Source organism: Psychroserpens burtonensis DSM 12212, from assembly GCF_000425305.1.
GTDB lineage: Bacteria > Bacteroidota > Bacteroidia > Flavobacteriales > Flavobacteriaceae > Psychroserpens > Psychroserpens burtonensis.
Genome location: NZ_AUDE01000010.1, coordinates 115,343 through 173,013 on the forward strand (window position 1 = coordinate 115,343; position 57,671 = coordinate 173,013).

Annotated in this window: 57 protein-coding genes and 2 pseudogenes (1 of these 59 cut by a window edge); 33 read left to right on the forward strand and 26 right to left on the reverse strand. The window is 31.9% G+C overall.

Going from position 1 to position 57,671, the window contains the following annotated elements:
• Window positions 1-50: 50 nt before the first annotated feature.
• The 3 genes from H593_RS20720 to H593_RS0104215 all read right to left on the reverse strand — a co-directional run bounded on the left by H593_RS20720 (window position 51) and on the right by H593_RS0104215 (window position 1,186).
• Complete coding sequence (locus H593_RS20720) at window positions 51-224, reverse strand: hypothetical protein (RefSeq protein WP_157588770.1); 174 nt, start codon at window positions 222-224, stop codon at window positions 51-53.
• A 142-nt stretch (window positions 225-366) separates the two neighbouring features.
• The gene (locus H593_RS0104210) at window positions 367-615 is read right to left on the reverse strand and encodes a hypothetical protein (protein WP_028871287.1); all 249 of its coding nucleotides are present in this window, start codon (window positions 613-615) and stop codon (window positions 367-369) included.
• Window positions 616-619: 4 nt separating this feature from the next.
• The gene (locus H593_RS0104215) at window positions 620-1,186 is read right to left on the reverse strand and encodes a hypothetical protein (RefSeq protein ID WP_028871288.1); all 567 of its coding nucleotides are present in this window, start codon (window positions 1,184-1,186) and stop codon (window positions 620-622) included.
• Window positions 1,187-1,642: 456 nt separating this feature from the next.
• Between H593_RS0104215 and H593_RS0104220 the strand changes: the two genes are divergently transcribed.
• The 8 genes from H593_RS0104220 to H593_RS0104255 all read left to right on the forward strand — a co-directional run bounded on the left by H593_RS0104220 (window position 1,643) and on the right by H593_RS0104255 (window position 10,653).
• Window positions 1,643-2,398: a LytR/AlgR family response regulator transcription factor gene (locus H593_RS0104220; RefSeq protein WP_028871289.1), complete on the forward strand. Its 756-nt coding sequence runs from the start codon at window positions 1,643-1,645 to the stop codon at window positions 2,396-2,398.
• Window positions 2,376-5,441 (forward strand): sensor histidine kinase, encoded by a 3,066-nt coding sequence (locus tag H593_RS0104225; RefSeq protein WP_028871290.1) that lies wholly within the window; start codon window positions 2,376-2,378, stop codon window positions 5,439-5,441. The genes H593_RS0104220 and H593_RS0104225 overlap by 23 nt, the downstream gene beginning before the upstream one ends.
• Before the next feature lie 105 nt (window positions 5,442-5,546).
• The gene (locus H593_RS0104230; RefSeq protein WP_028871291.1) at window positions 5,547-6,122 is read left to right on the forward strand and encodes a hypothetical protein; all 576 of its coding nucleotides are present in this window, start codon (window positions 5,547-5,549) and stop codon (window positions 6,120-6,122) included.
• Between the two features lie 5 nt (window positions 6,123-6,127).
• Window positions 6,128-6,571, forward strand: a complete 444-nt coding sequence (locus tag H593_RS0104235; RefSeq protein WP_084142260.1) for a DUF4348 domain-containing protein — start codon at window positions 6,128-6,130, stop codon at window positions 6,569-6,571.
• Window positions 6,572-6,583: 12 nt separating this feature from the next.
• Window positions 6,584-7,000, forward strand: coding sequence for a hypothetical protein (locus H593_RS0104240; protein WP_157588772.1), 417 nt, complete (start codon window positions 6,584-6,586; stop codon window positions 6,998-7,000).
• Window positions 7,001-7,020: 20 nt separating this feature from the next.
• Window positions 7,021-9,369, forward strand: coding sequence for a hypothetical protein (locus H593_RS0104245; RefSeq protein ID WP_028871294.1), 2,349 nt, complete (start codon window positions 7,021-7,023; stop codon window positions 9,367-9,369).
• Between the two features lie 21 nt (window positions 9,370-9,390).
• Window positions 9,391-10,128 (forward strand): hypothetical protein, encoded by a 738-nt coding sequence (locus H593_RS0104250; RefSeq protein ID WP_157588774.1) that lies wholly within the window; start codon window positions 9,391-9,393, stop codon window positions 10,126-10,128.
• Window positions 10,129-10,239: 111 nt separating this feature from the next.
• On the forward strand, window positions 10,240-10,653 hold the full coding sequence (locus H593_RS0104255) for a 5-fold beta-flower protein (RefSeq protein WP_028871296.1): 414 nt from the start codon (window positions 10,240-10,242) through the stop codon (window positions 10,651-10,653).
• Here H593_RS0104255 and H593_RS0104260 read toward each other — a convergent pair.
• The 5 genes and pseudogenes from H593_RS0104260 to H593_RS20725 all read right to left on the reverse strand — a co-directional run bounded on the left by H593_RS0104260 (window position 10,643) and on the right by H593_RS20725 (window position 13,343).
• Entirely contained in the window at window positions 10,643-10,870 is a 228-nt protein-coding gene (locus H593_RS0104260; protein ID WP_028871297.1) for a hypothetical protein, read from the reverse strand. The genes H593_RS0104255 and H593_RS0104260 overlap by 11 nt on opposite strands.
• Before the next feature lie 5 nt (window positions 10,871-10,875).
• Window positions 10,876-11,505 (reverse strand): recombinase family protein, encoded by a 630-nt coding sequence (locus H593_RS0104265; RefSeq protein ID WP_037051469.1) that lies wholly within the window; start codon window positions 11,503-11,505, stop codon window positions 10,876-10,878.
• Window positions 11,506-11,655: 150 nt separating this feature from the next.
• Window positions 11,656-12,420, reverse strand: coding sequence for a TIGR02757 family protein (locus H593_RS0104270; protein ID WP_028871299.1), 765 nt, complete (start codon window positions 12,418-12,420; stop codon window positions 11,656-11,658).
• Window positions 12,421-12,489: 69 nt separating this feature from the next.
• Window positions 12,490-13,005 (reverse strand): annotated as a pseudogene (locus H593_RS18465) (DUF2400 domain-containing protein); the annotation flags it as partial.
• Between the two features lie 191 nt (window positions 13,006-13,196).
• Window positions 13,197-13,343 (reverse strand): hypothetical protein, encoded by a 147-nt coding sequence (locus tag H593_RS20725; protein ID WP_157588775.1) that lies wholly within the window; start codon window positions 13,341-13,343, stop codon window positions 13,197-13,199.
• Between the two features lie 380 nt (window positions 13,344-13,723).
• Here H593_RS20725 and H593_RS0104285 point away from each other — a divergent pair, with 380 nt between their 5' ends.
• Entirely contained in the window at window positions 13,724-14,179 is a 456-nt protein-coding gene (locus H593_RS0104285; RefSeq protein ID WP_028871300.1) for a hypothetical protein, read from the forward strand.
• Between the two features lie 126 nt (window positions 14,180-14,305).
• Here the strand turns inward: H593_RS0104285 and H593_RS0104290 are convergent, their stop codons facing one another.
• On the reverse strand, window positions 14,306-14,968 hold the full coding sequence (locus H593_RS0104290; protein ID WP_028871301.1) for an ABC transporter ATP-binding protein: 663 nt from the start codon (window positions 14,966-14,968) through the stop codon (window positions 14,306-14,308).
• Window positions 14,969-15,016: 48 nt separating this feature from the next.
• Window positions 15,017-17,458, reverse strand: a complete 2,442-nt coding sequence (locus H593_RS0104295; RefSeq protein ID WP_028871302.1) for a DUF5916 domain-containing protein — start codon at window positions 17,456-17,458, stop codon at window positions 15,017-15,019.
• A gap of 418 nt (window positions 17,459-17,876) precedes the next feature.
• Between H593_RS0104295 and H593_RS21485 the strand changes: the two genes are divergently transcribed.
• Together H593_RS21485 and H593_RS0104300 are read left to right on the forward strand one after the other, a co-directional pair.
• Complete coding sequence (locus H593_RS21485) at window positions 17,877-17,963, forward strand: GTP cyclohydrolase I (RefSeq protein WP_342663070.1); 87 nt, start codon at window positions 17,877-17,879, stop codon at window positions 17,961-17,963.
• Between the two features lie 351 nt (window positions 17,964-18,314).
• Window positions 18,315-18,611 carry a hypothetical protein gene (locus tag H593_RS0104300; protein WP_028871303.1) on the forward strand — a complete coding sequence of 99 codons (297 nt, stop codon included), beginning with the start codon at window positions 18,315-18,317 and terminating at the stop codon, window positions 18,609-18,611.
• 47 nt (window positions 18,612-18,658) lie between these two features.
• Here H593_RS0104300 and H593_RS0104305 read toward each other — a convergent pair whose 3' ends face one another.
• The 10 genes and pseudogenes from H593_RS0104305 to H593_RS0104355 all read right to left on the reverse strand — a co-directional run bounded on the left by H593_RS0104305 (window position 18,659) and on the right by H593_RS0104355 (window position 28,763).
• Window positions 18,659-19,429, reverse strand: coding sequence for a CDP-alcohol phosphatidyltransferase family protein (locus tag H593_RS0104305; protein WP_028871304.1), 771 nt, complete (start codon window positions 19,427-19,429; stop codon window positions 18,659-18,661).
• Window positions 19,430-19,468: 39 nt separating this feature from the next.
• Complete coding sequence (locus tag H593_RS0104310; protein WP_028871305.1) at window positions 19,469-19,936, reverse strand: DMP19 family protein; 468 nt, start codon at window positions 19,934-19,936, stop codon at window positions 19,469-19,471.
• A 236-nt stretch (window positions 19,937-20,172) separates the two neighbouring features.
• Window positions 20,173-20,739 (reverse strand): hypothetical protein, encoded by a 567-nt coding sequence (locus tag H593_RS0104315; protein WP_028871306.1) that lies wholly within the window; start codon window positions 20,737-20,739, stop codon window positions 20,173-20,175.
• 19 nt (window positions 20,740-20,758) lie between these two features.
• Window positions 20,759-23,158 (reverse strand): TonB-dependent receptor, encoded by a 2,400-nt coding sequence (locus H593_RS0104320; protein ID WP_028871307.1) that lies wholly within the window; start codon window positions 23,156-23,158, stop codon window positions 20,759-20,761.
• Window positions 23,159-23,533: 375 nt separating this feature from the next.
• Complete coding sequence (locus tag H593_RS0104330) at window positions 23,534-24,031, reverse strand: DUF6787 family protein (protein ID WP_028871309.1); 498 nt, start codon at window positions 24,029-24,031, stop codon at window positions 23,534-23,536.
• Window positions 24,032-24,058: 27 nt separating this feature from the next.
• On the reverse strand, window positions 24,059-24,490 hold the full coding sequence (locus H593_RS0104335) for a DUF6146 family protein (RefSeq protein WP_028871310.1): 432 nt from the start codon (window positions 24,488-24,490) through the stop codon (window positions 24,059-24,061).
• A gap of 210 nt (window positions 24,491-24,700) precedes the next feature.
• Window positions 24,701-25,340, reverse strand: a pseudogene (locus H593_RS18470) (DUF937 domain-containing protein).
• A 107-nt stretch (window positions 25,341-25,447) separates the two neighbouring features.
• Window positions 25,448-26,398: a D-2-hydroxyacid dehydrogenase gene (locus H593_RS0104345; protein WP_028871311.1), complete on the reverse strand. Its 951-nt coding sequence runs from the start codon at window positions 26,396-26,398 to the stop codon at window positions 25,448-25,450.
• 138 nt (window positions 26,399-26,536) lie between these two features.
• Entirely contained in the window at window positions 26,537-27,598 is a 1,062-nt protein-coding gene (gene serC, locus H593_RS0104350) for a 3-phosphoserine/phosphohydroxythreonine transaminase (RefSeq protein ID WP_028871312.1), read from the reverse strand.
• Window positions 27,599-27,701: 103 nt separating this feature from the next.
• On the reverse strand, window positions 27,702-28,763 hold the full coding sequence (locus tag H593_RS0104355) for an acyl-CoA reductase (protein WP_028871313.1): 1,062 nt from the start codon (window positions 28,761-28,763) through the stop codon (window positions 27,702-27,704).
• 76 nt (window positions 28,764-28,839) lie between these two features.
• Between H593_RS0104355 and H593_RS0104360 the strand changes: the two genes are divergently transcribed.
• Complete coding sequence (locus H593_RS0104360) at window positions 28,840-29,193, forward strand: 4Fe-4S dicluster domain-containing protein (RefSeq protein WP_028871314.1); 354 nt, start codon at window positions 28,840-28,842, stop codon at window positions 29,191-29,193.
• A 449-nt stretch (window positions 29,194-29,642) separates the two neighbouring features.
• Here the strand turns inward: H593_RS0104360 and H593_RS0104370 are convergent, their stop codons facing one another.
• Entirely contained in the window at window positions 29,643-31,124 is a 1,482-nt protein-coding gene (locus tag H593_RS0104370; protein WP_028871315.1) for a carboxypeptidase-like regulatory domain-containing protein, read from the reverse strand.
• 470 nt (window positions 31,125-31,594) lie between these two features.
• Between H593_RS0104370 and H593_RS0104375 the strand changes: the two genes are divergently transcribed.
• The 11 genes from H593_RS0104375 (at window position 31,595) to H593_RS0104425 (ending at window position 43,477) form a co-directional block, all read left to right on the forward strand.
• Entirely contained in the window at window positions 31,595-31,879 is a 285-nt protein-coding gene (locus tag H593_RS0104375) for a DUF6090 family protein (protein ID WP_028871316.1), read from the forward strand.
• Window positions 31,880-31,952: 73 nt separating this feature from the next.
• Window positions 31,953-32,840 (forward strand): hypothetical protein, encoded by an 888-nt coding sequence (locus H593_RS0104380; RefSeq protein ID WP_028871317.1) that lies wholly within the window; start codon window positions 31,953-31,955, stop codon window positions 32,838-32,840.
• Window positions 32,841-33,060: 220 nt separating this feature from the next.
• Window positions 33,061-34,155, forward strand: coding sequence for a redox-regulated ATPase YchF (gene ychF / locus H593_RS0104385; protein ID WP_028871318.1), 1,095 nt, complete (start codon window positions 33,061-33,063; stop codon window positions 34,153-34,155).
• Between the two features lie 531 nt (window positions 34,156-34,686).
• Entirely contained in the window at window positions 34,687-36,540 is a 1,854-nt protein-coding gene (locus H593_RS0104390) for a DNA topoisomerase IV subunit B (protein ID WP_028871319.1), read from the forward strand.
• Entirely contained in the window at window positions 36,540-37,031 is a 492-nt protein-coding gene (locus H593_RS0104395; RefSeq protein WP_028871320.1) for a hypothetical protein, read from the forward strand. Before H593_RS0104390 ends, H593_RS0104395 begins: the two co-directional genes overlap by 1 nt.
• On the forward strand, window positions 37,024-39,708 hold the full coding sequence (locus H593_RS0104400) for a DNA gyrase/topoisomerase IV subunit A (protein WP_028871321.1): 2,685 nt from the start codon (window positions 37,024-37,026) through the stop codon (window positions 39,706-39,708). Before H593_RS0104395 ends, H593_RS0104400 begins: the two co-directional genes overlap by 8 nt.
• Before the next feature lie 8 nt (window positions 39,709-39,716).
• Window positions 39,717-40,415: a Crp/Fnr family transcriptional regulator gene (locus H593_RS0104405; protein WP_037051477.1), complete on the forward strand. Its 699-nt coding sequence runs from the start codon at window positions 39,717-39,719 to the stop codon at window positions 40,413-40,415.
• Between the two features lie 87 nt (window positions 40,416-40,502).
• Complete coding sequence (locus H593_RS0104410; protein WP_028871323.1) at window positions 40,503-40,943, forward strand: thioredoxin family protein; 441 nt, start codon at window positions 40,503-40,505, stop codon at window positions 40,941-40,943.
• A 5-nt stretch (window positions 40,944-40,948) separates the two neighbouring features.
• Window positions 40,949-41,932 carry an FAD:protein FMN transferase gene (locus H593_RS0104415; RefSeq protein ID WP_390620530.1) on the forward strand — a complete coding sequence of 328 codons (984 nt, stop codon included), beginning with the start codon at window positions 40,949-40,951 and terminating at the stop codon, window positions 41,930-41,932.
• The gene (locus H593_RS0104420; RefSeq protein WP_028871325.1) at window positions 41,929-42,141 is read left to right on the forward strand and encodes a DUF4266 domain-containing protein; all 213 of its coding nucleotides are present in this window, start codon (window positions 41,929-41,931) and stop codon (window positions 42,139-42,141) included. The genes H593_RS0104415 and H593_RS0104420 overlap by 4 nt, the downstream gene beginning before the upstream one ends.
• Before the next feature lie 19 nt (window positions 42,142-42,160).
• Window positions 42,161-43,477 carry a DUF3570 domain-containing protein gene (locus H593_RS0104425; RefSeq protein WP_028871326.1) on the forward strand — a complete coding sequence of 439 codons (1,317 nt, stop codon included), beginning with the start codon at window positions 42,161-42,163 and terminating at the stop codon, window positions 43,475-43,477.
• A 7-nt stretch (window positions 43,478-43,484) separates the two neighbouring features.
• On the opposite strand, the gene H593_RS0104430 is transcribed toward H593_RS0104425, so the two are convergent.
• From H593_RS0104430 to H593_RS0104440, 3 genes are all read right to left on the reverse strand, one after another.
• Window positions 43,485-44,276 (reverse strand): TerC family protein, encoded by a 792-nt coding sequence (locus H593_RS0104430; RefSeq protein WP_028871327.1) that lies wholly within the window; start codon window positions 44,274-44,276, stop codon window positions 43,485-43,487.
• Between the two features lies 1 nt (window position 44,277).
• The gene (locus H593_RS0104435; protein ID WP_028871328.1) at window positions 44,278-44,664 is read right to left on the reverse strand and encodes a hypothetical protein; all 387 of its coding nucleotides are present in this window, start codon (window positions 44,662-44,664) and stop codon (window positions 44,278-44,280) included.
• Window positions 44,665-44,737: 73 nt separating this feature from the next.
• Window positions 44,738-45,136, reverse strand: coding sequence for a helix-turn-helix domain-containing protein (locus H593_RS0104440; protein WP_028871329.1), 399 nt, complete (start codon window positions 45,134-45,136; stop codon window positions 44,738-44,740).
• 304 nt (window positions 45,137-45,440) lie between these two features.
• Between H593_RS0104440 and H593_RS0104445 the strand changes: the two genes are divergently transcribed.
• The 3 genes from H593_RS0104445 to H593_RS0104455 all read left to right on the forward strand — a co-directional run bounded on the left by H593_RS0104445 (window position 45,441) and on the right by H593_RS0104455 (window position 47,723).
• Window positions 45,441-46,571 carry a M14 family zinc carboxypeptidase gene (locus H593_RS0104445; RefSeq protein ID WP_028871330.1) on the forward strand — a complete coding sequence of 377 codons (1,131 nt, stop codon included), beginning with the start codon at window positions 45,441-45,443 and terminating at the stop codon, window positions 46,569-46,571.
• Window positions 46,572-46,644: 73 nt separating this feature from the next.
• Complete coding sequence (locus H593_RS0104450) at window positions 46,645-47,124, forward strand: Lrp/AsnC family transcriptional regulator (RefSeq protein WP_028871331.1); 480 nt, start codon at window positions 46,645-46,647, stop codon at window positions 47,122-47,124.
• Window positions 47,125-47,207: 83 nt separating this feature from the next.
• Window positions 47,208-47,723, forward strand: a complete 516-nt coding sequence (locus H593_RS0104455) for a DinB family protein (protein WP_028871332.1) — start codon at window positions 47,208-47,210, stop codon at window positions 47,721-47,723.
• A gap of 58 nt (window positions 47,724-47,781) precedes the next feature.
• Here H593_RS0104455 and H593_RS0104460 read toward each other — a convergent pair whose 3' ends face one another.
• On the reverse strand, window positions 47,782-48,267 hold the full coding sequence (locus H593_RS0104460) for a hypothetical protein (RefSeq protein WP_028871333.1): 486 nt from the start codon (window positions 48,265-48,267) through the stop codon (window positions 47,782-47,784).
• A 147-nt stretch (window positions 48,268-48,414) separates the two neighbouring features.
• Here H593_RS0104460 and H593_RS0104465 point away from each other — a divergent pair, with 147 nt between their 5' ends.
• A complete protein-coding gene (locus H593_RS0104465; protein WP_028871334.1) occupies window positions 48,415-51,357 on the forward strand; it encodes an FAD-binding and (Fe-S)-binding domain-containing protein in 2,943 nt (980 codons plus the stop codon).
• A gap of 4 nt (window positions 51,358-51,361) precedes the next feature.
• Here the strand turns inward: H593_RS0104465 and H593_RS0104470 are convergent, their stop codons facing one another.
• On the reverse strand, window positions 51,362-52,207 hold the full coding sequence (locus H593_RS0104470) for a UDP-2,3-diacylglucosamine diphosphatase (protein ID WP_028871335.1): 846 nt from the start codon (window positions 52,205-52,207) through the stop codon (window positions 51,362-51,364).
• A 188-nt stretch (window positions 52,208-52,395) separates the two neighbouring features.
• Between H593_RS0104470 and aroC the strand changes: the two genes are divergently transcribed.
• The 6 genes from aroC to H593_RS0104500 form a co-directional block, all read left to right on the forward strand.
• Window positions 52,396-53,457 carry a chorismate synthase gene (gene aroC / locus H593_RS0104475; protein ID WP_028871336.1) on the forward strand — a complete coding sequence of 354 codons (1,062 nt, stop codon included), beginning with the start codon at window positions 52,396-52,398 and terminating at the stop codon, window positions 53,455-53,457.
• Window positions 53,458-53,788: 331 nt separating this feature from the next.
• Window positions 53,789-55,234 (forward strand): dicarboxylate/amino acid:cation symporter, encoded by a 1,446-nt coding sequence (locus H593_RS0104480; protein ID WP_028871337.1) that lies wholly within the window; start codon window positions 53,789-53,791, stop codon window positions 55,232-55,234.
• A 64-nt stretch (window positions 55,235-55,298) separates the two neighbouring features.
• Window positions 55,299-56,336: a glutathione synthase gene (gene gshB / locus H593_RS0104485; protein WP_028871338.1), complete on the forward strand. Its 1,038-nt coding sequence runs from the start codon at window positions 55,299-55,301 to the stop codon at window positions 56,334-56,336.
• Entirely contained in the window at window positions 56,329-57,153 is an 825-nt protein-coding gene (locus H593_RS0104490) for a sulfurtransferase (RefSeq protein ID WP_028871339.1), read from the forward strand. Before gshB ends, H593_RS0104490 begins: the two co-directional genes overlap by 8 nt.
• Before the next feature lie 2 nt (window positions 57,154-57,155).
• Window positions 57,156-57,485: a hypothetical protein gene (locus tag H593_RS19860; RefSeq protein WP_051229616.1), complete on the forward strand. Its 330-nt coding sequence runs from the start codon at window positions 57,156-57,158 to the stop codon at window positions 57,483-57,485.
• A 4-nt stretch (window positions 57,486-57,489) separates the two neighbouring features.
• A protein-coding gene (locus H593_RS0104500; protein WP_028871340.1) for an N-formylglutamate amidohydrolase crosses the window boundary here: on the forward strand, window positions 57,490-57,671 show its beginning. The gene runs 649 nt beyond the window's last position; 182 of the gene's 831 nt are visible here — the first part of the coding sequence; its start codon is at window positions 57,490-57,492; the stop codon falls past the right edge of the window.

The window sequence follows — 57,671 nt, forward strand, 5'->3', positions numbered from 1 at the left end:
TAGCTGTAACCACAATTTCAGTTCGTTTAGAGTTAAATATTGCTTTGACTTTAAAATTTCTCATCAATTAATTTTTTAATTTTTTCTCTGTAATTATTTATTTGAATTCTTAATTCAAGAATTTCTTTTTCATTTTGAAGGTTTTGTAATTTATTAGGGTCTTTTTCTAATGAAATTGCATGTTTAGTTAATTCTATCTTATTTTTTATTTCAATATTATTCATAGATGGGATTGGTTTTAAACTAAACCACCTAAAAGACGCTTAAAACTTCGATTTTAAACAATTGCATGTTAGCTCTAACTTGTGACAATTTGTTGTAAATTATATCTTTAGGTGGGAATGTGGTTTTATTACACTTGGTCAGTTACGTGAAAGTCGGAGGATACTGCGCTGCGTTTATAAGACGCTCATTTGAGTATATATGTTCACACACAATTAATTCAGATAATTGATTATTCTTATATAACCACATCAATTCTTGTATTAATGAATCTTCTGAAGTGTCAGCTGATTCTTCGTGCTTTGTCGTTACATAATTGATTAGTAATTGTCTCGTTAAAGGAGTGTAAATCAGTTCAATTTCATCCATTGTTTCTTCATTGTAATTTTTCATAATTTTATTTATTTAAGTATCTTACTGCTTGAGATTTCTTCATCATTTCTTCTACCTGAAGTCTGTAAGCATTTTTATTAAGGTATTTGCATAGTATTTTATCTACCTCGTTTGTTAATTCATTTTTACTTGCATTTGATAAAATGTGAACATGATTAAGTCCTCTCTTAGTCTTCTCAATGCAATAGTAAAATGAGTTATTATTGAATTTAATCATTACCTCATTTATTAATTGTTGGTGATAATCTTTTGAATACTTTTCAGCCATACACCATGTAATAAAAGTTTTCCAATCATAGTTGCTAAGAGTAAGAGTTCTAGGTTTGTATTTAGGCATAAATTCGTCTACGAGGGTATAATGTATCTTCCATTTCCTGTTCTTCTTTACAAGTAGTGATGGAACATCTTCATATTTTTTCTTCAGTTTATTTATTCTATATCTAAAGGTTCTTTCACTTATTCCTGTGATATTAATAATGTCATTATATGAGTAATATTTTCTTTGCTTTCTATTCTCATAAAAATCATCTAATTGTTGGTTAAAAGTATTTTTATCTGTTTTCTGTTTCATGGTTATATTTTGTCTATTATCAGGATTAAGAAGTTTTGGTCTATCTTACTTCCTTTAATATAAATATGCACCTGCACTAGTAAAAACCTTCAGTAACCAATATTTTTTACGGATTGTTTTATAACCAACTGAATTTCAATAATATAAATTTTTGATTTAGTTGAAAATAATTTTAAACTGACTAATTTTAGTGTAGAAAACTCTAATTTAGATTTGCACGTCAAATACTAAAAAACTTGATTTAAGGTATAGTTGCTTTGTAAAAAGACTTTAATACAATATTACCTCAACTTATTCCAAAACTCTTTTGACAATAACTCACCATGAATAATTAAGATTGTATTTTACAGTAGGTTTTAACGTGTTGTAATCTTTTTTACCTAAACGTTAACTAATAAATTCGTAACGATAACTAATCATATTTGATTACTTTAGATTAATGAGTTAGATTTATATATGATAACAGCTATAATTATTGATGATGAACAAAATGCAAGAGAATTTCTTCAAAAACTCATCAAACGTTATTTTGATAAAAAAATACTAGTACTTGATACTTGTGACTCTGTAAAAACAGGAACTGAGGCAATTAATCAGTTGCATCCAGATATCGTTTTTTTAGATATTCAAATGCCTAATGAAAATGGCTTTGAGTTATTTAAAAAATTAGACACTATAACTTTTGAAGTTGTATTTACTACCGCATATAAGAATTATGCAATTGATGCCATAAAACACGCTGCTTTCGATTACCTACTTAAACCTATCAATCATATTGATTTATTAAGTACTGTAAGACGATTTGAAGCTCATAGAGACACTTTAAAACGTGAAGAACGCATATCTTTGCTATTAGAAAATTTGAGTTCAGAAAACGATACATTTAATAAAATAGCATTACCTACTCAAAATGGTTATGAGCTACAAAGGTTAAATCATATTATGTATTGTCAGTCCGATAGTAATTATTGTAAAATTAAATGTATTGATGGTAAAGAATTTCATTTAGCTAAAACTTTAAAGTTTGTTGAAAACCTTATAAACAATAGATTGTTTTTCAGAATCCATAAATCGTATTTAGTGAATTTAAATTTCGTTAAAAAATTTGATAAGATTGATGACCTATATGTTACGCTAATTAATGGCGAACAGCTTCCTGTATCTGTAAGAAAAAAAGAATCCTTTTTAAATGTCATTTTACATAAAAACTAAAGTCTTAATACTGTTGTTGTTTTTGAGTGCTTTCATTGGCTATACTCAAATACATCCTTCAAAACAAATTTCCACAACCAACGGTTTGCCTAACAATCAAGTTGAAGCAATATTTAAAGATTCTCGTGGTATTATTTGGGTTGGAACTCAAAATGGATTATCTAAAATAGAGAATGGCAACATAACTAATTTTTATGTTGAAGACGGTTTGTGTCATAATGCCGTATGGGATATTGTAGAAGACTCAAAAGGAAATCTGTGGTTTGGCACTTATGGTGGTGGTATAGCGAAGTATGATGGTAAACGTTTTACAATAATTAAAAGTAATGAAACACTTAATTCAAGCCATGTCAGGAAACTTTTTATTTATAAAAACAAATTACTAGTTGGAACTGAAAAGGGATTATATATCATAGACCTCAACACTAACAACTTTCAAGAATTTGAAACCAACCATGATAGATTTCAGATAATGGATTTTATTCTATATAAAGATGAGGTTTATATTGCTGTTTATACTTCAGGGATTTTCAGTTTATCATCAGATTTTAAAAAGCTTAAAAAGGTAAAAGAAGTTGATGAAAAAAAGTCGCCAGTATTTTCTCTATATCTTGACGGTAATAGACTTTACGTTGGTAATGATGCAAATGGTATTAACAATAGATTAATTTCAAAAACTGGAGCTGTAGACTGCTATGATATTGAAAATTTCATTAATAATAAACCACCAAATAAAACTTTTGGTAAATCTATTATTTGGGATTACGCCAAAGATAATGAAGCCAACCTTTATTGCTCAGGTTGGGGAGTTCATTCTAATAATGGAGGTATTTATAAGATTGAAAACAATGAGTTTACAGATATGTCCTCTGCTTTTGGTGTTGATAGCTATAAGGTAAGAGGTTTATATTTTGATAAACAATTCAATAGACTATATGTTGGAACACAAGACAAGGGATTGTATATAGTGGATTTGAATCAAAACATTGTCTTTAACAAAACTGAAAACCATATTATTTCTGATTTTCAAATTATCAAAGATAATTTAGTATTGCTGCATAATCATGGGCTTACCATTCAGAATGACAAAGACACAATCACTATAAACTCGAATAATTTTTATAAAGTACTCAAATCATCTTATAAACAACAATCAAAATCCTATTTTCAGGTTTTGAGTATTGAAGTCTCTGAAAAAAATTTAGTCTATTACAAGTTAATAATTAGAAATAACAGTATTTGGGTTAGCACTAATTATGGTTTATTTGAAGTAAATGGAGACCTAAAAAACATTTCATACTATGCTACACGACCAAAAGTATTTGCATTTAAAAATCGAAATGATTTAATCAGTCCAATACAATACGGATATGTTAGTATTTTCACTGATATTGAAAATAATCCTATTTATTATGGCGCACCAGAAAAAAACAAATTTTCACCCAATAATTCATCTGATATTAACAATCCTCACCATATAACAAATTTAGCAAAGTCTAACAAAAGATTGTATTTGTCCTCTCCTGTTAATGGGTTATTTTCTTTTGATGATACAAAATTTACATCATTAAATAATTCAGGAGAGTTTACTGAAAAAGAGATAAATCACTTAACTATTTCAAAAGAATCTAATAAGTTAATAGCTTCATCAAATTCTGGGAAAATTTATATAGCAGATATAACTACTGATTTTGAGCTGCTCAAAACCATTAATAGGTCTAACTATATAGGCAACTCAATTTTGTTTCTTGAAACCTATAAAAACACGATTTTGGTAGGTACTGAAAAGGGTTTAAACGTTTTTAGAAATGAAAAATTTCAATTCATAGATACAGAACAAGGTTTGGATATGGTTAATTTTTCTTCAGCTAAAGTTTTGGATAGCACATTATATGTTGGAATTACAAATGGTTATTATAAATTAGATTTGGAAGCTGTTATATATCAAGACACAAAGCCTGTTACATTACAGCTTTCAGATGTGTTGGTTAATCATGCCAACCATCTTACAGAAGATAATATCTGGTTTAAGCAAAAAAGCAACAAACTAAAATTACCATACAACCAAAACACGTTAGACCTTTATTTTAAAAGCTCTAACCACCCATATCCTAAAAAATTATTATATAGTTACCAAGTACAAAACCTTGATAGTACTTGGAGTAATTTTTCCAACTCTACCAATATTAGTTTGCCTTATTTACCGAGTGGTGCTTTCGATGTTCATGTGAAAACTAAAGATTTAAACTCTGGAGTTGTTTCTAATTCAAAATTAACAGGCATCATTATTCTACCACCTTTTTGGCAAACGTGGTGGTTTATTGCTTTAATAGTTGCTTTTTTGGGTCTTATAATGTTTCTAGCCTATAAGAAGCGTATTGCTATTATTAAAAATAGAGAGCATCAAAAAGCGAAAATCCAAAAGCGATTGATAGAAACACAACTAGAAGCTTTACAGTCTCAAATGAACCCTCATTTCACATTTAATGCGTTAAACTCAATTCAAAATTATATTATAGATAACGATGTTGATAATGCTTTAATGTACTTGTCAGAGTTTGCAAAACTTATCAGAAAAACGCTTGATAATTCCTCTCAACCCTTAATATATTTAGAAGAAGAAATAGACTATTTGAAATCTTATGTGGCATTAGAGAACATGCGATTTAATAATAAAGTTGAGGTGTCTATTAATTTTGATAACATAGATATACACGATATTGAACTACCACCAATGCTTATTCAACCATTTGTTGAGAATGCTTTTGTACATGCGTTTGATAAAACTATTGTTAATCCAATTTTGCAAATTACATTTTCAATTGAAAACCAATTTTTAATTTGCACCATTGCAGATAATGGTATTGGCATAAGCAAAACAGAATCTGGACAGTTACATGAATCAAAAGGCTTAAAACTCGTTACAGAACGATTAGATTTATTAAAGACCTCTACACAAATATCTTATGATATTGCTTCTAAAAAAGGAAATGGGACAACTATCACACTTAAAATTGCTTCCAAGAATCTAACGATTAATTAAAAAAAATAGTCGATTACTTTTTATTTAGTTACACAAACTAATTGTCATTAATAATTATGACATTAAGATATATGTTTGATTATTATAAACCATAATAATCAAACAATGAAACGTATAATTTATTTTATCCTTTTAGCATTACTATTTAATTGCTCTTCTGATGATGATTCTAATTCAAACAATAGTGAAAACTTTATCTCTATAACTAGAGATGGAGAAACCTTTAGTGAATACAATCTAGCTTACTCGGTATTTGGAGCTAACAATTGTAACGATTCTAATGTAACAATGGACATTACAACACAAATTGCTTTCATAGAAAATTCCGAATTTTCATTTTCTTTAGCTATTGCACATCCGACTAATAAATCCGACTTTGATAATGCTAGTTTATCTGCAAGCCAAGTCAACATTGAAGCTAGTGATGATGGTATTGGTTTTATAGACTGCGTAAATAATTTTGATTTTATTACCAATTATAATGACAATAGTAGGTATGTGTTTATTGATGATACAGTAAGTAACATAAACATCATTGAAAACATCAATTTAATCAATGAAACCTCAACGAATGCAACATACGGAATTAGAGGTAATTATCAGATAACTTATACTGATGGGTCTGATTATAATATTACTATTACTGGAAGTTACTTAATCCATGTTGATACTTTAAAATAACAAACATGACCTATAATATCAAAACCAATTTACATCGTGTACTAGTATTAATGATAATGTTTACCGCTTTGGCGTGTGATAAAAATCAAAATACTTCTTCTGATATTGAAAATTTTAACAATTTCTTTCATTCATTTTCAATTAATGAAAACTTTCAAAAAGAAAGAGTTGTTTTCCCATTTATGGAGTTAGAATATAATGGAGAAGATTATGACACCATCTATGTTTCATATAATGAATGGAAGCATGATTCATTTTATTATGATGGGCAAACTTGTAGTGAAGCTATTCCTGTAATTTATAACAATTTTGAAAGGATGATGGATGATTCTTCAAATGAAAGAGTATTTGCTTGGCAAGGCATAGAGAATGGAATTCAAGTTCTATACTTTTTTAAAAGGACTGGCAATAAATGGTTTTTAACTAAAATGGAGAATAATTCAAACTAAAAAAGAGCAAATATGAAGTTTATTTTCAAAATCAATTTACCTCATATACTAATGTTAATCATATTGTTAACGGCCTTTACGTGTAAAGAAAAAGACCAAAGAAGTAATGATTCAGAAATAAACACCACTTCAACCAATCATCTATCTAAAAATGGTAAACGTATTCTAAAAGTTAGTCAGTTAAGAGGTTTATTACTGGGAAAATACTGGATTGAGGTTGAAGAAATACTAGGCAAAGCAGATGAAAGATATACAGGTAGTAACAATGAGTCTCTAATATATTTCTATTCTGCGATAGACGATTTTGATAACGAAATTAGACATATGAATGTTTTTATAGTTAAAAATTATGTAAAAGAAGTATGGACATGTAAACCAGGACAAGACATACAGATTAATGGTATGGTGACTATGACAACACCAAAATAACAGCTATTATGTTGAATCAAATGAATAAAACTTACAACCTCGTATTGAACATCAATAAGGTAATCCCTTTAATATTTCTATTTATTGTTTCATTATCAGTTCAGAACTTAAGTGCCCAAAACTTTAAAAAAGTTTTTAAGAACATAGAAAAAGATAAGGTCGAAAAAGCAACTGAAGCATTTAAAAAAATTAGTTCTTCTAAAGAGTATACAGCTTTAGATATAATTAAGACTGAACTCGCAACCGTTTTGATTAGAAACTCAAAATCATCAAATGATTATAACTGCTATGAGGCTTTGAAAACATATAAGCAAATTCAAATTTCAAAAAAAAACGAAACTGAAATAACTGAATTTCTAAAAAAATATAATTTGACCCTTACATCAATTGAAGATAACGTCTATAAAAATATTCTTGGTGAGGCAAAAGAGCTGGACACTGAAGCTTCATATGAAAAGGCTATTGCATTGTGCGATTCTTGTTATTTCTTTAAAGAAGCTAAATCCTTAATGGCAAATGCAGCTTTTAAAGAAGTCCAACAAAAAAATGATATACAAAGCTATATTTATTTCACAACCACCTACAAAAATTCAGAATACTATGAGGAGGCATATAATAAACTGACTGAACTAGAGTTTTATAAGGCAAAATCAAAAAATTCAGTAGAAGGTTTAAATTCTTTTATTGAAAAATATGATTCCAAGAACGAATATGTTTTAGATGCCATTTCAATAAAAGACTCTCTTGTTTATTTCAGAACCCCTAAAAAATACAAAGATTATAAATTATTTGTTCAAACTAATAAAGCTTCAAAATATTATAGTATTGCCCAAAGCCAACTTCCCGACATACTTTTTGATGAAGCCAAAAAAGAAAATAACATTAGTTTGTTTGACTTATTTTTAAAAGAATTTCCAAAAGAGGATAGAGTTACTCAAATAAAATCTGATTTTATTCCAAATTTATTATTTGAACAGGGTATAGAAAATCAAAATACGGATTTTTTAGAAAGATTTATAAGTGACTATCCCAATGAAACTAAAAAAATTGATTTGGCTAGAAACAATTTAGAAACAATATATACCAATTCATTACTTAATAGCTACGCACCTCTGAAATTTGAAAGCTTTAAAGAAAAATTCCCAAGTAGTGAATCGATTAAACAAATTGAACTAAAATACTCAATTATTTTAAAAGAAAGTGATTGGAATAAAAACGACTTAAATGGTAGGGTAAAAAATATCATAACTAAAGGTTACTATTATGAAATTTTACCTAAACGTACGCAAAGTACTACGATAAACAAATTTAAAATTTTTGCCACTGGTGGTTTTATTATTGATGACAGAGAATTACAAATAGATTTGGAAGAAAGTTATAATGAAAACGGAAATTATGAAAAAGTAATCCTTAATGGAGGGTCTAGAGATAATTTAGAAAAATTAATGAAGAATATTAGACCATATAAATTAAGTGTAGATACTGAAACAGCATCAATCCATAAATTTGGAGAACTAAAACATTTCGGAGAATATTTAGATGACGATATGTACATTAGTGGTTCTCGTTATGGGGAGGTTCTTTTCAAATACAACTCTTTCCAAAAGCTTACGGAAGTAATCCATAAAAATGAAAAGCATAGTATTTCTTATGAGGAATCTCAAAAAATGATAAGTATAAGACGCACTAGTTTATCTTATGATAATAATAACCATACAATCAAATACTTGTGGAGTAAAAATCGATTATCTAAGAAGACTATTTATGACAATCAAAATGCTTTGGTTTTTAATTATAGTATTCAGAATAATGGAAATCAAATAATTCTAGAAATCACGAATGAATATAACCAAATTGATAAACGAATTATTTCCACAAAAAATAATAAGGGTAATATAACAAATGAAGTAATTGAGAACTTCAATCGAACATCAGGAAGAAACGTAATAACCGCCTTTACAAAAAAGTATTTTACCTATAGTAAACATAATAAGCTTTTAACGGTCAAGACTCAAAGCTATTCAAGAAAAAACAGCAAGTTTAGTGCCTCAATAAATGCATTTTACGGTAATCCGATTAAATATGATAACGGAGAATTTTATGTTGGCCCTATAGAAAGTATAACTAATATTATTAGAGATAAAAATAATATGGTGACAGCAGTAAATACTGTTGAGTTAAATAAAAAAAATTACCAACATAGCAACGAATACAGACATGGTGTTTTCGGTGTTTGGGGAAAAAGGTGGGAGTATGTATATGATGAAAACAATAATTGGATTCAAAGAATAGAATATGAGGTTTTAGATGGAAATGAAAGCTTAAAAAATAAAAATTACATTATTAAGAGAGATATTACTTACTATTAACTGAATCTAAACTAATTCAATATGAAAAAATTAATCATTTTATTTTTATTTATAATATGCCTATTCTCATGTGAAAATGAAAATAAAGATTTTAAAGTTGGGACTTTTGTTTATTTAATGGATATAAATGAGAAAATATTATACACTAGCCCTGATTATAATTCTGACCAGATAGAAACTATTCTGAAACCCGAAGATTTTGTTTATATCCATGGGGTTGAGATAGTGGCTTTAACAGGAAAAGATACTGAATCTGAAGGACAATGGCTTCATGTTAATTTTTATGACACAGGTTACCAAAATAAAGTAATAAAAGAAGAAGGTTATATAACTTCTAATGGATTGAGAAAAATTAGCATTAATAAAAATTTACATTTTGATGCTCTGGAAGGATTTTATCTAGATATTAAAAACAATCATATATTACACTTATGGAATAAAGATGAATATAATATTTTTCAACCTCATGATGGCTTTATGTTTACGATTAGAGGTTGTGGAAAGGAAGATGATAGAGAGATAGAAGGGTCTGCATCATTTTCTAATGGAAAACTAGTTTTATCAAACGGCATGAACATGGAATTGGATATTAAAGAAATGAATATATTATCTTATTCAGAAATAAATAATCCTTTAGCTCCAGAATGCAATTCATCTTCCTCATCTGATGACAATGTGATATTGTTCTATCCTATTGTATTATCGAGCAATTTAGCTTTAATTAATGAAGATTCTCAAAACTCGAATGAAACTAAATAAGATAATTCAAATTATACTCCACAAGACTTATCAATTAAAAGTTGGTGTTTCTAAATGTTTTGATGCTAATTTAATTGATTATAAATATTGAAGTTATTAATACCTAGTTTTATGAATACTCATTTATTTTTATTCCTATTTATTACAACTATTACGGTTATTAATGCACAAAAAATACAATCCAATAATTACAATACTTCGGGTTTTGTGAAAAGTGATGGTACTATTGAGGACAGAAATTATAACACAATTGGTTATTTTAAGAGTGATGGTACAATACAAGATGAAAATTATAAAACCATTGGCTATATAAAAAATGATGGCACAATTTCCAATAAAAATTATACCACTTTAGGCAACGTCAAACCAGACGGCACAGTACAAGGCGAAAATCACAAAATATTAGGTTATATAAAAGAAGATGGTACTGTTCAAAATAAAAATCATCATACAATTGGTCATGTTAACAACATAAAAAAGGAATGGGCTGCTGCCTTTTATTTCTTTTTTGATTTTAGTCTTTAAACAACTTTATTAAACTTCCAATCCCTAAAACAAGTAATAGGACTAAATTAAAAGCTAGTGAAAAAACAAGACTAATTACATGTAAGCTGCTTTGACTTGAAGTTGTCTTTAACTGAGCAGATTTATAACTTTTTAGCCAATGTTCAACCTCTAAGTCATATTTTAATCTTGTAGAAGATGAGTTGTCATTTGGTCTCCATTTATATTCGTTTTCCATTTTTTTTAAATATTAGTTACCAATGCCTTTTTTACTTTCTGCACAGTTCTTGTACTTTTTGAAACAAGTGTTGAAATCTCACGAATGCTTCTATTTTTGTTTAAGTATTTAACAACATCTTTGTGTTTTTCAAGAAGTTCTTTATTGCTCATGCCAACACCTTTATGTCTACCAACTTTTCCGCCAGAATCTATATGTTTTCGGTAGCCTGATGCTAAACGTTGTTGAATAGCAACCCTTTCTGTACGACTAAATTCGGCAAGCATAGTTACCATCATTTGCGCCATTGCATTTACAGAACCATCTTCATTTAAAGTTTCAATATTGTAGTTTAATACATATAATGAAATACCTTTTGAATGAAATAATTCTAGTGATTTTAAAACTTCTAACGTGTTTCTTCCCAAACGAGATAATTCCCAAATCAAAATTTTATCTAATTTTTCATTTTCAGTTAAAGCTATAAGTTCTTTCAATGCGATACGGTCTTCATTTTTGGCTGCTCCAGTAATTTTCTCATTAAACTCTCCAATAACATCATATCCTTTACTATCTGCATAATCGTTGAGGTCACTTATTTGTCTTTCGTATGATTGACTTTCTTTTGATACTCGTGTTAGTACTGCAACATTCATAATTCTTTATTTAGATACTACAAGATACAAAATGTATTACTTATTTCCAAAGGATTAAAGTAAAACATTTATAGCGTGTTATTTTAATGATATTTAAGAAAAAAGTACCACGTTTTTAAAGTACCACGAAAAAAGAAGATATTAATGAATTTAAAAATTCTCGAAAACTCCAAGACCAAAAAGCGCAAAATCATATTTAACTGGGTCAAGTGGGTCAAGCTCTCTTAAATTGAAATCTAATTCTGCTAAAGCTTTACCACCGTTTTGTTTTCGGTTAAGAAGTCCTAGTTTACGAGCCACATTACCAGAATGCACATCTAAGGGACAAGATAATTGTGAAGGAGAAATGTTTTTCCATATACCAAAATCCACACCAGTATTATCATTACGCACTAACCAACGCAAATACATATTAATCCTTTTAGAAGCTGAACCTTTAAATGGGTCAGAAACATGTTTAGTAGTTCTTTCTGGATGTGGAATTTCAAAAAACAACTTCTTTAATTGATGAATAGACGGTTGAAGCGAATCTTTTGTAGAATTGGATTGAAATATATTTTCAAGTCCATTATGATTCGTGTAAATGTGTTTAAGAGCTTTTATGAAATATTTAAAATCAACTGAATTAAAGGTTCTATGAACAAAACCCTCGAAATTATCTAAATCATGTTCTTGATGATTCATTACAAAATCATAAGGGGAGTTACCAATTAGCTCCATCATACGATTAGCATTTTTGATAATCATTTTACGATTACCCCAAGCAATACTTGAAGTAAGAAAACCAGAGATTTCTATATCTTCTTTTAATTTGTATTGATGAGGTATCTGGATTGGGTCAGATTCAATAAATTCTGAATTATTATACTGTAATACTTTGGAATCTAAAAATTCTTTAAGTTCAGGTTTTGTCAATAGATTATGTATTATATTAGTTTCTAAATATAATCAAAAATGGATTCACTATTAGGCAGCACTTATTAAACGCATTAATATATTGATTCGTTTTGCTGCAGAATTTTTAAAGGGATCACTCACATGCTTTTTAGTGCGTTCTAAATGGTCAATCTCAAAAAAGACATTTTTAAAATTATGGATCGCATTCTGGAAATTTTTTTCTTCGGAAGACTTTGAAAACACAGATTCCAATCCGTCGTGCTTGGTATAAATATGTTTTAAGCTTTTTATAAACTGAATAAAGTCGTTACCATTAAACGTTCTGTGAACAAAAGGTAGAAGCTTTTCAAGATCGCTTTCTTCGTGATTTATAATGAAATCATGAGGAGATTGATCAATAAAATTCATCATTTTATTAGCATTGTTTATGATGCTTTTACGATTTCCCCAAGCGATGGTAGCAGCTAAAAATCCTGAAATTTCAATGTCTTCTTTTTTTGAAAATTGATGCGGAATTTGAATAGGATCACTTTCAATAAACTTTGGGTGATTGTACTGTTCTACTTTAGTGTCTAGAAATTCTTTAAGGTCTTTTTTGTTCAAGGGCTTGTATAAATAATTATTCAAATTTAAACAAAACAGTTTTAATCGTTTAAAGTAATTGCAGAGGTTTCTGTAATTCTTTCTATAAATTTGACCATCCTTTAATATGATAACAATTTTGAAAGATGTATTTAATTCAGGATCAATATTTTATTTAAGAGCGAACCAATATATAGCACCATAATTATACTCTAATCTATTTGATTTAGAACACTCTCAACGACATCTGCTTGCTCACCTAGTTTATAATCGAATAAATCATTTAATGAACTACCAGTGGCTATTTCGTTAATTTCGTCGTCAGCTTGGATTTCGATATTGGTAGCTCGATTATTCATTGTGAATTCCTCCTAACAAGTAGTAGCATTCGCAAGATTTAAAAATTTAAGTAATTCTGTTTTTATGAAGACAACATCAAAAGTGTAATCAATTATGAGTTATAATTCTAAATTATCTGATTCTATACTAGAAATATTTAAATCTATAGTATCATTGATGCTAAATTCCACTGAATTAATTGATGTATTGTAATTTTCTGTACAACACTAAAAAATTAGTAAATCTAAGAAACAAAAGAAAATAAATGAGCTGATAATCTTTTTTGTCATTGCGATTTTTTTTTATGATATGTCAAAACTTTAATTTGGTTGCATGTGAAATTCACAAAAAAATGGTTTTCTTTGATTAGATTTTAAGTTCACTCCCATACTATTAGACTATGAAAACTACAATACTGATAATAATTCTCTCTGTATTTACATTAGTCTCTTGTGAACGTATTAAAAATAAAACTCAAGAAACCATAAATGCAGGAGGGGAGGCTGTAGGTAAATCTGCAACCGAGTTTGTAGAAGGAGTATCTGAAGGCATTGATAAAACTCTAGAAGCAAAAATTAAATTATCTCCTAACTTACTTAAAAGCGGATTGAGTACAGGTAAATTTGAAATCACAGATAGCTCATTTGGCGGAAATGATAATCTACTCACTTTGTATCTCATTTTTGATAAAGACTTTGACGGCATTCTACATGTAAAAGTTTTTGATAAAAACGGACTAGAAACAGGACGTACTAAATTAGAAGTTAAAATGAATAAAGATTATGCCAATTATTTTGATTTTATCTTTGACGAGCGTGTTGAGATTGAGGCTAGAAGTTTGATTGTAGTGGAGTAAACAATAGAATTATAAGTAATATTGTACACCTATTTAATTGTTAAGTATTAGTCATTATTGGATTAAAAATAAATATTAATTACTCTAGAAAAAGAGAATCTTTCAATAAACCTTAAATAATTTTATTTACCCAATAATCTTCCCATCAACCATTGTCAATTTTCTATCTGCCATATCTGCTAATTCCTCGTTGTGAGTAACAATAATAAAGGTTTGACCAAATTCATCACGTAGTTTGAAAAAGAGATTGTGAAGGTTTTCTGCAGATTCACTGTCTAAATTCCCAGAAGGTTCATCTGCAAAAATTAGGCTTGGATTATTTATCAAAGCTCTCGCTACTGCAACGCGCTGTTGCTCCCCTCCAGATAGTTCATTCGGTTTGTGATTGTAACGATGTGATAAGCCTAGAAAGTCTAATAATTCTTTGGCGCGAGTTTCTGCTTCTAACTGCGATTTCCCGAAGATAAAAGCAGGAATACAGACATTTTCTAAGGCTGTAAATTCTGGTAATAATTGATGAAACTGAAATATAAAACCAATATGTTCATTTCTAAATTTTGCTAAAGCTTTTTCCCCTAATTGCGTAATAGAAACCTCATTAATCACCAATTCGCTAGAAGTGTTTTTTTCAATTTCATCAAGCGTGCCAATAATTTGAAGTAAGGTTGTTTTCCCCGCTCCTGATGCTCCAACAATAGATACGATTTCTCCTTTTTTAATATTTAAATCTACACCTTTTAATACGTGTAAATCACCATAATATTTATGAATGTTTTTTGCTTGAATCATAGAATACTTATAAGCAGTGAAATTAACATTTTAAGCTGTGATGCGCAATTAAGAGTTAGATTTGTTTTTGCCTTGCAGTAATCGTTTGGCATCATTATAATCAATAAAGTACTGTAGTCTCAATGAAAAGGTGTTTTGGATAGGTTGATTAAGTAGTTGGTTTAAACTTTGTCCGTAAGATTCTTGAGATAAATTATCCAGATTAAATAATGAATTTCGATACAGCGCAGTTAGAAAACTACCAGGAGCAAATTGCCAGGAATAACTCAAATCAATATTCCAAGTACTAAAATTGATATTTGGATCATTACCTACATTGTCTCTGTTAAACCCAGAATCAGTTGTCAATCTTCCATTATCTTGAAGTGTAAACAAGTCATAGTCATAATCTACGGTATCCCAATAATGCCTGAAGGTTAATGCCAATACATTAAAAGGATCAAATGTATAATTAGCAGAGATGCTATTGGTAACAATTTGTCTATTACGTTCTCCAAAAACAGGTTCCCCATCAACTTCTGTTGCATAGCCGCGATCTCCATTTCTATGGTTAAAATTGATGCGGTAGGTCATTAAAAATTTATCATTAAAACGTACTCTAGGGCTGATATTAAAATCATAAGTAAAGAGGTCTCTTCCGTCTTCAAATAAAGTTCCGATATTAGCTCTAACATCTATAGCAAACACACGATTATAGTTAGTAGAAATTGAACCACCAGTACTCAAGGTGTTTTCAAAAATAAATCGTCGGCCGTCACGAGATTCAAAATAATCATTTTGCTGTCCAGGTTCTATATTCAATCTGAAGCTATAGGTATCTAGTTTAGTCGTTGTTGCTCTATAACCGCCTCCAAAATTAAACCCTGTAAAAACACCTGGATTTGCTAATTGTCTGTAGTTAGAAAAGAAATTTACTCGGTAGCTATTGAGTTTCCCTTGAGGCTCAAAAATCTCGTAAGATGCATCTACACTAAAATTATTAAAGTTATTACGAAACTGAAGCCCAAGATCGTTAATTTCAAATTTTGTGTCTGCAAAACGGTGATCAAAACTATATCTAAAATTACCTGCTACTTTTCCTAAATATAAGAAGGTGCTTGTTCCAAGCTCAGAATCAATATTTTGATAATTAACTTGACTTACTTTTGCTTCGGCCACATATCTAAATGTGTTTTTCTTATTTACAATATCTGCTCTAGCTGCAGTGACATTAGCATCTCTAAAACTACCTTCACGAAGTACATTGGTGTTTATTAAACTTAATGACGAATTACCTCTAAATTGTTTATCTACGACTAAAATGTTATAGTTAGTAAAAGGTTCTACAATTGTTTCACGTGTTTCTCCAGTATCATCGTTTGTAATACGAGCATTAGTTTTTTCGGTTATGGCATTAAAAACACCAATACCCCAACCATTTTTCGTTCTTCCCGAAATTTTGAGAGCATTTAAAACTTTGACTTCATTTGGTCTATCTAGAGTCTCATTATCATTGAGATTGACTTCTCCAGATGGGGCACCTCCAATTCGTCTAGAAAAGAATAGACCGCCTTTTGAAAATAAATCAACGCCTTCGGTAAAAAATTGTCTCTGCTCAGAGAATGTTTGTTCAAAAGGTCCAAGATTAAGCACCACATTATCAAAACCTGCTTGGCTAAAATCTGGAACTAAGGTCGCATCAAGGGTGAAATTTTCTGTAATTCCATATTTTACATCCATTCCAAAAGTGAGGTTAGTCTCAGTATTACCGTCAAAAGAATTTACTATTCCTGTGGCAAAAGGGTATAAAATAAGTCGAGTAGGTGGTTTAATACCTTCGAGTCCTTTAAGTTCTCCGTGGTACAAACCAACGTAGCCTTTAGTAACATCAATAGGACTCCAAGTGTATTGTGATCTAAATCGTCTAAATTGTCTATGAAACTGTAATCCCCAAGTAGGTATTTCTTGATTAGCAAAACGTAAGGTTCTATAAGGGATTTTCATTTCTAGCGACCAGCCGTCTTCATTAATTTTTACAGCACTATCCCAAACGGCGTTCCAGCTAAAATCTTCACCAATACTAGGAGATGCTATAGCATCTGCTTGAACTCCCGAACTAAACACAATAAATTGCGTATCATTTTGAGCATCATTATTTGGATTAAGTACTAAAGTAAAAAAATCTGTTTGTCCAAAATTATCTCTAGCGGTCAACTGCTTCATAATATCTTTTGGATCATCATACAAATAGGCCGCAACATAAATGGCATCATCATCATAAGTCACTTTAACTTCAGTGCGTTGTGACTGTGAAAGTGTAATGCCCATTTCTGGTTTAAATTGAATAAAGTCTGTGGCTATTTCTGCATCTTTCCAGATTTCATCATTTAAGATTCCGTCTATTTTTGGAGCTAGTTCAGTTCGAGTGATGTTTAGCTTTTTTTTATCCTGAGCACATATCTGCAAAAAAACAAAAAAGAATATGAAGGTTAATATAGAACGAAATTGCATTGTAATTATTTTAATAGGCTTTTCCCATTTGCAAAAGCACTAAAGTTTATTAATCATAGTAGGACGTTACAAATTTAGCTATGCTAGGGTCTGTTTTCTCATAAACAAAAGTTAAAAGGCGGGTGCTATTGTTAATGTTAAGTGGTCTTGACGATACGTTTTGCTTGATTTTTTACATCTATTTTTATTAAAAATAAGTTCTAAGTAAAATTTTATAGAAAAAAGTTGAAGACTACAGTTTTCAGGTAACAGACAATTTTTAAGATCATTACAAACAAATTATTGAAGATTTAGGTGAAGATACTAGTCGAGATGGGCTCTTAAAACATCAAAAGGCGCTTCAAAAGCTATGTGATTTTTAGCGCTAGGCTGCAATTAAGATATTGTCTCAATATTAAAAGATGTCATATTTAAAGAAGTGTACAATGATCTGGTCATCGTAAAAGATATCGATTTATATTCCCTTTGCGAACATTATATTCTTCCTTTCTTGGAGTTAGTTTGAATCGCATACATCCCAAAAATACATATTGTAGGACTAAGTAAAAAATCGAGAATTGTAAATGTTTTTGCGTGCAGGTTCTAAGTACAAGAACATTTAATACAACAAATTTTAGGTTATGCTATCCTACTTTAAACCCAAAGCTTTCGCACTCGGCAGTGAAGGACCTCGTCTGAGTATAATGATACCTAGTGTTCAAAAACAGAATGATGTAACTACAGTGCCATAATTTAGAGGTGCTTTTGAATCTATAGGATCTAGAACAGAATTTCAAAACCACAGTAATGTAAAGTTGTCATAATTCTAATTTTGGAATGTTATTTGCTTTATAGTAAATTAATTACAATACATTTTATGATACTTGAGAATACATCAAAAACAAAAAAATTAGTAATAGGAATCTGTTTTGACGCCTTGGGTTATGTCTCATTTATTTTTCCGCCATTTGATTTTGTTTGGGCACCAGCATCTGCTTGGTTAATGACTAAACTTTATAAAGGTCGAAAAGGAAAAATAGCTGCCGTCATATCATTTATTGAAGAGGCTTTACCTATGCTTGATATCATTCCTACATTTACATTAATGTGGTTGTATACGTTTGTGTTTTCTTCGGAAAAGGATAATGGTAAGACCGTTATTGATGATAACTAGTTATCAATAGAAATAGGGAATTGTTTATACAATATTAGTGAGCATTACTACCTACCATAAAACCCTTTGCGTATCCCAATAAAAATAAAGATCATTACGGAATACCCAATAAAAAACGGAATGATATAATCCTTTAATCCTAAGACCAAAAGAATCGCAATAAGCAACAACTGAAACCCTAATCCAAACGTAGAAATAGAGGTCATTAGCCAATTAGGTGTTATTTTCCCTCTAGATGCATTCTTATCTAAAGTATAGATGGCTTTGTCAAAGTTTCCGTAGAGAATCTTATAGAGCTTAAACAGAATGTTAACATGACTTTGTTTTTCGCCTTTTAAAGCAATAGGTGTTTTATTTTCAAAAACACGACTCGTCGTATCGCCATCAAATTGATTTCTTAAAATAACATAATAGTAATTATAGAGTGTGCCTTGAAGTTGAATCCCTATAAAAGCTAAAATAGTAGCCCAGATATTAGAATCACTAATATACCAAACAGCTATTAAAATAATTGCATTTAAAATAATATCAGATACGGAATCTAAATAGCGACCTGTATAAGAAGGGGTTTCTTTTATTCGCGCGAGTTCACCATCTGCAGCGTCAAGAATAGATTTTAAAACTAAAAAGAAGGCAGCGGCCCAGAAATAACCGTAGAGAATACAAGCGACTCCTATTAATCCTGAAATGACAAATGCAATAGTGACGTGAACAGGAGTGAAACTAGTATTTTTTAAGGATGTAGCGATGATTCGCGCAACAGGTCTTCCATAGTCTGAAAGATCTAAAAATTTATGTGCTTTGGGTAATTTTGACATGTATAATCATGAAAATAAAGTGTTGTGGAATATACCAAACTAATATTCGAATGTTGATTTATGTGTTTTGATATAGTCAATTAATAAGTTAACAATATCTTCCTTAGAATTTAAAAATGAGTCTTCAATAACATTCCATTTTGACGCTATTGAATCGTCTAAATTTGCCATAAAAGACCGTCTGAAAATAATATCTTTAGGTACAGGTAATTCTGGAAAACTTTTAATCGCTTGATTTACTAATTCTACAGATTCCTTTGCACCAACGGCTTCATACGCTTCTAATACTTCATGAGCATAGGTTCCAGACGTATTATAGAAAAAATTAAAAACACCACCATTAACAAGTTCACTCTCAAAAATATCAATATAAATAAATGTTTGTTCTGGTTGTGATAACTCTGAAAAGTCATTGATTTCACTGGCTTTATTCCATAACACGGTGCCAATGAGTTCAATAATCTCAGTGCCTTGATTTTGGTGTAAAGCGAAGTCTATTTCTGTCAAAAAAAAATATTTAATTTTAATTTGCAAAGATAAGGCTTATTTAGCTCTAGTGGTAGTAATGTGTGTTTTCAATGTGTAAAATGGATATTTATAAAAAATGATTAATCAGTATTCATGAGGGATCTAAATGCTTGTTTCGGACATCTGAAACGATCACATTATTAGTTAATAATAAAAAAGCTCTCAACTATGACGTTGAGAGCTTTTACGAATTTAGGGTTATGTGCCTCTTAATACTATTCTATAGTAAAAGGAAAAGTTACTGCGATATCGGTTTCTCCGCCAGCATTAGTAATATCTCCACCACTAACACCTTCTGCTTCCTTATTTGGTTCATGCCTTAACGTTATAGTCATTGTGTCGTTCCCAACTGTAGTTGTGGTTAAAGAAAATAATAAGCCTATTGGGTTATCATTGCCATCTTCATCTCCATAAGCAAATGTTACTAAATCGCTGCTGTTGGAAAAGAAAAACTGATGGTCATTCGCTTCTTCTTCAATTTCTTCTCTAATAGACTCTGCTGGATCTGTTGTTTCATTTAATAGATTCAAACTACCATTATACGTTGTATTTGCTAGTAATGCAGACGAAACTGTAATGACAGGAGCATCTGGTCCATCGCCATCAAGATCTCTAAATTCCATTGTAATTGGAGTTCCATTTGTAGCGTTAAGAGTCGCAATTAATGTTGTAATAACTTCTTCTTCATTTACAGGAACTGGATTGACGTCGTCATCATTAGAACATGATATAAAAAATAGGCTTACAAGTGTTAATACGAATATTGATTTTATGTTTTTCATTGTTATATAATTTTAGTGTTTAATAATTTATTTTTAATTGTAGCATTATGTTTCGTCCAAGATCATCGGCAAAATATCTTAATCGATTTAAGTAGTTTCTATAAGAAACGTTTAATAGGTTTTGTATACTTATCCCAACATTTAGGTCTGCTTGATCTGATAAACCAAATGTGACATCACTATTAAAATGCAACAGATGATAAGTTGGTGGAGGTGTGCTTATATCTACTAATACAGTTTGATTGGTTGTTGGGATAAACGCCTCAAAATTATTATCTGGAAATTCATTTTGGCGAAAGACCAATTCACTTTGCAGCTCTGCATTAAAGTTTAGCCATTGTTCATTGTTGTATTTTAAACTATTCATGGTGTTGTTAGATGGCATATCTATAAGAGGTCTGTTCAAATCCAAATCGTAACCTTTCAATAAAGAGGATCTATTTCGAAATGACCAATGATTAGAAATCACATAATCAACTGAGACATCTAATCCTACGAGTGATGCATTGGTTTGTTTATAACTCCAGACGGGAAATGCACCCCTTATCGTTTGCTGCGTCCCTGTGGGTTCAACATAAATGAAGTCATTGACATGGTTATAGAATGCTTCAAAATTAAATCTCATTTTTTTCGAAGAAAAAAGATAAGAAAAAGCAAAACGATTAGAGGTTTCTTGGTTTATCCTTAAATCTCCTAATTCTATTCTCGCGGCAGAGTGGTGGAGACCATCACTAAATAATTCTGACGGATTTGGAGCTCTATTAGACAAGCTATAATTAAACAGCAATGCGTGATGTTCATTAATATCATAAGTTGTACCTGCTGAAGCTGAGAAATTATGATAATCAAATTTCGGATTGGTGAGCAATTGGGTACCCAAGTCTTCAATAACAAAATTATTAAAATCAATATCATAACCTTGTTCTTGCCAGCGTGACGTTTGATAAAACTTTTTGGCATCGTAGCGATTAAGATCATACCGTACTCCAAAATCTATTCTTAATTTATCATTAATTTTAAAATCGCTGATGGCGTAAATTCCGAAGTCATATTTATCATAATCAGGAATAAGGCGTCTTACACCAGTATTTGGATTTGCAAAATTGTTTTGGTAGTTTGCTGACAGACCAATTTCATAAGTATTACCAATATTACTATCTAGTTTTAAATTGGTTTTTATACTATGTGTTTTTAAAGTAAGGTCTAATGCAGGTTTATTTCGATCGTCTCCAACTCTAAGATCATATTCTAATCTTTGATTATTTTGAAAATCATATTGAATATCAAGTCGACCAAACTTTTTAAAACGTTTATAGAATTCCACTTTAAATACTTGATGTGTAACATCTTGTCTTGGCGAATTAATATCATAACTAAAACCGTCAACAACTTGAGGTTGTTGGTTATTGATTGCAGTTACTAAATCTCCAATATTACCAATATGAGATGATCTTAAAATACCTATTTCGTTATTTAAAAAACTATAAAACACATTAAATCCTTGTTCAAAAGTTTGATAACCAGCGTTTATTGAAAAACTTTTAGAATCTAGTCCTGTATTTGTGAGACTATAATCTGGTGCTTCAAAATCACCATATCTTTTAAGAGTACCTTGACCAGAAATATACCAACCTTTAGTATAAGTCTTAGTGAGTTTAGATGATAGGCTATAACCTCTACCGTTGGTTTGAGCACTTGTGATTGTTTTTCCAAATAAGGAATCTTTTAAAAATATCCGTTGCGGATTCATAATCACCACACCTCCAATAGCATCTCCTCCAAAAGCCAAAGCTCCAGAACCTTTTATTATAGATATGCTCTCTGCTGAATTAATATCAATATTTGGTGCATGTTCAATTCCCCAATCTTGATCTTGTAAACGCACGCCATTGATCATTACAATAATTCTGCTACTATGCAAACCATTAATTACAGGTTTAACTATGGTATTCCCTGTGTTTAGAGAGCTAACACCACTAACTTGCTTTAAGGCATCACCTAAGCTACCAGAACTGAATGCTTCTAAATCATTAGATTTTAACACCGTTTCTTGGCTTGTATTTGCTTGCGTCTTTACAGCTGAGCCCTTGACTCTTATTTCTTCAAGTTCCTCAACATGATGCTCTAAATTGATATTAAAGGTTGTGTTACCTTTAACTTCGATTTGTAAAAATTTAGTATCACAAGCAATATGAGATACAGTGATATTATAAATACCATCACAAAGGTTTATAAATTGAAAATCACCATCTAAGTTAGTTACAGCATAGGTATTAAGACTTTCAATATACAGGGAAGCACCTACAATTTTGCTACCGTCATGAAAGTCATCAATCGTACCACCTAGTTTAGAATTGCACTTTTGAGCCACTACGAGTAATGAAAAACACATAGCAACGATAGTTACAAAAAACTTCATTTACTTTTTGTTTAATTAAATAATCTAGATAAATAAATATTTAAATTAAACTAGGAGGGCCTCGAAGAGAATAAGATAAGGGCCGATGACTATGTAAAAAAGTATAATTAAAATTAATATTTTCAGTAATACATTCACGAATTAAAAGTTCGCTATTGTTTTGAATAGTTAAAAAATGAGTGAATGCTGTAAATTTGTACAGTTCACAATGTAAATCTTTAGCATGGAGGTGAGAGTCTATCTGCTTATCTACACAAATATCATGTTGGTGCTCTTGAAATATAAAAGTAGATTTAACAACCATAGGAAGCATCAGCACCACTATTACTAGTAATGTAAAGAGCCTTAAAACATGATGTAATCTATGGTGTTGCATTAATTTAAAAATCTTCCTAGTCCAAAACGTTTGAGCATTTTCTTTTCAAACTCCCAGAAAAATTTAAACTGACCAAAAAGCCAACCAAAACTCACCAAAAGAATTTGATAGAATATCATGCCAATGATAATAAATAATACCCAATAAAGAATAGGGTTTAAGTTTTCTTTAGTAATTCCTATAGCTCTAATTATAGGCTTTCCCACAAACATAGAAGATGATCCTGTGATTGCAAATACCATGAATATTCTAATGATTTCCCATCTATGCGTTACAGCCCATTTATTTTCTAATTTTTGAAAAAGAAACAGTATGAATTTTAAAATTGCTGTAAACAAAATTACTGCCAGAATAACAGTGGCAGTAATATGGTATGTTTTTGTGAGGAATAAAGCGAGTTTAAAACTGCTGTAAGCCAAACCTAAAAGTCCAATTAATGGAAATAGTAACTGCCAATTATCTTGGATGTCCCATTTTTTTTTAAATGCTTGTAACATAGCTCGATTTTGCGATGCAAAGATAATTTAAATTCTAGGAACAAATGACGATAATTGTTGCTTATACGTTAACTGAAAGTAAATGAAATAGTTATATAATTTATAATTGACATCATAACCATAATCTGTGTTAGAATTATAGTCTATTTGTAGTTCATAAAGGTTTTGGTCATATCGTTGTATCTGCATAACTCTATTGTTCCATTCTATAACCATTTGTTGGTTTCGTGTTTCCATAAAATTTTGAGAATAATAACCTTCTGGTCTGGCAATAGAGGCGAGCCAAAAATTAAAACCAGGTTCAATTATGATAATTTCATATTCAAGGTCATCATTTGCGATGCGCACAATATCTTCTTCAGGTATGTCTGCTTCGATATTATTGTTAGAAATTATTTTTGACGAACCACAGCTTACAAAGAGCAGCGCGAGAATTAAAAGTTGAGTAATACGTTTCATGGCGTTATTTATAGTTTAAAGTTACAAAAATCAATTTGAAGCAAATCGCTTTCAAAAGTCATTTTCTTATTTTGTTTAACCCAAAAGTATATATGCTGTGTCGTATAATAAAACGATAATGAGTGAGTGCGACTTATCAATGAGTAAAATCACAAAAAGAAAAGCCAAACATGATGTTTGGCTTTTCTGTATATATATTATAAACTTAATTTATTTTCCAAAAAGCCCGCCTAATAAACCGCCTAAACCCCTCTTTTTATTTGCGTTACCTAACACCATTCCGGCAACATCATCAATAACGCTACCATCACCATCAGCATCTAATATCTTTTTTACGAAACGTTGTTCTTCTTGAGTATTACGGCCACCAAGTAAGCCACCAAAGAGTCCGCTAATGTCATTTGAGGAACTTATGTTATTTTCTCGTGTTTGTTTTCCTAAAACCGCCATTAAAATAGGAGCTGCTATTTTAAGAATATTTTCGACAGAATCAATATCCACTACAGACTTCTCAACAATAATTTTCTCAATACCTTGTTTTTTACCTCCAAGGACATGGTTTAAAATTCTATCTCCATCATTTTTTACTTCATCATTAACTCCCCCTCCAAATAAACCGCCAAGGTTATCTAAAATACTTCCATCATGCTTGCTATTAAGCGCACCCATTAAGCCTTCTGCACCTTCTGTTTGTTGTTTAAGTATTTATCTTCATCGCAGCCATTAAAACTGGCAATGCCATTGTCAATACATCTTGGGTTTTATTTTGTGGTTGTTTTGTATCGTTTGATACACCACTAATTATAGATTGACCAGGATCACTGTTTAATAAGTCTAAGATTCCTGACATGATTTCATTTAAATAAGATTAATAAATGGGTACTTTAGAGTACAAAAAAAAAGCCCTAACAATTAGTAGGACCCCTTTTTGACTTAAAAGTCACATTTTATGACGATTTATTTTAAAATACTTATTATTTGATCTGCCAACTCAGTACCAATTCTATCTTGAGCTTCATTGGTTGCAGCCCCAGTATGAGGCGTTAAGGATAGCCCAGAATTCATTAATAATTGAATTTCTGGATTTGGTTCTTTTTCAAAAACATCTAAAGCTGCTCCTAACACTTTGCCACTTTCAATCGCTTTTACTAAAGCAATTTCATTAACTACTCCGCCTCTTGCGGCATTAGCAATAATTACACCATCTTTCATTTGTTTAAAATCTGCTTCGTCAATAACATAATTTTTTTGAGCAGGTACGTGAAGTGTTAAAAAATCTGATTGGTTTAAAACCTCCTCTTTAGAAATCGTGTTAATTTCAAAATTCACTTTTTGACCATCAAAAAAATCAAGCTCCAAATTTACTTTACTTAAGAAAGGATCAAAAGCAATTACTTTCATTCCTGCTCCAAGTGCGACTTTAGCTGTAGCTTGTCCAATACGGCCAAAACCAAGAACACCTAAAGTTTTACCTTTTAATTCTATTCCTTTTGCATAAGCCTTTTTAAGACCTTTAAAGTTAGCATCACCTTCTAAAGGCATGTCACGATTTGAATTATGTAAAAAACGTGCTAAGCCATAAAAATGAGCGAAAACTAATTCTGCAACAGAGTGTGAAGATGCTGCAGGTGTATTGATAACATGCAGTCCTTTGTTACGAGCGTATTCTACATCTATATTATCCATACCAACACCACCACGCCCAATAATTTTTAGGCTAGGACAGTTGTCAATAATATTTTTTCTTACTGTTGTAGCGCTTCGCACTAATAAAACAGAAATATCATTCTCTTTTATGTAGTTTTCTAGTTGCTCTTGTGCAACAGTTGTAGTGGAGACCTCAAAACCTGCTTTTGTTAACACATCTATTCCGCTTTGTGATACACCGTCGTTTGCTAATACTTTCATATTTAAGTTAAAAGTTAAAAGTTAAAAGTTAAAAGTTAAAAGCTCAGATAACAATTGAGCAGTCAGCTTAAAGTTAAATTTATATTTTTTGAGTCTGAGTAAGCACTGCAAACAGCAAGCACCTAGAGCAAACTTGTTTTACGCTTTGCGTTCTAATTCACTCATGACATCTACGAGCACACCAACACTTTCTAATGGTAATGCGTTATACATAGATGCTCTATAGCCACCTACACTTCTGTGACCGCTTAATCCATTGATTCCTGCCTCATTTACCATTGTTTCAAAGGTTTCTTTTAAATCTCCATTGGTTAATGTAAATGTAGCATTCATTGTAGATCGATCTGTCTTTGCTGAAAACCCTTTAAATAAAGGATTGAGATCAATTTCAGAATAAATTAATTGTGCTTTTTTATTGTTTTCTTTTTCAATCGCTGCAATGCCTCCTAAGTCCTTTAACCATTCTAGAGTTAGCATTGATGTATAAACCGCAAATACTGGAGGCGTGTTAAACATGCTACCCTTGCTGATCTGCGCTTTGTAATCCATCATTGATGGTATTTGACGAGATACTTTCCCTAAAACGTCTTCTTTGACAACAACTAAAGTCGCTCCTGCAGGACCCATGTTTTTTTGAGCTCCCGCATATATAAGATCAAATTTTGAAAAATCGATTTCACGAGAAAAAATATCGCTACTCATATCACAAACCATAGGTACAGAGGAGTTCGGGAATTCTTTCATTTGAGTCCCAAAAATCGTGTTGTTAGAGGTGCAGTGAAAATAATCGGAGTCTGTAGGAATATCATATCCTTTCGGAATGTAATTATAGTTAGCCTCTTTAGAAGAAGCAACCTCAAAAACATCACCATAAATCTTTGCTTGTTTAATAGCATTATCACTCCATGTCCCAGTATTTAAGTAACTAGCACGCTTTTCTAACATATTGAAAGCTACCATTAAAAATTGAGTACTCGCACCTCCTTGTAAGAATAGTGCTTTATATCCTTTTCCTTCTAGTCCTAATAATTCTAATGCTAAAATTCTCGCATTTTCCATAACATCTACAAAAGGCTTGCTTCTGTGTGAAATTTCTAGTAGAGATAAACCATTATCAAAATTTATTACAGCTTCAGAAGCTTTTTGTAGAACGCTTCCTGGTAAAATACAAGGTCCAGCGCTAAAATTATGTCTTTTCATGAAAATATTATGTTTCATTTCCGAGGATTCGGAAACCTATTTTATTGATTTTTACAAAGGTCGTAAATTCTATAAAAAAATGTATTAAGAATATGATAATTTATTAACAGATTGTCAACGAAAACGCAATAGTATCAACGTTATCTGCATAATCCCATAAATTTGGTAATTGAGTTTGTCCAAATTTAATTTCGTTATCTAAAAACCCGCTAGAAACCACACATTGTATGGCATCGCTTTTATCTTTTAAAGTTGCTTTTAATGTTTCTTCGGAATCATAGTACTCGTAAAACATCGTTGCGATAGGAGAGGAGAAGCTTTCGTCTTCTTTAATCATTAGAAACCCGTTTTCTAGCATCTCAAACTGACTCATTAAATATACAGCCTTGTTGTAGTCGTAGTTATTAGCGTATTTGTTTTCATGGATTATTAGATTCCAATGATACATCGCTTTAAAGAATTTTTGGAAATCATAGTCTTTTGGTACAAATAGTTTTGAAACATTTCTACAACCTAAACCATAATATCTAAATATGTCTTCAGAAAGGGCTATGAGCTCGTCATCACTCTCTTTTCCAGTTAAAATGGCTAAAGAATTTCGATTCTTTCTAATTACCGAAGGTTTATCCTTAAAGTAGTATTCAAAATAGCGCGCTGTATTATTACTTCCTGTGGCAATTACTGCATCATAATTTTCTATTCTGCCTTCTGTAAAAGAGATGCGGCCTTTAAATTTTGGTTCAATATGCTCTAAGTATTTTGCTAAAAACGGAAGTAGTTGTTTGTCATTTGAAGATTGCTTTATTAAAACTTTCTGACCAGAAATTAAAACTGACAAAAAATCATGAAAGCCAACTAGAGGAATATTTCCTGCCATTATAATAGCGATTGTCTTTAGGTTTTCTGTATCAAAGTTATGCTTTTCTATCCATTTGTTAATATTCCTATCAGTCAATTGGTTAGACCAACCGTTTAAAGAGAAAAGCACATTCTCTTTTGTAAACCAACCGTTGTGCTCTTGAGCTAATTTTATTTGGTGTTTAAAACCGTCAAAAAACAACTCATTATGTTCAATGTGGTCTTTTTTTTCAAATCCTTCCGAAGAAAACTGGCTTAAAAAATTTCCTAATTTTACAAATGCGTTAATTCTTTGTTGTAAATCCATGTTGGGTTTGGTTATACGATGTTTTGGCTTTATTTTTGCAATTGCAAATTTACGCAAACAAAAAAGATAAATTACTATGGCAATTATTATAACAGACGAATGTATTAACTGTGGCGCATGTGAACCAGAATGTCCAAACACAGCAATATATGAAGGTGCAGATGATTGGAGATATAACGATGGTACGAGCTTAAAAGGAAGTGTTGTTTTGCCAAACGGAAAACAGGTTGATGCAGATGAGGCTCAAGAGCCTATTAGTGATGAAATTTACTATATTTCACCAGACAAGTGTACAGAATGTGTAGGCTTCCATGACGAGCCACAATGTGCTGCAGTTTGTCCTGTAGATTGCTGTGTTCCTGATGATGATCATGTGGAAACTGAAGAGGTCTTGTTGGGTAAGCAGAAGTTTATGCATCCTGATGGATAAAAAGAGACTGAAATACATTCAACATAAATAATTTAATCCTGAGCTTTGGCTCGGGGTTTTTTGTATTAGTATTCCATTTTAAGAAAATGGTCGCAGAGCTTTTAAACAGAACTATGATTTCATAAATATTTCATTCTTATTGCAATGGTATTTTGGAACTAAGAATCGTTTTTCTTGATTAGTGGTGTATTTGTAAATTCCTTTTTAGGAAGTAAAAAAGATAAAGATAATGGGTTCTCATATGGTTTTGACAAAGTAGATTACGTTGTTTCTTTTGGTGTCAGTTGTTTTCTAATGCCCAATGAACATTCCGATTTGACTTTAGAATACAGAAACGAATATTAATTTGTGGACAGCACAACTTTAATTTACCAAGGCAAGATTGGATAAATAAAAACGAACACCGTTAAATTAATTCTTACGTGTAATATTATTGTATGGAAAGAAGATTAATTCTCTTTTCCATCAAAAGCTTTAAGTTCTTCTGTAGGAGCAAGCGTTTGTTGTCCGCTCCAAGTGCTATTGTTATATTTTTTCAGTACATCATAGGCAACCACCTCTTTTTCTTCAAGAGTTTCAAATGTCAAGCGATTTAACCTAGTAATAGAGGAAAAGAGGACTTCTTCACGGGAGATTGTATTTCCAATAATTTTAAAGTTAAACGTAGTTTTAGGTCTGTCAGAGCTGTTTTCTATAAATTTTAAGGGTCTGTTGAGATAAAAATACTGTCCAGATTCATTTTTAATATAACGAGGCTCGTATATCGTCTGATCGTTTTGTTGGTAGATGATTGTTCCTGTATTTACGTTTTCGATATACTTAACACCTAAAAGTAGTTTTAAATTGATCTTTTCGCCTTGTTTACCTTTAGCATATTTATAGTCTAGTTTGAGAACACCATAAGTGTTCTCAGACACGTATAAGCTTCCGCTAAAATGAGCAGAAGACCTTTTAGGTTCAAACGTTATGAAATAAATTACATCTCCATTAATTACACTAGCATTTACTAGCGTATAGTCATATATTTTAGTATTAAGAATTGTTTGAAGCATACTGCCTCTTCCCGTTTGCGATTTCTGTAATACAGACCATGTATTTTTTTTCAAATCTTCAATTTTAAACTCATCTAAATCTTTCTCGTTGTCATCATCACCATCATTCAATGACAAAGAATCTTCAATTTTAAACAACCCCGTTTTTAATTTATACGTCATCGTGGTATCTAAATAGCGCAATACCGTGTTTTGAGCATTTTTTTGTATAGCCTCTAAAGACATCTCATTATTTGAATTAATGATTTTTGTAGCTTTTTCAACGTTGAGCTTTTTGAGACTGTCATCCAAGACGTTTAATGTTCCAGAATAATCTGTGAAGTACACCGCTTTTCTGTTCAAAATACTGCTTCCCATTGCAGCGAGTTCCTTATTTGCTGATGCTAATTGACGTTTTTTAACTTTTGAAGATTTTTTAATCTCTAAATCGAGATTTTCAAAATTGGTATAAGACGTTTCTCTATAGAAAAAATTATAACTTAAAGCTTCGCTCTTGTAATTCTTAATTAAATTTTCACTGACTCTAGAAATAATAGAATCCACATTAGGCTTCGTGTTTGTTAGATAAATAGCGTCAAGTTCATTTATTGCAGGTGCTAACTGAATGATATAATTGTTGGATTCTAAATCTTCTAGGGACATCGTTAACGATTGGTAGCCTAAACATGAGAACTCAATCATATTGGCATCTACATCTTTTAAATTAATTACAAACTCACCTTCTTCATTAGAAATCACACCTTTGTAAGGTGCAGTTTGGACAGCTACAAAGGGAATGGATGCATTAGTTTTACTATCTATAATTTTTGCAGTTAGTTCCTGAGCGTTTAAAAAAGGACTTAATAATAAAAGGACTCCTAAAATGAAAAATGCTCTCATGTGTGGTGGTTCGTATAATGAAGACGTTTAGAGTTTTATTTTGTTACTGATATATTAATTTTTTTTTAATATGTAATAACATTACAATTTTTTAGATCAAAGATGTGTCATCATAAAAGTTGTCGTTTCGTTTTATAAAAATAAGAAATTTGTATCTAATTATTTAGCTTAAAAAATAAATAGAGTTCACTTATGCAGTTCTATTTTAAAAAACTAATTTTCTTACTGATTGGAATGCGTAATTGATAGGTAGTAAATTAGTTGCGAACCAATAAGGCATTTGCTTTCCTGTCTGCTTAAGGGAGGCGAGAGAACTATACATGATTAAATTCTTTAGATTATCAAAGTGTAATTTTGAGAAACAAAATCAGATATCCAGTGGACATCTGGTTGAGATAACCGCTCGCGGAACAATTAAAACAACAGATAGAACGAATGATTAAATTCTTTAGACATATTAGAAAAACCTTATGCAGCAAAAGAAGTCATTTAAATACTTTAAATATGCCATAGGTGAGATTGTGCTCGTCGTAATCGGAATACTTATAGCGCTCCAAATTAATAATTGGAATGAAACAAAAATTCAAAAACAAGAATTAAATGATGTCTTACAGAGTGTTGCAAATGACGTAAATTCAGATCTTAGAGAACTCCAATTGTTATCAGCCGCAAGAGCATATATTAAAGTAAAAAGTGATTCTGTAACGAGTCATTATGTGCCATTAAAAAAAAACAATTACACTTCAAGAATCTGAAAACGTAATTTTTACGTTTGTAAACATTTCAAATACCATTCAGTTTAGCCCTAATTTAAGTGTTTTTGAGTCTTTGAAAAACTCTACTTATTTTGGTAAAATTCAAGGTGCTGATTTAGCTTTATTATTGAGTACTTACTTTACCAATGCAGATAAAATTAGAACTAGAGAACAGGGATACAATCAAAATTATGAAGTTTTAGAAAAGGATTGGGATGCCAATTTTAGAAATAATGGTCAAAATGTATTCTTGAAACCATGGGAAGCTGGAGATATTGCAGTTCTGAGTCCTCGGTTTTTAGAAATTTTAAGAGATAGTTTTACCTTAAGTATTCTAGAAACTTCTGGCTATGAAGTGTTTTTTGTTAAATCATATCAAGAACAGATTATGATGGGGAAGAAGCTTGTTGAGATGATACGTGACTCAAAAACCACATTTGATCAACAAACGAAGCTTGAACTTAGTGGTGTACTGTATTCTTTTGGAGATGCCGATTTTTTAAGCATACTAACTAATGGTAAGGCACCCACAGGATTTAATTTGAGGTATATAGCATCTGATTTATTCGCCAATTATCAAATTAGAGAAAAAGATTATGTCTCCATTGAATATCCTGCAAATCATTTCGCATGGGCATCCTCTTATTTTACAGTGGATGCTTTTTACGGTAGAGTGAATGAGATGGATTTTTCTCCCTATTCAAAAGTGTTTATTGAAATGAGAGGTGAACAGGGAGGAGAGCAATTTGAAATTGCGATGAAAGATGTTAATGATCCTCCAGATGGCAGTGAAACCAAACTTAAAATAATAGTAACTAAAGAGTGGAAGGTCTTCGAAATTGATACTGAGCAATTTTTAACTGCAGATATGAATAGAATAATGGTGCCTCTAGCATTTGTTTTTGTAGCAGCTGTTGGCAAGATGGTACATATGCGCTCGGTGCAATTTAAAAAAGAGTAGCGCAGATAAGAGGCGAGCGCCTAGAGACTAAAGGAGTTTTATTAGCGAAATTTGGATTACTAGCTTCATGAGTAATATAATTTAGAGACACAAGTCTAACGAAATTTACTTAACAATCATTTCAAAAAAATATAATCCAATTATTCCACTAATTAACTACATTTGCAGTCGCAAAAAAGAGTTTTCCGTAACTACGGAAACAACCAAATAAATTTACTCGATGAAAGCTGGAATTGTAGGATTACCAAACGTAGGAAAATCAACATTATTTAACTGTTTATCTAATGCTAAGGCGCAAAGTGCTAACTTTCCGTTTTGTACTATAGAACCTAATATTGGCGTAGTTAATGTGCCAGATGCAAGACTTCAAAAATTAGAAGCTTTGGTCAATCCAGAACGTGTATTGCCAGCAACTGTAGAAATCGTAGATATTGCAGGATTAGTAAAAGGCGCAAGTAAGGGGGAAGGTTTAGGAAATCAATTCTTAGGAAATATTCGTGAGACAGATGCTATTCTTCATGTGTTGCGTTGTTTTGACAATGATAATATCATTCACGTTGATGGCAATGTAGATCCTATTAGAGATAAGGAAACTATCGACATGGAGTTACAGCTTAAAGATTTAGAGACTGTTGATAAAAAATTAGATAAAGTAAAGCGTGCTGCAAAAACAGGTAATAAGGAAGCTCAAAAAGAGGAAGCCGTTTTATTAAAACTAAAAGCAGGTTTAGAGGCTGGAATATCAGTTAGAGCTTTAGAATTTAGTGATGAAGATCAAGAAGAGTTTGTGAAACCAGCACAATTAATTACTGCTAAACCTGTCATGTACGTTTGTAATGTAGATGAAGAAAGTGCAGTATCTGGAAATGCTTATGTGGATTTAGTGCGCGAAAACGTAAAAGACGAAAATGCCGAAGTTTTGGTATTAGCAGTGGGTACAGAAGCAGATATTACAGAATTAGACGATTACGAAGAGCGCCAAATGTTTTTAGCAGATATAGGTTTAGACGAACCAGGATCTGCAAAACTAATTCGCTCAGCTTATAAATTACTAAATCAACAAACCTATTTTACAGCAGGTGTGAAAGAAGTTCGTGCTTGGACTGTTAATGTTGGCGCAACTGGACCTCAAGCGGCAGGAGTTATTCATACCGATTTTGAAAAAGGTTTTATTAGAGCAGAAGTTATTGCTTATGAAGATTATGTTGCTTTTGGTAGCGAAGCTAAAGTAAAAGAAGCTGGTAAAATGCGTGTAGAAGGTAAGAACTACGTTGTTAAGGATGGTGATGTGATGCATTTCCTGTTTAATGTATAATTAAATTTATTTTAAATAATATTTTAAAGCCAACGTTTTTGAAAACGTTGGCTTTTGTGTTTTTACAAAAAGAATTTCGTTGCAATTATTAGAATTGATACAATTATCAAAGCAAACATCTAGACCTGTTTTGATTTATCTCGTAATATGAGTTTCCATTAATTTTAAAAATATGAATACTTTAAAATTTCCAACCCATAAATTACCTGCTTTTTAATTCAGGTGAAAATCGGAATCTTTAAATGGTTTTACTTCCTTTTGAAATCATGTATGTCATCTCTAAAAGGCAGTATCACATATTTGTTAGTTAATCTGGTAGTTATGTTTAATTTAATAGCGATTACGATTTTTTTTATGGTAGAGATGTATTCCGAAAAACCTAAAAACAGAGTAGTAGAATTTTAAATTATTTAATTACGGCAAAGTAGTATTCATTTTTTCATAACTTGTTAATTACTTTGTGTCATCTCTATTCTATTTTTTATAGGGTTACCTTATCTTAGCATTCTATCTAAATTTTTTTCCCATTTTATGTCGCAAGAAACCAAATATACTGAAGATAATATACGCTCGCTCGATTGGAAAGAACACATCCGAATGCGACCAGGAATGTATATTGGTAAATTAGGTGATGGTTCGTCTCCAGATGATGGGATTTATATATTGGTCAAAGAGGTTTTAGACAACTCTATTGATGAATATGTCATGGGAGCTGGGAAGACGATAGAGATTTCCATTCAAGGTAATAAAGTAATTGTTAGAGATTATGGTCGTGGGATTCCGTTAGGGAAAGTCGTTGATGTGGTATCAAAAATGAATACTGGTGGTAAGTACGATTCTCGTGCATTTAAAAAGTCGGTAGGGTTAAATGGTGTGGGTACCAAAGCGGTAAATGCGTTATCTAATTATTTTAAAGTAGAATCTACTAGAGATGGTAAATCGGCTTCTGCAGAGTTTTCACAAGGTAACCTTGTTAATCAAGATTTGTTAGATGACACTTCTCGACGTAAAGGTACTAAAGTGTCGTTTGTGCCAGATGAGGCTATCTTTAAAAACTACAAGTATCGTAATGAGTATGTCTCCAAAATGCTTAAGTACTATGTGTATTTAAATCCAGGATTAACCATTGTTTTTAATGGCGAAAAATATTATAGTGAAAACGGACTTAAAGATTTATTATCAGATAATATTGCCGAAACAGACAGGCTTTATGATATCATCCATCTAAATGGGGAAGACATTGAGTTGGCGTTAACACATAGTAAAACGCAATACAGTGAAGAATATCACAGTTTTGTTAATGGTCAAAACACAACCCAAGGAGGAACACATTTGGCAGCATATAGAGAAGCTTTGGTGAAAACTATTCGTGATTTCTATGGAAAAAACTACGAAGCATCAGATATTAGGAAATCTGTAGTGTCTGCCATTTCCATTAAAGTGATGGAACCTATTTTTGAGAGTCAGACTAAAACGAAATTGGGGTCAACAGATATGGGAGGCGATTTACCAACAGTAAGAACTCATATTAATGACTTCTTAAAGCGTTACCTTGACAATTACCTGCATAAAAACCCAGATACTGCAGAAAAGATTCAACGTAAAATCTTACAAGCAGAGCGCGAACGTAAAGAGTTATCTGGAATTAGAAAACTAGCTAAGGATAGAGCAAAGAAGTCTAACCTTCACAATAAAAAATTAAGAGATTGTCGTGTGCACTTTGGCGATGTAAAGAATCCTAGAAATCTAGAAACGACTTTATTTATAACTGAGGGAGATTCAGCGTCTGGTAGTATTACAAAATCGAGAGATGTGAATACGCAAGCGGTTTTCAGTTTAAAAGGAAAACCATTGAATAGTTACGGTTTGAGTAAAAAAATCGTTTATGAAAATGAAGAGTTTAATCTCTTGCAAGCGGCACTTAATATTGAAGAGTCTTTAGAGGATTTACGTTATAATAATGTTGTTATCGCGACAGATGCAGATGTTGATGGGATGCACATTAGATTATTATTGATTACATTCTTTTTGCAATTCTTTCCAGAAATTATTAAAGAAGATCATTTATATATTTTGCAAACACCCTTGTTTAGAGTTCGTAATAAAAAGAAAACTATTTATTGTTATTCCGAAGAAGAAAAACGTAATGCCTTAGAAGAATTGAAACCAAAACCAGAAATCACACGATTTAAGGGTCTAGGAGAGATTTCTCCAGATGAGTTTGTGCATTTTATTGGTGATGATATACGATTAGATCCTGTGATGTTAGATAAAGACATGTCGATAGAAGATTTATTGTCTTTTTATATGGGAAAGAACACGCCAACACGTCAAGAATTTATAATCAATAATTTAAAAGTTGAATTAGATATTATAGATGATTAATGAGAATCAATAATTCAAAAGTTAAAAACACTATCGTATCTGTTTATTTTATATTAATAGTTTTAGCTATCGTATTTGCAACGATCTTTAAGGCTTTTAGAGATCTAACGTCTAACCCGTCATTAACGTTTATAATAATAACATCTGGTTTTGGTTTACTATTTTTACTCGTTCATTTTATTTCAAAGTATTTTGAATATGATAGTGACGGGGTTAAAGTTGTTGTAAAAAACAGTGGCTTGTTGCTCTCAGATAGTTTTAATTATAGAGAAAAGGTATTAGAGTTTGAAAAAATTGATTTATATGCTTATAAATTCAATAATTATTTAGTTTATAGAACTTTGACTTTTTATATTAAGGACAGTCGAAATAAAAGAAAAGGCGAAACATTCAACGTGACGTTAGTTCCAGGCAAAAAGAGACGATATATTAGACAGTCATTGAGTAAAATGATTAAGACAAACAAAAACTCCCAGAAGATTAATGAGTGAAGATAATAACGATATTATAGACAATCAAGACGAACCACAAGAGAGTATTACTAGAGTTACAGGAATGTATAAGGACTGGTTTCTTGATTATGCGTCATATGTGATTCTTGAGCGTGCAGTACCGGCTATCGAAGATGGTTTTAAGCCAGTACAGCGACGTATTATGCATTCAATGAAAGATTTAGATGACGGTCGTTATAATAAGGTTGCAAATATAGTTGGTCACACGATGCAATATCATCCTCACGGAGATGCTAGTATTGCAGATGCAATGGTGCAGATTGGTCAAAAAGATTTATTGATTGACACACAAGGAAACTGGGGGAATATTCTCACGGGTGACAGAGCAGCGGCAGCACGTTATATTGAAGCGCGGATTTCTAAATTTGGCTTAGATGTTGTTTACAATCCTAAAATTACACAATGGCAATCTAGCTATGATGGTCGTCGTAAAGAGCCTATTAATCTCCCAGTGATGTTTCCTCTATTACTCGCTCAAGGAGGAGAAGGAATTGCTGTTGGTTTATCTACTAAAATATTACCTCATAATTTTATTGAGCTCATCGATGCTTCTATAAAGCATTTAAATGGGAAACGCTTTACAATTTATCCTGATTTTACAACAGCTGGTATTGCTGATATATCTAATTATAATGACGGATTAAGAGGCGGAAAAGTGAGAGTACGTGCAAAAATCTCACAATTAGAAAAAAACACTTTAGTAATTACTGAAATTCCTTTTGGTACAAACACTTCGTCGTTGATAGATTCAATTTTGAAAGCTAATGACAAAGGAAAAATCAAGATTAAGAAAATTGAAGATAATACAGCTGCAAATGTTGAGATTTTAGTGCATTTACCTGGTGGGATATCACCAGATAAAACTATAGATGCTTTGTATGCATTTACTAATTGTGAATATTCTATATCACCATTAGGATGTGTAATTGAAGATAATAAACCCTTATTTGTTGGAGTTACTGAAATGTTGAGGAGATCAACGGATAATACAGTACAACTTTTAAAAAGCGAATTAGAAATTAAGCTCGGTGAATTTGAAGAGCAATGGCATTTTGCATCTTTAGAGCGTATTTTTATTGAAAAACGTATCTATCGTGATATTGAAGAAGAAGAAACTTGGGATGGCGTTATTAATGCTATTGATAAAGGTTTGCAACCACATATAAAACATTTGAAACGTGCTATCACAGTGGAGGATATTACGCGTTTAACAGAAATTAGAATTAAGCGCATCTCTAAGTTTGATATTGATAAAGCACAACAAAAGATAGATGCATTGGAGGATCAAATTGCTGAAGTGAAACATCATTTAGCGAATCTAATTGCTTATGCTATAGCCTATTTTGAACGTCTCAAAAAAGAGTATGGTGAGGGAAGAGAGCGTAAAACAGAATTGAGAGCTTTTGAAGATGTTGACGCGACTAAGGTTGTTATTCGTAATACAAAATTGTACGTAAATAAATCTGAAGGGTTTATCGGTACCTCATTACGTAAAGATGAATATGTGTGCGACTGTAGTGATATTGATGATATTATCGTATTTACCAATGATGGTAAAATGATGGTTACAAAAGTTGATAGTAAAACTTTTATAGGTAAAGATATTATTCATGTTGCAGTCTTTAAAAAGAAAGACAAGCGTACCATTTATAATATGATCTATCGTGATGGTGCTAAAGGAGCAACGTTTGTCAAACGTTTTGCTGTGACATCAATCACTAGAGATAAAGATTACGATTTAACTAATGGAGCAAAAAACTCTAAGCTTTGGTATTTTTCTGCAAATCCAAATGGAGAAGCTGAGGTGATTACAATATTTTTAAGACAAGTTGGTAGTATCAAAAAATTAAAATGGGATTTAGATTTTGCAGAAGTACTTATAAAAGGTAGGGCCTCTAAAGGGAATACTGTGACTAAGTATCCTATAAAAAAAATAGAATTAAAAGAAAAAGGGGTGTCCACGTTAAAACCTCGTAAAATATGGTTTGATGATACGGTTCAGCGTCTTAATGTTGACGATAGAGGTGATCTTATTGGAGAATTTAGAGGTGAAGATCGACTATTGATTATCACACAATCAGGAAATGTAAAAACGATTCTTCCTGAGTTAAGTACACATTTTGATGATGATATGATTGTTTTGGAAAAATGGATTCCGAAGAAACCTATATCTGTCGTGTACTATAATGGTGAAAAAGAAATGTATTATGTAAAGCGCTTCTTAATAGATAATGAAGGAAAAGAAGAATCATTTATATCAGATCATCCAGATTCTCAGCTAGAAATTGTTTCTACAGATTGGAAGCCAATGGCAGAGATTGAGTATAAAAAAGAACGAGGAAAAGGTAGAAAGGACAATGAGACTATTAACCTAGAAGCGTTTATTTCTATTAAAGGTATTACAGCGTTAGGTAATCAATTAACAAAAGAGAAAATCAATCTAGTTAGTTTATTGGAGTCTTTACCTTATGATGCTCCAGAAGAAATTCCTGCGGAAGATATTGAAGTTATTGATGAGACTATAGAAAGTTCTTCTGACCATGTTGATAGTCATCCAATTTCCGAAGAAAAACCGAGCGCGTCATTAAAAAGTAATAATAAAGATGATGATGATGATGATGATGATGATGCTAAAGGGCAGGCGACTTTGTTTTAACCACTATTATGACTATAAAAGAGTTATTAAATAATCAGTATAGCTTCAATAATCAAGATCTTTTTTTTGAATTACCAGACGCCATTTGTAACGTTATTAAATCAAATATGGTTACTATTTGTTTTAAAGCAGGTCAGCCAATTTTTATTGCAGGAGAAAAGGCTAAGGGCATTTATAGAGTAAAAAGCGGGAAAGTAAAGAAGTCTGCACTAACAAGCTTTGGAGCACAGCATATTTTTTATATCTGCAAGGAAAATGAATATCTAGGTTATCACGCTGTTTTAAGCCAAGAGTTATATCCAGATTGCGCAATAGCCCTTTCAGATTGTGAAGTTGATTTTATTGCAGAAAAAGATTTTCTTAAAGCTGTAAATACGTCACATCTATTATCACGACGTCTTTTAAAGAATTTGAGCCATGAGTTTAGTGTGTTTATAAATGCTACAAAAATTTTAGCTAAACATACTGTAAGAGAACGTTCAGCATTAAACTTGTTGATTCTAGAGAGTAAATTTCAAAACGAGGCTGAAACTGAAACTGAAATTATAATTAATAGAAATGATTTGGCTAGCATGGTAGGCACAGCAAAAGAGTCTATCGTTAGAATGCTCAAAGATTTTAAAGAAGAGCAGCTTATCACAACAAAACGTAGTAGTATTTATATAAAAGATTATGAAGGTTTAATTAAAGTAGCAAATTTCAAATAAGCTTAGGTATAGAAGTTGATAAATATCAATGTAAGGTTACGTAAAGTATTACGTTTAATGATTTAATTTTGAACCTTATTATAAAATATGAAAAAAATGATATGTATTGTATTGTTGTTTTTTGGAACACATACAATTGTTAACGCTCAAAGCTGGCTAACGGATTTTGAAAAAGCAAAATCTTCTGCAAAGGTCACTAGCAAAAAAATAGTATTGGTCTTTCAAGGTTCAGACTGGTGTGCGCCTTGTATCAAATTAGATAAAGAGATTTGGGATACAGAAGTATTTAAAGCCTATTCAAAAGACCACTTTGTGATGTTAAAAGCTGATTTCCCTAAGCGAAGTAAAAACGCCTTAACTAAAGAACAGCAAGAACATAACGATAAATTAGCTGAAGCTTACAATAAAAACGGGTATTTCCCTTATGTTGTAGTATTAGATGAGAACGGTAAAGTTTTAGGATCTACAGGGTATAAAAAATCGTCACCTTCAGAGTATATAAAGATTTTAGAATCTTTTAAATCGTAATGATTTTGAAACATATTTCAATAATTTTTTTAGTGCTTCTTACTAATTATCAAGTAGCAGCGCAAATAACTCATAAGCGCACTCTAAAGCTCATGGGAAGTCGATTTGATATTACTGTTGTCGCACAAGACACCACTCAAGCGAATACTTATATCGATTTAGGAGTTTCTGAAATTACAAGAATAGAAAAGCTAATATCCTCATGGGATCCAAAGTCGCAAACATCTAAGATTAATAGAAATGCAGGTATTAAGTCAGTTATAGTTGATAAAGAACTTTTTGATTTGATCAATAGAGCGCTATCGATATCTAAATTAACAGATGGTGCTTTCGATATTTCCTATGCCTCAATGGATAATATTTGGAAATTTGATGGCAGTATGAAACAGATGCCTTTAGATGCAGATATTAAAGTTTCCGTAGAAAAAGTAGGCTTTGAGAATATTATTCTTAATCCTTCTGAATCTTCAGTTTTTCTTCGGAAAAAAGGAATGAAAATTGGTTTTGGAGCTATAGGTAAGGGGTATGCGGCAGATAAAACTAAGGCTCTTTTGATAGAAAAAGGTGTTGTTTCTGGAATCATAAATGCCTCTGGAGATATGAATACTTGGGGGACTCAAATCAATGGAGAAGAATGGAAGGTTGCCATTACTAATCCGCTAAATAAAAATAAGGCATTTGCTTTATTGCCAATAACAAATGGAGCAGTTGTGACCTCTGGTGATTATGAAAAGCAGGTTACGCTTAATGGTAAGCGGTATACGCATATTATTGACCCAAGAACTGGATATCCTTCTTTCGGAATTATAAGTGTCACTGTTTTTGCATCAAAAGCAGAATTAGCAGACGCTCTAGCGACTTCTGTTTTTGTAATGGGCAAAGAAGTTGGTTTAAATAGAATTAATCAGTTACCCAATATAGAGTGTATAATAATTGATGAGAAAGGCAATCTTTTTACGTCTAATAATATAGAAATCAATAAAATATGATCAAGCGAATAATGTTACTTGTGGTTGTTCTGTCATTGTCAACATCATGTGTCGTGGTAAAAGAATATGAAAAAATCAATTTAAATGATCCTGACATGGTTTTAGCAGATAAAAAAGCGGACCGAAATATAACAACAGCACATTCTTACAGAGAAGCAGCGTCTGGCGCAAATGGCGGTAAAACTGGAGGTGGTTGTGGTTGCAATTAAACAATTTAAAAAGAGAAATTTGAAAAATATAAGTTTGATAATCCTTGCAATATTGTCAATTCAATTTGCGATTGGGCAAACACAAGACTCTACTCAAGTGTATAAAAAGAGAGTTTTAGAAACAGCTGAAGTTGATTTTCTATCGAGCTACTATGCGCAAGATGGAGATAATGCAGCTGTAAGTGGAGGAATTGGTACTGAAGAGTTAACAGATGTTACTGCGACATTTATAATATCGATACCTCTAAATGATGATGATGTTTTGACTATTGATGCAGGAATTTCAGCCTATACATCAGCCTCTTCAAGTAATGTTGGTCCATTTGATGGTAATAGTCCTGCAGATCCATTTGTAGCGAGTTCTGGAGCCTCTGCATCAGATTTATGGACGAATATCACAGGTTCTTACAGTCGCAGTTCAGATGATAGAAATGATATTTGGTCTGCTAAGCTTTCTGTATCTGCAGAGTATGATTATTTCTCTGTAGGGGTTGGTGGTAGCTACACTAAGCTTTTTAATGAGAAGAATACCGAGATTAGTATTAATGGAAATATATTTATTGATACATGGAATGCTATATACCCAACAGAATTAAGACCATTTGCTGAGGGTGGTAGTGGTTTAAGTAGTGATTTGTTTTCTCAAAATACTATTACTGGAAATACTAATTACAACCCTAATTTTACAACTTTTGACAATGAAGGTAGAAATACCTATGCTTTAGGGTTTGGTTTTTCTCAAATTTTATCTAAAAAACTACAAGGTTCTTTGGCGTTAGACGTTGTGCAACAAGACGGTTTGCTATCTACACCATTTCAACGTGTGTATTTTAGTGATATAGAAGACTCGTTTATTGATAATTTTCAGTTAGCAGATGATATTGAGCGTTTACCAGATTCAAGATTTAAAATTGCTGTAGGTGGGCGACTTAATTACTATATTAATGAAACCTTTGTTGTAAGAACCTTTTACAGATATTATACAGATGATTGGGGAATTAAATCCCATACAGCCAGTGTAGAAGTGCCTATTAAGCTTACTGATAAATTTACCATATATCCATCATACCGTTTTTATAACCAAACAGCAGCAGATTATTTTGATATATATGAAGGACATTTATCTACAGATGAATTTTATACATCAGATTATGATTTATCTAAATACAGCGCAAATCAATCTAGCTTCGGAGCCTCTTATACAGATATATTTACGAAGTTCCATATTTGGAAATTAGGTTTGAAAAGCATTGATTTAAAATATACCCAGTATGATAGAGATAACACTTTAAGTGCTAATATCATCACTGCAGGGTTTAAATTTGTGATGGATTAATGCGTTTTCAAGATTTCTTCTTTTTATTTATTCTGTAATTCAACACTTCTATAAATAACGAAAAAGCAATAGCAAAATATAAATAGCCCTTTGGTATGGAGCCTACCTTATTGCCAAAGAACTCTGTGTTTGATAGGTGAGCGGCTTCTGTAATTAACATAAAACCTATTAAAATTAAGAACGCGAGTCCCAGAATTTGAATACTTGGATTGGTATCAATAAATTTTCTAATTGGATTTGCGAAACCTATCATTATTCCAATGGAAATCACAACCGCAATAATCATTAGCACCAATGTGTAATTATGATTGGGGTGCAAGCCATTGGTCATGCCTACAGCTGTTAGGATAGAGTCAATTGAGAAAATAAAATCAATAATCAGTATTTGTACTATAGCGTTTGACAGTGATTTTATCTTTTTACCTTTTATTTCGTCTTTATCGTGTTCTGGATAGGTTACTTTTTCTCTAATTTCAGACGTGCTTTTGTAGATTAAAAAAAGTCCACCAGCAAATAGAATAATGGCCTGCCAGCTTATATGGAGTTCAAACCAGCTTGTTTCTAAATTATAAAAAGGTGTTGATAGGCCTACGAGAAATGAAACGAAAAACAATAAGATAATGCGTTGTACCATTGCTAAGAGTAAGCCAATGTTTGTAGCTTTATTTCGTTGGTGTTCTGGCAGCTTGTTTGCAGCAATAGAAATAAAAACAATATTATCGATACCTAAGATGATTTCTAAAAACGTCAATGTTAATAATGCCATTATAGCATCACTGGTGAGTAGAAAATCTAACATATCATTTTATTTTTTTTGCGCTTCCTTTTTCAACACGCTTCTTTTTATAAGGATCTTTTACGGCTAATTGGTATTCAAATGTGTAGGAGTCTTTCGCAGTAGTAAGGATTTTAATATGAATCGCCTTTTCTTCGTTTTTGTTTCTAGGATTTATTTTCTTCTGAATAAACTCACAATCATTAATCCATCGTATAGAAGCAGAATCTATTTTGTTTTCAAAGAAATCAATATTTAATGTCTCTGTACGAACAAATTTTCCTGTTTTTTCAATACCACCAACACTGTATTCAAATTCAAAAGTCCCTGTTTTAAAATTAGAGCAGTTCCTTTCTGTTTGAAAACAACTTAAACATAAAAGGGACAAGAGAAGAAGTAGACTTTTTTGCATTTTACTATTTTTAACAAAATTACAAAACAGATTGTGATTAACGTGAGTAACGTATTTGAAAATTTTTATAAATTTAATGCGATTCCTCAAAACTTTTAAATGTACCGTCTTTATAAAAAATAACAATACGTTCAATTGTTTTGTCTTCAGAAATTAGAGTACTCGAAATTTGCGAGGTGGATTTTAAATTAGAGGTAGGATTACTTTTCTCTTCGGAAACTTCAGGTTTCTGATTCTGATTTGGTAGAGCGGGAAATTTTCCTTTACCGTTCATCAGCCAATACAATTCAACTTCAGGAAATGAAGAAAGCACCTTTAAAACAAAATCTAAACTTGGCTTGTTTCTGCCTGATAATATGTGCGAAATACTAGAGCGTTGAACACTTATTTTTTCGGCAAATGAAGATGCAGATTCGCCGTAGAAATCTATAACTTTTTGTAGTCGTTTTGTAAATTCTTCGTTGTTTATCATTGTAAACTATAAAGTTTAATATTGTAACGTTACAAATGTAAACATATTACTTTTAATTCTATAACAGAACCGTAACTATTATATTTTTAATTAAATTAAAGGTTTATATATGTATGTTTTATATTCTGAATTATAGAATTTTAACTTAAAATAATATTGCATGCTAAATTGTTTGAAATTTCGTATAGCATTTGGTGGTAGTTTTGTGAATTTTTGATCTCTGCTAAGTGAAATATTTAGAGCTGTATGTGTTTACAATTGTAAAATATCAAATGTTTACCTTTGTATTAGATATATGAAAAGAATGGAAAATAAAACACTGAAAGCACTATTTGAAACTCATAAAGAATCATCCCTTTTTGGGCGATATATTCATAGTCAAAACATAGCGCCTCTTCTTGATAAAATGAAAGATAAAATGCGCGTAATCGAAGTTGGTAATTCTGTAGACGGACTGCCAATTTATAGTATTACTTTTGGTTCTGGCAAAAAAAAAATATTAATGTGGTCTCAAATGCACGGTAATGAGAGTACGACAACGAAGGCTGTTTTTGATATGCTTAATATTTTTTTAGAAGAAAATCATGAGATAGAGCATATTTTAACTAGTTGTTCAATTTGCATAATTCCGATACTTAATCCAGATGGCGCTAAATTATATACACGGTTTAATGCAAACAAAATTGATTTAAATAGAGATGCTAAGGATTTATCGCAACCAGAAAGTATTGTCTTGCGTAAAGTTTTTGAGGATTTCGCGCCTGACTTTTGTTATAATCTACATGGTCAACGCACGATTTTTAGTGCTGGAAATACAAATAAATCTGCTACAGTTTCATTTTTGTCGCCTTCCCAAAATCCTGAACGAACAATAACAACGACAAGAAAGAAAGCTATGGAGGTTATTTCTGTTATGAATGTGAATCTTCAGCAGCAAATAGAAAATCAAGTTGGTATATATGACGATAGCTTTAATATAAACTGCGTAGGAGATGCGTTTCAGGCTTCTAATGTCCCTACGATACTGTTTGAAGCGGGGCATTACGCAAATGACTATTATAGGGAGCGCACGAGAGAGTTTATCTTTCAGTCTTTAATAATCTCATTAGATTACATAGCTTCAAATACGATTACGGGTGATTATTGTGGCGCTTATTTTAATATACCTCAAAATGAAAAACGATTCTACGATATTGTAATTAGAAATGTAAAAGGTAGTGATATTGCGATACATTATTTAGAGTCTTTAGTCGGTAATGTCTTAGTTTTTGTGCCGAAAATTGAGAGAATTTCAGATTTGAGTGGTTTTTTTGGGCATAAAGAGATTGATGCTAATGGTTCTGGTGTTTTTGGAGAGAGTTGCGCGGCTTTAAAAGTGGGTGACGAAATCGATTTCGTAATGGTGAATGATGAAAAATTCTCATTTAAAGTATAAAATAATTGGTTTTATATGCGATATCATTAAAGAAAATGCATTATTTTTGCTTAAAATTTAAGAAAAAGTAAAAATGGCAAAATTCAAATTAGATGAAGTTGATCATCAAATTTTAGACATGTTAATTGATAATACAAGAATTCCTTTTACTGATATTGCTAAAAAATTAGTGATTTCTGCAGGAACTGTTCATGTTAGAGTAAAGAAAATGGAAGAGGCAGGGATTATTCGTGGGTCATCGTTGACTTTAGATTATTTGAAACTTGGCTATTCATTTATTGCTTATGTTGGTGTGTTTTTGAATAATACCTCTCAGACAAAATTTGTTTTAGAGCGTATTCAAGAGATCCCATATGTAACCGTTGCACACATTACTACTGGGAAATTTAATATTTTTTGTAAAGTAAGAGCAAGAAACACGTCTCATGCTAAAGATATTATTTTCATGCTAGATGATATTGATGGGGTTTATAGAACAGAGACTATGATTAGTCTTGAGGAAAGTATTAATGATAAAAAGCGTTTAATGCATACCATTTTTAACGAATTATAATGCGTTAAGTCTTTATAAAATCAGCTCTTCATTACCTTTGTATTGAAGGGTTTTTTATTACTTTTATTTTAAAGAGTTTAGCTATGACAAAAGAAGATTTATCTATAAATGAGTACAATCCTTATTACCATCAGTATATTCAAAAAGCAGGAGATGTAACAATTTCAGTAGGCTTAAAAGATAATGGGGATACAACTGTTCTTTTTTTGGAGTCAATTCCTGAAGAAAAATTAGAATTCCGTTATGAGGAAGGGAAGTGGACGATAAAAGAAATTATTCAACACCTTATTGATACAGAGCGCGTGTTTACTTACAGAGCATTGTGTATTGCGAGAAAAGATAAAACGTTGTTTCCTGGTTATGATCAAGATGCATACGTTGTATCATGTGAAGCCAATAAGAGGTCCATGTCTAGTTTAATGAATGAATATAAGGCTGTTAGATTAGCAAGTATTATTATGTTTGAGAGTTTTTCTTATGAGATGCTTACGCGAATTGGTATTGCTAGTAATAGTAATTTGTCGCCTCGTGCTGTCGCTTTTATTACTATTGGTCATGAAAATCATCATTGCGAAATAATTAAAGAACGTTATTTGTAAAAAAAAAAGCTACTTCAAACGAAGTCGCTTTTTTTTTGATTTCTATTCTAATTAGAGATTAGAATCTATATCTCACACCTAGTGCGATATCAAAATCTAAATCATCTCTAAAATCACCAAAGCCAAATTCTGGTCTAGCATCAAGAGATAACTGTAAAGGGAAATCGAAATTATATTCTATCCCAATATTACCTGCAGCAAATAAAAATGTTTCACTGTCATCATTGTTATCATTGAAAGGCCTGTCAAAGCTATAAGATCCTATTCCTCCACCAGCGCCTGCGTACCAATTAAAGTCGCCTTCAAGCACCCAAACCCATTGGTAAATTCCAGCAAGTTTAAAACCATCATATCCATTTCCGCTTCTAAGTCCGAGATCAATTTCTACCCGATTATTATCGCTAAGTCCTCTTTGGTAAGAAATCTCAGCGCCAAAACCATCACTATCTCCTAATCTTAAACCGATGGCATTTTCTGATATGTCCTGAGCAGTTACTGTTGCGAAGCCCGTCAAAGCTAATGCGACTAAAAATAATTTTTTCATAAAATTTGAGTTTATATTGGTATTAATTACTAAAAAGACCTCTATATAGGTCAATTGTTATAGTTTCATATTAACTTAGCAAATATAACGCCAAAATAGCTGTTTTATTACGTTTATTTTTAGCTTTATAAGAACACTTATGTCTCTATGATTAGTACTTCAGAACTTCATGCTTTAGCCTCTCAAATAGAAGGCGAATTATATTTTGATGACTTAATGAAAACACTTTACGCTACAGATGCGTCTGTATATCGTATGTTACCATTGGCAGTTGCTTTGCCAAAAAACAGCAAGGATATTATAGCTCTTATTAATTTTGCTAAGCACTATAATACCTCGTTAATACCGAGAACTGCTGGCACCTCGCTTGCAGGACAATGTGTGGGAGAAGGAATAGTTGTTGATGTCTCTAAGTATTTTAATAAGATTCTTAATATTAGCGAGAACGAGCAGACTGTTACTGTGCAGCCAGGAGTCGTAAGAGATGAGTTAAACAGGTGTTTGAGACCTTTTGGGTTGTTTTTTGGTCCTAATACATCAACGTCAAATAGATGTATGATTGGTGGTATGGTTGGAAATAATTCCTCTGGTTCAACATCTATTAAATATGGCGTAACACGAGATAAGGTTTTAGAGTTACAGACGATATTGAGTGATGGAAGTAGTGCTGTCTTTAAAGATTTAACTTCGGAAGAGTTTGATCAAAAACAAACATTAAACACTTTAGAGGGTGATATTTACCGAACGGTAAAATTTGAATTATCATCTAAAGAGGTTCAAAAACAAATAGAGTCCAACTTCCCTAAGCCTGAAATACATCGCAGAAACACGGGATATGCAATAGATGAATTGATTAAAACCGAAGTGTTTTCTGATCTGTGCGTAGATATGGCAGAAGAAAAAAAACCATTTAATTTTTGTAAGCTTTTGTCAGGAAGCGAGGGCACTCTGGCTTTTACAACACAAATCACATTAAAACTAGACGTCTTGCCTCCAGTGAATAGTGTAATGGTTGCAGCGCATTTTGATGCGATTGATAAGTGCATGGATGCTGTAACTATTGTGATGAAGCACAATCTTTTTGCTTGTGAAATGATGGATAAAATCATTTTAGATCTTACAAGGCATAATAAAGCACAGCAAGAGAATAGAAAATTTATTAAGGGAGATCCAAAAGCGGTTTTAATTTGTGAGCTTAGAGAGGATGATCTAAAAACATTAGATGAGAAATCTCATGAGTTAGTTAACGCTTTAGAAAATTCAGGATTGAGTTACACAAACCCTCTGCTTAAGGGTGATGATGTAGATAAAGCGAATGAATTACGGAAAGCAGGATTAGGTTTATTAGGTAATATGATTGGAGATGAAAAGGCTGCCGCATGTATTGAAGATACAGCAGTTGCACTTGACGATTTATCTAGTTATATCAAGGATTTTTCGCAATTAATGGAAGCCTATAATCAGAAACCAGTGTATTATGCACACGCTGGAGCTGGAGAGTTGCATTTGCGTCCGATTTTAAATTTAAAAAAGAAAAAGGATGTTGAATTATTTAGAAGTATCACAACAGATGTAGCGCACTTAGTGAAGCGTTATCAAGGCTCTATGAGCGGAGAGCATGGAGATGGTATTGTTCGTGCAGAGTTTATTCCTTTGATGATTGGAGATGAAAATTATAATATTTTAAAACGAATTAAATCTGTTTTTGATCCACAAAATATATTTAATCCAGGAAAGATTGTTGATGCCTATCCAATGGATAAGTCATTGCGTTATGAGATCGACAGGATAGAACCAGAAATAGAAACCTTTTTAGATTTTTCTTCGTCTAAGGGGATTCTTCGAGAAGCTGAGAAATGTAATGGTTCGGGAGATTGTAGAAAGTTACCTGAGTTTGGAGGAACAATGTGTCCTAGTTATCGGGCGACTCGAAACGAGAAAGACACAACTAGAGCAAGAGCAAATGCTTTGCGTGAGTTCTTGACACATTCTGAAAAACCAAATAAGTTTAATCAGAAAGAGTTAAAAGATGTTTTTGACCTGTGTTTGAGTTGTAAGGCGTGTGCTAGCGAATGTCCAAGTAGTGTAGATGTCGCAAGTTTAAAAGCAGAGTTTCAATACCAATATCAGAAAGCAAATGGCGTCAGTTTACGCACAAGATTGTTTGCTTATAACAATCAACTCAATGGATTCGGAAGTCTATTTCCTGGGGTGACGAATTTTGTGTTTTCAAACAAAGGGACCTCTTTTTTATTAAAAAAAATGGCTGGAGTTGCTATAGAGAGATCACTTCCTTTAATAGCAAATAAAAGTTTAAGTAAGGTGGTTCAAATATCTAAAAATAAATTAGATACCATTAAATATATTAAAGAAATTTATTTCTTTAATGATGAATTCACCAATCACCTAGATACATCAATAGGTATAGATGCCATTGACCTTTTAAAAGCCTTAAATTATAAAGTAACGCTTGTAGAGCATTCTGAATCTGGGCGTTCATTTTTATCAAAAGGCTTGTTAGAACAAGCTAAAGAATTTGCAAATAAAAACGTGACTGTTTTTAAAGATTTAGTCTCAGAAAGCACACCATTATTAGGAATAGAGCCTTCGGCAATTTTAACTTTTAAAGATGAATATTTGAGGTTGGTAGATGATAAGTCTTCCGCAGAAAAAATAGCAAAACATACCTTTTTGATAGAAGAATTTATTCAAAATGAAATAGAATTAGGTCATATCAATTCAGCGCAATTCACTTCCGAAGAGAAAACAATAAAATTCCATGGACATTGTCATCAAAAGGCATTGTTAAATCAGTCGTCAAGTTTTACGGTATTAAATCTGCCTAAAAATTACAAAGTAACTATTATTCCCAGTGGTTGTTGCGGTATGGCTGGAAGTTTTGGTTATGAAAAAGAACATTATGATGTGAGTATGCAAATTGGAGAGCAGACCTTGTTTCCGGCAGTTCGAAACGCTAATGATGATGTTCTAATTTCAGCAAATGGGACGAGTTGCAGGCATCAAATAAAAGATGGTACACAACGTGAAGCTTTACATCCCATTACTATTCTTAGGCGAGCTCTTATCTAGAGGTTTAGTTGTCTTCTTTTTTTTGTTCTATTATAGTAATAGCTGCAATAAGATCTTTAACTTCCATCTCTTTTATATCTTGATCTGCATAAAAGGCTCTTAATTTATCAGTATTGTAATTATAGAGTTTCCAGCGCTTAAACTGATATTCTAAGGCTGTAAAATTTTCTATCCAATCACCAGAGTTTAGATACATGGTTTTGCCATGTTTGTTTTCTACTGTGATCATTTTTGGTTGATGTATATGTCCGCAAATAACATAATCATAACCCTTTTCGATAGCTAAATCTGTAGCGACTTTTTCAAAATCATTGATATACTTTAAGGCACCTTTGACACTGTTTTTTGTTTTCTTGGATAGCGAGTATTTTTCTTTCCCCATTTTTTCTAAGCACCAATTAATGAATTGATTAAGAAGAATGAGTAAATCGTAGCCATAACCACCTAATTTTGCTAACCATTTAGCATTTTGAATAGATACGTCAAAAATGTCACCATGAAAAACCCAAGCACTTTTTCCATCAAGTTCTAATATAGCTTTATCAACAATTGATATATTACCTATAGATGTATCACTAAATTTTCTTAGCATTTCATCATGGTTGCCAGTGACATAGATGATTTCAACACCATCTGCAGCCATATCCATGATTTTTTTAATAACTTTTAAATGTGACTTGGGGAAGTATCGTTTTTTAAACTGCCAGATATCAATAATGTCGCCATTTAAAATGAGTTGTTTTGGGGAGATACTGTTGAGATACGTTAATAATTGTTTCGCATGACATCCATAAGTTCCTAGATGCACATCAGAAATAACAACAACTTCTACTTTACGCTTAGTTTTCAATGTATACTATTAATTTATAATACAAAGAAATTAATTTGATTTCCAATGCAAGAATTTTCGTAATTAACAAACAATCAGCAAATTGTTAACTAATTGTTACGTGATTTTACTTCGGAAATAGGATGCTTTATGGGATTCTGTTTTTGTTTCTCTATTTTTACAAGTACTTTAGCGTAAAATCTTAGTTTATGGCAGGAAATTCCTTCGGAAATATTTTTAAACTCACCACATTTGGTGAGTCTCATGGTGTAGCAATTGGAGGGATAATTGATGGCTGTCCTCCAGGAATACAACTAGATTTTGATGCCATTCAAAATGAAATGAATAGACGTAAACCTGGACAATCTAATATTGTTACACAGCGAAAAGAACCAGATACTGTTGAGTTTTTATCAGGAATTTTTGAAGGTCAAACCACAGGCACTCCAATTGGTTTTGTAATTAAGAACACCAACCAAAAATCTAAAGATTATTCACACATAAAGGATGTTTATCGACCAAGCCATGCAGATTATACTTATGAAAAAAAGTATGGTGTGCGTGATTATAGGGGAGGTGGACGAAGTTCTGCACGTGAAACTGCGTCGAGAGTTGTTGCTGGAGCGATTGCTAAACAGTTTTTGAGTGCGATACAAATTAATGCATATACGTCATCTGTAGGAGATATATTTCTAGAGAGACCGTATCAAGAGTTAGACTTTTCTAAGACTGAAAGTAATGCTGTTCGTTGTCCAGATGAAGCAACTGCAGAACAAATGATTACTAAAATTAAGGAAATTAAAAAAGAAGGTAACACCATTGGAGGAACAGTAACTTGTGTATTGCAAAATGTGCCAATAGGATTAGGTGAGCCAGTATTTGATAAACTCCATGCAGAATTAGGAAAAGCAATGCTCTCCATAAATGCAGTTAAAGGTTTTGAATATGGCAGCGGATTTTGTGGTGCCCGAATGAAAGGAACTGAGCATAATGATTTATTCAATGAAGATGGCACAACGAAAACTAATCTGTCTGGAGGTATCCAGGGCGGTATTAGTAATGGAATGGATATCTATTTTAGAGTAGCGTTTAAGCCCGTTGCAACTGTGATTCAAAAGCAAGATGCACTAAATAGTTCTGGTGATATTATAGAAATGCAAGGTAAGGGTCGTCATGATCCTTGTGTTGTACCAAGAGCAATACCAATTGTAGAAGCTATGGCAGCATTGGTTATTGCAGATTTTTACTTACTTAATAAAATGTACAATTAATTCCTGCGAAGGCAGGAATCTCCTAATAAAACGAAGCGTTGACTTAGCAATACAAGAATACAGAAAAACGTAAATAAGAACCGCTAACAAATAGCGAAATTTTTATATTCATTTTTCTCCTAGTTCAGGTCATAAGAGTCGATTTTGAGAATGATGAGCTTAATAAAGTTGCATATGCTCAATTTATTCAATATGGGTTTGAAAAAAAGTTGGAGTAAGTATGAGTAGTAGGAAGATATGGTAAAATTTTATACTTCGGACTAATAGTTACTGTTTGGTTTATTATTGAAAATTATAGATGGAATAAAAGATTATAAATCTTAAAATATATATGAAAAAACTAGCATTACACTGGAAAATTTTAATTGGAATGACTCTAGGTATCATTTGGGCATTAGTATCAAGCTCAATGGGATGGAGTCAATTTACAATCAATTGGATTGATCCTTTTGGAACCATTTTTATCAATCTTTTAAAATTAATTGCAGTTCCTTTAGTTTTGTTTTCTATCATAAGTGGTGTTGCTAATATTGGTGATCCATCAAGTTTAGGTCGCATGGGCGGAAAGACGCTTGGTATTTATTTAGTGACTACGGTTATGGCGATTTCATTGGGATTGTTACTCGTAAATGTCGTGAAACCAGGAAAGCTTATTGATGAGCAAAGTAGAATTGATAATCGAATTAGCTATGAAATCTGGGCTGACTCCCAAGGCTATGAAATTAAGGATGGTATAAATTATCTTCAAGATCCAGCGTTTTTTAAGCGAGCACAAGAAATTTCGCAATTATCTAATAGTGAGCTCAAAGAAGCAGCAGTAGCAGATAAAATGGAAAGTGTGAAAAACAAAAAAGATACCACACCTTTACAACCGTTAGTGGATATAGTACCTAGTAATTTTTTCTATTCATTATCTAGTAACGGTCTAATGCTTCAAATTATATTTTTTGCAGTGTTCTTTGGTGTTTGTTTACTTTTTATTCCTTCAGAGAAATCTAAACCTGTTTTAAATCTTGTTGACGGAGTTAATGAAGTCTTTTTAAAGATGGTAGATGTTGTGATGCAAGCTGCACCGTTTTTCGTTTTCGCATTGTTGGCAGGAGTAGTTTCTAAAATGGCAGGAGACGATATTGGTAAGGTAGTAGAAATTTTCAAAGGGTTAAGTTGGTACTCACTTACCGTTTTAGCAGGGTTATTATTAATGATTTTTGTTATTTATCCAGTCATCTTAAAGCTGTTTGTTAAAAAAATCCCGTACTCCGGGTTTTTTAAATCAATGGGTCCAGCGCAGACATTGGCGTTTTCAACATCTAGTAGTGCTGCAACGCTTCCTGTGACGATGGAGTGTGTGGAACAAAACTTAGGTGTCAATAAAAAAGTAAGTAGTTTTGTGCTTCCAATTGGAGCTACGGTTAATATGGATGGAACAAGTTTATACCAAGCCATAGCTGTTATTTTTCTTGCTCAAATGCACATGATCGATCTTACAATTGCACAACAAGTTACTGTAGTATTAACTGCAACTCTTGCGTCTATAGGCTCTGCAGCTGTTCCAAGCGCAGGTTTAGTTATGCTTATTATCGTTTTGGATTCTGTTGGGTTAAATCCAGCCTGGATTGCTATAATATTTCCAGTAGATAGAATATTGGACATGTTTAGAACCGTTGTGAATGTAACCGGAGATGCAACAGTATGTTCAATAATCGCTGATGGTGAGGGTATGTTAGATTATAAAGACCATACTAATCCTACTGAAACTTTTGATTTAGATTCATAATCTGTTTTAGAAACTGTCAATTATTCTTTTTAAATTTATAGAAATCAATAAAAAATAACCGACTATGAATGTTTGTTTTATAATGTATCCTTGGGAAGACATTGATCCCGAAAATGATACAAGTTTAGCCTTAATCAAAGAATGTGTTAAACGAGGTCATGGTGTTGCCATGTGTACTCCAGCTAACTTGACTATTAGAGATAGTGTCACTAATGCATTTTGTATGTTTATTAGTAGTATGGATAAAGTTCCTAAAACCTTAAAAGCATTTTACAATAAAGCAGAGCTTAGAGAGGAAATGTTGCCACTTGCTGGTTTTGATTCCATTTTCTTTAGAGCAAACCCACCTTTAGACCCAATTATGTTGAATTTTTTGGATTCTGTAAAAGAGGATGTATTTATTATAAACTCCCTTCAAGGGATGCGAGAAGCAAATAATAAGCTATATACAGCTGCTTTTGGAGATGCACATAGTAATATTATTCCAAATACACATGTATCTAAAAACAAAGAGTATTTAGTGCAGCAAATAAGAGAATCAAAGGCAGATAAAATGATATTAAAACCATTAAATGGTTTTGGAGGTTCGGGTGTTATTTTAATAGAAAAATCTGCCATGAACAATATCAAGTCTTTGTTAGATTTTTATATCACTAGTGGTGATGGCTCATCTAATTATGTGATACTTCAAGATTATATAGAAGGCGCAGATGAAGGAGATGTTAGAATTTTATTGCTTAATGGAGAGCCTGTAGGAGCAATGAAACGGGTTCCAGGAAAAGATGATCATCGTTCTAATGTAAGTGCAGGAGGATCGATACAAAAACACACATTAACTAAAGTAGAAAAAGCACTTTGTAAACAAATTGGACCTAAGTTGGTGAAAGACGGACTTTACTTTGTAGGTATTGATGTTATTGGAGGAAAATTGGTTGAAGTTAATGTCATGTCACCAGGAGGAATCACTTACATTAATAAAGTGTATAAGTCTAAAGTGAGAGTTGAAGAACATGTGATTGACTTTTTAGAAAGCAAAGTAGAGGATCAAATGCAAGCTTTTGATAGACGTACACGATTGCGTAAAACAGTCCAGGATGCTTAATGATTATTCTCAGGCCGTTAGTGTAAGCTGGCTTCATAAAAACATTGATAATGAAAAGCTAATTGTTTTGGATGCAACGATTATAAAAGTATCAGATTCTACTATTCTCTCTTCGGAAGATTGGATTCCCAAGACTCGGTATTTTGACTTAAAGGGTAAATTTAGTGATTTAGAAGCTGAATTTCCAACAACGTTGCCTCGAGAGGAACAATTTGGGAGAGAAGCTAGAACTTTAGGTATTAATCAAGATTCTATTATTGTTGTTTATGATTCTAAAGGCATTTACTCCAGTGCTAGAGTATGGTGGCTGTTTAAAACTTTTGGGTTTGAAAACATAGCTGTTTTAGATGGCGGACTTCCAGAATGGAAACTATTAAATTATAAAACAGTAACGTCATTAGAAGATCCAAATTGGGTTATTGGAGATTTTTCTGCGGTATACAAACTACAGAATATGTGTTTTTTCAATGATATTTCTGAAATATTAACGGATAAAGAATGTTTGATTTTAGATGCGCGATCTGCCGAGCGTTTTAAAGGCATGGTGCCAGAGTCAAGATTAGGATTACGACGTGGAACTATTCCAAATTCTCAAAATTTACCCTATATAAACTTGTTCAACGGGAATTGTCTAAAATCTAAGGAAGACTTAAAAGCCATTTTTAATACTTTTAAAATAGAAAATAAATCACTAACTTTTTCCTGTGGTTCTGGAATTACAGCTTGTGTTTTAGCATTGGCTGCAGATATTATAGGCTATAAAAAATTATCTGTTTATGACGGTTCATGGACAGAATATGGGACATTAACAACATAACTATGGTAAACAAGAACTGGACAAAGCAAGAATTAGTAGCTTACATTTTATTATATGTAGCGCATTCTGATTTAAAAGAAACAAGACAAGAGCATGAGTATATTTTGTCTCGTGTCAACTTAGAAACTTATAATCATATTAAACGAGAGTTTGATGGTGATAATGATTACCAAAGTATTACAAAAATAGTGGGTGCTGTAAATTCATCAGAATCTTATAAGAATAACCCAGACGAGTTATTCGCTGATATCAAACTTATGGCTTTTGCAGACGGTAAAATGGATCAAATGGAACATGCGATTTATAATAGTTTGAAAAAGATATTAAGTTAGTAGTATGGAGCGCTTATCAATAAAGGAAATCATTTCTAAAATTCAGAATGAAGAGCTTTTTCATGCCGTAGCAGAAGATTATTCGTTAACTATTAAGATTGATGCCTATGTTCACTATGCTTGCGCTGCTGTGCACGACGGACATCAATTTAGAAAAGAACTTTGGGACAATTGTATTCACACGGA

Coding starts and splice junctions, on each gene's coding strand:
- H593_RS20720 (WP_157588770.1), bottom strand. CDS start 224: ATGAATAATATTGAAATAAAAAATAAGATAGAATTAACTAAACATGCA.
- H593_RS0104210 (WP_028871287.1), bottom strand. CDS start 615: ATGAAAAATTACAATGAAGAAACAATGGATGAAATTGAACTGATTTAC.
- H593_RS0104215 (WP_028871288.1), bottom strand. CDS start 1,186: ATGAAACAGAAAACAGATAAAAATACTTTTAACCAACAATTAGATGAT.
- H593_RS0104220 (WP_028871289.1), top strand. CDS start 1,643: ATGATAACAGCTATAATTATTGATGATGAACAAAATGCAAGAGAATTT.
- H593_RS0104225 (WP_028871290.1), top strand. CDS start 2,376: ATGTCATTTTACATAAAAACTAAAGTCTTAATACTGTTGTTGTTTTTG.
- H593_RS0104230 (WP_028871291.1), top strand. CDS start 5,547: ATGAAACGTATAATTTATTTTATCCTTTTAGCATTACTATTTAATTGC.
- H593_RS0104235 (WP_084142260.1), top strand. CDS start 6,128: ATGACCTATAATATCAAAACCAATTTACATCGTGTACTAGTATTAATG.
- H593_RS0104240 (WP_157588772.1), top strand. CDS start 6,584: ATGAAGTTTATTTTCAAAATCAATTTACCTCATATACTAATGTTAATC.
- H593_RS0104245 (WP_028871294.1), top strand. CDS start 7,021: ATGAATAAAACTTACAACCTCGTATTGAACATCAATAAGGTAATCCCT.
- H593_RS0104250 (WP_157588774.1), top strand. CDS start 9,391: ATGAAAAAATTAATCATTTTATTTTTATTTATAATATGCCTATTCTCA.
- H593_RS0104255 (WP_028871296.1), top strand. CDS start 10,240: ATGAATACTCATTTATTTTTATTCCTATTTATTACAACTATTACGGTT.
- H593_RS0104260 (WP_028871297.1), bottom strand. CDS start 10,870: ATGGAAAACGAATATAAATGGAGACCAAATGACAACTCATCTTCTACA.
- H593_RS0104265 (WP_037051469.1), bottom strand. CDS start 11,505: ATGAATGTTGCAGTACTAACACGAGTATCAAAAGAAAGTCAATCATAC.
- H593_RS20725 (WP_157588775.1), bottom strand. CDS start 13,343: ATGAATAATCGAGCTACCAATATCGAAATCCAAGCTGACGACGAAATT.
- H593_RS0104285 (WP_028871300.1), top strand. CDS start 13,724: ATGAAAACTACAATACTGATAATAATTCTCTCTGTATTTACATTAGTC.
- H593_RS0104290 (WP_028871301.1), bottom strand. CDS start 14,968: ATGATTCAAGCAAAAAACATTCATAAATATTATGGTGATTTACACGTA.
- H593_RS0104295 (WP_028871302.1), bottom strand. CDS start 17,458: ATGCAATTTCGTTCTATATTAACCTTCATATTCTTTTTTGTTTTTTTG.
- H593_RS0104300 (WP_028871303.1), top strand. CDS start 18,315: ATGATACTTGAGAATACATCAAAAACAAAAAAATTAGTAATAGGAATC.
- H593_RS0104305 (WP_028871304.1), bottom strand. CDS start 19,429: ATGTCAAAATTACCCAAAGCACATAAATTTTTAGATCTTTCAGACTAT.
- H593_RS0104315 (WP_028871306.1), bottom strand. CDS start 20,739: ATGAAAAACATAAAATCAATATTCGTATTAACACTTGTAAGCCTATTT.
- H593_RS0104320 (WP_028871307.1), bottom strand. CDS start 23,158: ATGAAGTTTTTTGTAACTATCGTTGCTATGTGTTTTTCATTACTCGTA.
- H593_RS0104330 (WP_028871309.1), bottom strand. CDS start 24,031: ATGTTACAAGCATTTAAAAAAAAATGGGACATCCAAGATAATTGGCAG.
- H593_RS0104335 (WP_028871310.1), bottom strand. CDS start 24,490: ATGAAACGTATTACTCAACTTTTAATTCTCGCGCTGCTCTTTGTAAGC.
- H593_RS0104345 (WP_028871311.1), bottom strand. CDS start 26,398: ATGAAAGTATTAGCAAACGACGGTGTATCACAAAGCGGAATAGATGTG.
- serC (WP_028871312.1), bottom strand. CDS start 27,598: ATGAAAAGACATAATTTTAGCGCTGGACCTTGTATTTTACCAGGAAGC.
- H593_RS0104355 (WP_028871313.1), bottom strand. CDS start 28,763: ATGGATTTACAACAAAGAATTAACGCATTTGTAAAATTAGGAAATTTT.
- H593_RS0104360 (WP_028871314.1), top strand. CDS start 28,840: ATGGCAATTATTATAACAGACGAATGTATTAACTGTGGCGCATGTGAA.
- H593_RS0104370 (WP_028871315.1), bottom strand. CDS start 31,124: ATGAGAGCATTTTTCATTTTAGGAGTCCTTTTATTATTAAGTCCTTTT.
- H593_RS0104375 (WP_028871316.1), top strand. CDS start 31,595: ATGCAGCAAAAGAAGTCATTTAAATACTTTAAATATGCCATAGGTGAG.
- ychF (WP_028871318.1), top strand. CDS start 33,061: ATGAAAGCTGGAATTGTAGGATTACCAAACGTAGGAAAATCAACATTA.
- H593_RS0104390 (WP_028871319.1), top strand. CDS start 34,687: ATGTCGCAAGAAACCAAATATACTGAAGATAATATACGCTCGCTCGAT.
- H593_RS0104395 (WP_028871320.1), top strand. CDS start 36,540: ATGAGAATCAATAATTCAAAAGTTAAAAACACTATCGTATCTGTTTAT.
- H593_RS0104400 (WP_028871321.1), top strand. CDS start 37,024: ATGAGTGAAGATAATAACGATATTATAGACAATCAAGACGAACCACAA.
- H593_RS0104405 (WP_037051477.1), top strand. CDS start 39,717: ATGACTATAAAAGAGTTATTAAATAATCAGTATAGCTTCAATAATCAA.
- H593_RS0104410 (WP_028871323.1), top strand. CDS start 40,503: ATGAAAAAAATGATATGTATTGTATTGTTGTTTTTTGGAACACATACA.
- H593_RS0104420 (WP_028871325.1), top strand. CDS start 41,929: ATGATCAAGCGAATAATGTTACTTGTGGTTGTTCTGTCATTGTCAACA.
- H593_RS0104430 (WP_028871327.1), bottom strand. CDS start 44,276: ATGTTAGATTTTCTACTCACCAGTGATGCTATAATGGCATTATTAACA.
- H593_RS0104435 (WP_028871328.1), bottom strand. CDS start 44,664: ATGCAAAAAAGTCTACTTCTTCTCTTGTCCCTTTTATGTTTAAGTTGT.
- H593_RS0104440 (WP_028871329.1), bottom strand. CDS start 45,136: ATGATAAACAACGAAGAATTTACAAAACGACTACAAAAAGTTATAGAT.
- H593_RS0104445 (WP_028871330.1), top strand. CDS start 45,441: ATGGAAAATAAAACACTGAAAGCACTATTTGAAACTCATAAAGAATCA.
- H593_RS0104450 (WP_028871331.1), top strand. CDS start 46,645: ATGGCAAAATTCAAATTAGATGAAGTTGATCATCAAATTTTAGACATG.
- H593_RS0104455 (WP_028871332.1), top strand. CDS start 47,208: ATGACAAAAGAAGATTTATCTATAAATGAGTACAATCCTTATTACCAT.
- H593_RS0104460 (WP_028871333.1), bottom strand. CDS start 48,267: ATGAAAAAATTATTTTTAGTCGCATTAGCTTTGACGGGCTTCGCAACA.
- H593_RS0104465 (WP_028871334.1), top strand. CDS start 48,415: ATGATTAGTACTTCAGAACTTCATGCTTTAGCCTCTCAAATAGAAGGC.
- aroC (WP_028871336.1), top strand. CDS start 52,396: ATGGCAGGAAATTCCTTCGGAAATATTTTTAAACTCACCACATTTGGT.
- H593_RS0104480 (WP_028871337.1), top strand. CDS start 53,789: ATGAAAAAACTAGCATTACACTGGAAAATTTTAATTGGAATGACTCTA.
- gshB (WP_028871338.1), top strand. CDS start 55,299: ATGAATGTTTGTTTTATAATGTATCCTTGGGAAGACATTGATCCCGAA.
- H593_RS0104490 (WP_028871339.1), top strand. CDS start 56,329: ATGCTTAATGATTATTCTCAGGCCGTTAGTGTAAGCTGGCTTCATAAA.
- H593_RS19860 (WP_051229616.1), top strand. CDS start 57,156: ATGGTAAACAAGAACTGGACAAAGCAAGAATTAGTAGCTTACATTTTA.